Genomic DNA, 43,661 nt, shown 5'->3' with positions numbered 1-43,661 from the left:
AGAAGTGGTCCTTATTTTAATTCCAAAATAAACAAAGCCGGTGAAATTTTACTTCTTGTAAAATTTCACCGGCTTTTTCATCTCAGAGGTGGGTTTTGTCCCAGCCTCTTTTTATTGTTACTTATTTTACATTAATTATTGTTATTCTTACTGAAATATAAACAACACTGCTTCTATTTTTCAGGTAATTTAGTATTCTTTATCTCTCCAACATCATAAAATTATTTGCACCTATTATGACGATGAGAGCATATAAATAGCTACATCACCTTACCATACATTCTCAAAAGTATTCGCTCATAAATTTCATGAACCTTTGAGACTAGATATCGAAGTGATGTGTGCTAGATGATGTCGACCGTGCCAAGCGTAGATGCCTATATTCTTACCGATGGTGACTTCCCCTGAATCCGGATGGATAAATGTCTTTTCCATATCAGCAGCATGTAGACTACGAAGTAGTTTAGTCCAGCGTACATGTAATGCATCGAGCAGTGATAATGACATATCTATCGGCATTTTGGAATCAGGGAGCTCCGCCCATTTCCCTTCCTCATATGGCCTGATTTCTGGAGTATCTTCCGTAAGAGCCAATTTAAAACGTATATAAGCATTCATATGGCTATCAGCAAGGTGGTGGACTACTTGCCTAACGGTCCATCCACCTGTTCGATAAGGTGTATCAAGTTGTTGATTATCTAGACCTTTTACAGAATCTCGTAATAATTGAGGTAGCTTTTCAATGTCATTTATCCAATCATTAGTCACATTAGCATTAATTTCACCATTAAATTCAAAATGTCCAATAGGGTATCTCTTATCCACCAAATGTTCCTCCTCTATATTTCTCAGTATATTTTATAGCTCTTTTCGTAAACTTTGTTGCTATTTTCTACTTACACTTAAGTCGTTGATGTGTAGCAAATGATTGTTATAGTCTTTAGAGAAGAATAGTTGCCACCAGCGCTAGATGTATACGTGCATATATGTAAGAACGAAAAGTAACACCTAATAGGAAAACAGCCTTTATATAATATGTTTACGATTAATCAATATTCGTGGCAGATTATCAAATCATACTTTTATACGTTCCACTTAAGAATGGAAATGAAATAACAAATAGACTATTTTACTAGCTCGGTACTCATGATAATATTTACTATCCCCTATCAAGTGATAACAACAAATCCCCCTTCACTATTTCTACTTTAAGATCTTTTCACATGCATATGATCGAATAGTTAACCCGCTATTTCATTCATGTTATCTTTGAAATAAGTAGATTTGGATGGCATTGATACGATAATCAAAAGAGTGACAGCAAATAATATGGCAGCTATTGAAAATAAAACACTAACCAATTGTAGCGAAAACCATTCTGCAAGAGCCCCTAATATAAGTGTAAAACCAATTTGAATTATTCCTTGTACCATTTCCGCTATGCTTCCAAATCTCCCCATTATATGAACTGGAATGCTATTTTGAAAAAAGGTTGCGTATCCTGCATTTGCAAATGCCATAAAAAATCCTAAAAAGACGAATGCAGCTGTTGCAGTTATAAAATTATCGGATGAATAAAACAACAGGTACCCTATAGACGTTAGAAGTATTCCTCCCCCTAAATAAAATTTTAGTTGTACCTTTTTAGTTACAATTGCAGCTATTAACGATCCTGCTAATACACCAATACCTGTAATACTTACAATTAATCCGTAGTCTCGATCTGATAACATTAAGTTTTGTTTAATAAATGTAACTTCTTGAGAATCCAAAGCAAACCCTATTAACATTGCAATTTGAAACAACAAATAAACAATAAAAACAAACTTCGCTGTTATAACAAACTCTCTAACTTCCTTCCAATCACTCACTAGTGTTTTCAATCGAATCGGTTCCCGAATTTTTGATAAGTCCTCATCTACATTAGGAAGAAGATAAATGAATAACGAACAAATGATAAAGGTAATCGAGTTTATGAAAATACATAAATCTGTACCTACGTACATGATAAGTACTCCTGCAATTGCTGGGCCTAACAAAAATGCACCTGAGCTTGTCATACTCATCAACGAGTTAAATCTTTTTCTATTTTCAGGCGGAACCAATTTAGTTATGTATACAGCTGAGCTTGGACCAAAAAATGCACCAACCATATTAATTAACAATAGGATAAAATAAATAACCCAAAGTGATTCAATAAAAGGAATTAAGAATACTAAAGCACCTCTCACTATATCAATGAAAATCATCAGCCTTCTTTTGTTTATTCTATCAATAACACTCCCCGCCCAAGTATTAGTTATCAACATCGCGATAGGTCGAATAACATATAAACCAGCAACTGCTGCTGCTGATCCTGTTAAATCTAATATAGAAATATTAAGTGCAATTAAGTATATCCAATTCCCTAAATAAGATATTCCTATCCCTGATAATAAAAGGATAGGGTTTTTCCATGAAACCATCCTTTCACCTCTTATGAAATTATTTACATTAAACGAATAAACTACCATATATTATCCTACACTTACAATAAATCAACAACCTTTATGCTAACGGAAAGTCATAATAAGGATTCTTATGTCAAACATTTGTTTTCTCATTGTTGCTTTTCATACGAAAATATTAATACATATACATCTAAGAGATTAATTATATGTAAAACCTACATTCCATTAATTTGTTTGGTGGCAACATACAAATAAATACTAGCATTTAATATGCTATTATCTTTATTACATCATATCGTGATGAAAATAAAAATTGAGACCCTTATTTATTCCACAACATTTCAGCAAGATTATATAGTGAGTTATGCTGTTTTATACGATATTGACGTCCTTCTTTCACTAATAACCCCTTATCGCAAAATTGTGCAAGTACATGCATTAAGTGTCGATAGGAAACACCTAAAAATTCACAAACAGTTACGTGCTTCTCCATATAGATGCCATCATCAGAGGTATTTAAGATAAATTCCGCAAGGCGGTTTTCAAGCGGGAATGATAAACTTTGTGAATATTTTGCAGCCATTATTGTTGATTTCAAACTTAATAATTTGCTTAGTTCACGTAAAAATACCACATCTTCTAGTAATTGTTTACGATATCGATGAAGAGGTAGTGCAAGACAAATAGTCTTGGTAGATGCTTGTATTCCTTTTGTATAATAAACCTCATTTAATAATTCCATTTCTCCAATATATTCCTTAGGACTAACAAAATTTAATAAAGAGACTTTTCCGTTTTGATGGGTTACATAAATTTTTGCTTTACCTTCGATGAGATAAAATAAAAAATTTGGCACGCTGCCTTCTTGAATAATCCATTCATCCCTTTTATATTCATGAACCTCGATAAATTCGTCAAGCGGAAAAGAAAACAAAGCCTCAATAGAGCTTTCTTTTAAATAATGTTGTCTTTTCTCATCTTTATAAATTCTCATTATCCACCTCAAAATATGAGATATCTCATATTATTACATTCATATTCATTATATCATTCAAACAAAGGAGAGATATAAATGAATACGCAACGGTGGATGAGCAGACAATTCTTTAGTTTTTTTGTGACATGGGGTGTTTTCCTCCCTTACTGGACAGGGTGGATGATTCATATAAAAGGAATGACGATTTCTCAAACTGGCTTAATAATGAGCTTAAGTTTGATTGCAAGAGGTATTTCATCGTTAATTGTTTTCCCATTATTATCAGGAAAATTTAGTAGTAAAACAATATTAAATGGTGCTTCAATCGGCACACTAATTGTTCTTTTCTTCTGTATTCCAGCTAGTTCTTTTACTAGCTTATTAGTGGTATCAATACTCTTACATGTTTTTTATCCAACTTTGATGCCTGCATTAGACAGTGCAGCTGGCGTCCTTATGAAAAATAATGAATTGAAAAATTACGGAAAAAGTAGATTATGGGGATCTGTTGGGTTTGTATTGGCTGGTATAATCGTAGCTATCTTTATCGATCTTATGGGGGATAACGTGATTTTATGGGCAATGTTATTAGGTGTAGTTGTTTTCATGATCCTCGGCTTTATGCAAACACCCAACGTTTTATCAAAAAAATCACACCGTGATCAAACAATAAAAGGAGGTATGCTAAAGTTATTTCGGAACAGCCACTTTGTTGTAGTACTCGCCATAGTGATATTACTGCAAGCATCACATGCTTCGTATTACAATTACGGGTATATTTTTTTACAAGAAATACATGCACCAAACTATTTAATCGGTTTTATTATTAACATTGCGGTAATCGCTGAAATTATTTTCTTTGCAATTGCAGATAGAAGATTTTACAAAATATCAGTAGCTACTTTACTTACACTAGCAGCACTTGGTTCATCGATACGCTGGATCATAGTGTTTACTTTTCCGAATGTCATTATTTTTAGTATTTCACAAATATTACACGCATTCTCGTTCGCGATGGCGCATTATGCCTTTATGAAATTTTTAAATAAAAATATTCCTTATGAACAGATTCCAATCGCGCAAGGTATTTACTCGGGATTCGCACTTAGCTGGGGAACTGCAGTGTTTACAATTTTAGGAGGTTACTTATACGAAATAGAATCAACATACGCATTTGTTGGAATGCTACTTTGTACCATACCAGCCATCTTGCTCTCGTTTGCTTATCGGAAATTGGAGCATAAAACGAACTAGCTTTTCCTATATGGCCTGTTAACATAAGGTAGTATATCTTAAGATAGTCGGAAATACCAAGTAGCATACAAATTAATGGTGAAAATTGTTAATACTTGTTCTTCTTATTACGTATTTCCGGCACTCGCATTACTTCTAATGAATAGCAACAGTCACATATCCCCCCCATGCTCTCTTTTTTACGATCTAATCCTGATTTTAGCATATTATTGTTTTTTCGTTGCTCCAAAATTCTAAGCAATAAAAAATGGCGCATCTCTCCAATATATTACTGATTAAGTATGATAAGATGTATCATCTTGCCTACCTATACTTACAGCTCTTATTATCAACTTTGTATTAAAAAAGTAAACAGAGTAATAAATTGACAATAAAATTAACTTAGTGTACTATTAACATAGAACACTATAACAATAATACATTTAAAACGTATTATATAAAATGGAGGTGTAGGAATAGGTAATTGTTAATAATTGTTAATAGGTAAGATAACAAACAATATTGGTACCTCATACTTGATTACCCTTTAATTTTTCTATACACAGTTACATTAATTCCATCACTATACAATCCTTCCAATCCTTTATTCAACTATATGTCCAAGAAATAAATTGAAACCTCTACGATACAAATCCGTATTTAAGATGATAACTTATTAGAAAAAATTTAATCTATTCACGTGGATAAAAAATCACAAGGGGAGATTCTATGAAAAAAAGCTCTTTTATTGTGTTCATTAGTCTTTTACTTGTTATAAGTGCGTGTTCTGCTGAAAATCCTACCAAAAAAGAAAGTCAAACTACAGAAAACACAGACCTTATTGAGAAGTCAACAGAAGAAAACATTACATCAGCTCAAGTACAAGAAGTAAGTCAAGATTCAAATGACTTAGATGTATATACCAAATTGGATAATGTGATGACTCACTTTGAAAAATACTATAATTTTTCAGGGGCTGTATATGTAGGTATGAGAGGTGAAGAAATATACTCTAATACGTTTGGTAAGGCTGACTTTGATCAAAATATCGCAAATACATTAGATACGAAATTCATCATAGGTTCTTTGACTAAACAATTTACAGCCGCAGCGATATTATTACTAAAGGAAAGAGGATTACTTGAACTAGAACATCAAATTACAGATTATTTACCTGATCTTTCTAAATGGGAAGGGGTTACGATTCATCACCTTTTATCAATGTCATCTGGAATAGTAAGTACAGATCATCCGTATTTTGCTGAGAGTTTAGAAAAAAAATTCGGGTCTAATATTCCTTATTCGATAACCGAAGAAGAAGCAATTGCAATATATCAAGACATTCCTCTTAACTTTAATCCTGGTGAAAAATTTGAATATAGCAATTCAAATTATTTAATTTTAGGATTGATCATAGAACGTACCACAGAAGAATCATATGATAAATTTTTAGAAAAGAACATTTTTGAACCTTTAGCGATGTTAAATACAGGTTACAGTGTTAACTGGGAAGTGCTAGAAAATAAAGCTCAAGGGTATGAAAAAATCAATACCGAAAATGATTTTTATCCTATTCAATACGACTATTATATAACCCATTCCTCCAGTGGTTTATATACAACTATGAATGATTTAGTAACATGGGATAGAGCATTATATTCTGCAAAATTACTAAAAAAAGAGACTATAGCTAAGATGTATGCTCCTTATACTAACATCCCTTCTAACTTCGAATATGGATCTGAATATGACTATGGCTATGGTTGGTTTACCCAAGAAAAAAAAGTTGAACACGCTGGAGACTTACCAGGATTTATAGCAAATTTTTATCGTGAGCTTAATACTGAACTTGTCATTATTATTTTAAGTAATAATGAATCCTTAGATAGGGATAAAATGCGTAGTCTTACAAACACCTTAACTAACATTGTTAATGGTGATTGATGATAAAAATAATTAAGTATAGGCATAGAAAACATAGAGATTTTATAATCAAGTTATGAGAAATTTTCATTCAATTCGTAAAAAGAGATTTCATAGTAACAGGAGAAGTTTGAATACCATACACTCTGACGATACTTTTAAACCAAAAGGAACAGTGACGAACAAAACAAATATTTGCTTATAGAAATAAATTAGAAGTTATTGCTATTCCATCAGGTGTATTTTAATCACGTAAGTTGTGTGTACATTTAATACTCATATTATATAAGGAGGGAAAACAGCATGAAAAAGCTGTTAGTAGGATTATTTGTTGTGTTATTTATTGGAATAATCGGTTCAGTTGTTTCAATAAATGCCACAGGTGGCTTATCCTTTAATACTGTAGATCTACTTGAAAAAAAAGAAGTAAAGAATGAAGAGATCAAGAAAATAGACATTGACTTCCCATCAACTGATATTGAGGTTCAGCCTTCTGACGATGATTCCTTTATCATTGAGGTGAATGGTAGAGTTAGTGAAAAACTGAAGGATAAATTTAAACTTAATGTAGAAGAACAAGGTGATTTGTTAAAGGTAGAATTTCAAGACCCTAACACGTTTTTTAATATTGGCGTATCTATCGTGGATACTACTGTTTCAGTTTATTTACCTACAAAGGTATATGAATCAGTAACAATAAATACAGCGTCAGGAAATATTGAAGCTGAACAATTAAACACAAATCAATTGAACGTGTCAGCAGCATCAGGAAATATTAAAATGAAAGACATGCAAGCCGAAAAAGTTTACACATCAACAGCATCGGGGAATATAACAGTAGATCAACAGCAAGCAATTACTTCATCCTTTGAAGTAGCATCTGGTAACATGTATTTAACAAATGTAGTAGGTAATGTAACTGCACATAGTTCATCTGGAAACATTACTTTACACAATGAGGAATCTTCTGGTAATATTTCTGCAAATGCTTTAAGTGGTAATGTGAAAATTGAATACGAAAAAGCCCCATCATCACTTTATATAAATTTTAAAGCTACTTCAGGTAATGGTAAAGTTGAATTAGATGGCGTTAACTATGAGGAAAAATCTAATGACCGAATTATCGGAACCATTGGGTCTGGCGATCATGAAATAATTGTAGATATAACATCTGGTAATTTTAAACTTCAGTAATGGAGGTGAAGAGAAGTTCATACACTCAAAACCTTCATTCAACAATAATTAAAATTCTTAAGAATAGGCTGCCATTCTAGTGGCCTATTTTTTGTGCTTCACTGTCTCGTTGCTTTTTTGGTTCAAAAAACAATGTTTTTCATCGCTTCATTATGTGAAGATGCCACTACTTTTTTATACAGACAGGTAGATGAGGTTTTACTCGACCTATAGAGGTTTCAGAAAAGATACCATGAACACTAGATGAAACCTGATTCTATCTTAGTAGGAAAAGCAACAGCTTGAGTGAAAGTAGCCTTAACAACGAAGAAAAGGTATTATGACAAACTAAAATTCACACTCCAAACATAGCAGGTAGAATGTTATTAAACTATTGATTTCATATAATTAATTATTTGATCATCTTGCAGTGTATCTGTGGCAACTTTGTTCTTACCAACCTTACCACATTTTGTACATTCATGAACAATTTGATAGCCTTTCTTGTAAGAATAATCAAGTCCCATCGGTACCATTAGTCCATAGCAATCACTTGCCCGATCACCTGGTTGGATATCTAGATGTTTTGAATACAAACAGTAAGGACAATGATTTCTAAAACTACCATTAGTTAATGGTGTAACTTGTTCTCTACAATTTTCACACTGAAACGCCGTATTTTCTGATTTTCTACTCAAGTGCTCTACCTCCAAGATTAATTTATTTAATCTTTGGAGGCAGGGTTCCGTTTTGTTTTTACTACTGATGTAGCTTCAGGCTTTCTAAGCGACTTAACCAATTCACCGCCAAACTCTATTCAGCGATTACTTCTAGTTCCAACTTCAATTTAGCATATTTCATCTAAATATCCGGACCACGATTGATTTTGTTTATTTGTATCAACCACTGTAAGACGGACATCTCCACCTTCCATTAGTAGGTGTTCTACTTAGATCACTGACTTAGGCATTCGTCCCCTGAATAGCACTTTTGTATACTTTTAAATAACTCAACAATGTATCACTCCATTTAGTCGCTATGTTTGGAGTATTCCTTGGAATTATAACATAATTTAAATTTTATGTTCATATCTAATAGTACCACCATGATCTATAAACATAGCTATCATCTCTCAAACACTTCCTCCCTACCCCTCAATATCCGCCAAATGACCCTATCCATTTTATATTAAATAATAAATTCATGACAAAAAACACTCACCCCTCTTGAATAGTTGAGAAGTGAATGTTTAGTTTTATATAATGTTTACGCTGATACGGTCTTTTCCTTCGATTCTGAGACAGTAAATTTATAAACAATAGCTACCACTACTGAGAAGAATAGATGTGTCATTAGATTCATAAGTTGATCGGGAGTAAATGCATTTACTATATTTGTTCCCATTCCCATCATTAATGGCATAACGACTAATGGACCTAAAATCCATATACCAATTGTAAAGATCACAGTAAGTAGCCAAATATTTTTTACAATTATAGCAAAACCCCCAAATGATACACCAAAAATTACACTAATAAGCAAATGAATAACCCAACCTACAGCTAGACTTTCACTACTTGCCATTGAGGCAATCATTGGCATTTTCCCCATCAGTTGCATTACAATTCCGAATGCAATCCCTCCGGCGATACCGCCAATACTTCCTGCAATTAAAGCTTTTTGTAAAGGCAACTTCATATCAATCCCTCCTTTAATTTTTTTACATGATCATTATTAAAACTACAGCTGCAATAATAAGTAATACTTTATATAGCATACCTGTATTTAAAGAAATAAAATGTAATCTAGCCTACATTTTTTCTGATTATTCTTAAAATTAATAAAAAAAATATTTATTTGCTGTGATAAAAGTTAAATAGCTAGAAACTATTCACAACCCAAACATAAATAATTATTCAATGTAATTGTAAAAACACATATACATTAGCTTTTATAGAATTATATGTTTTTTAGTAAAACAAGTAGATACCTTCATGTAATAGGAATGATGTTGATGTTATCACGTAACCGCTGGCAATCTTCTTTTATTCCCCATCACCAATAGTGTCGAATAAGTTTATTTCTAGCGATTTTAAGCGAAGTCCAAAATTACCTGATTTATAATTAATCTACTCAAAACGTAAAGAAAAACGCTCTCAGTATGATTACTGAAAAGCGCCATAGTAAATAACTTTATTCCCCTATTAAACAAACATCAAACTCCTTGACATGAACTGCATTCACTCCGACTTCATAATTCTCTCTTGGTGAATCAGTCATTCAAGTAAAAGCATCTACTACTATTATCTCAACAGAAATAGTTACAACCAGCGCTAATAAGTGCCCTAATGATATATCTTTTTACTCATTTATCAAGTCATCTTTTTCCACTTCTTCTATAAACATATTATACTGGGTTGAATTTGAAATACTTCTTTGTGTGACTTGTTCATGATAATTCCAATCTTCATCAATAAAAGAAATATCATCAAGTTTGTCTCTGTAAATATTCACTTTATCTGCCTCAGCTAATTTTTCGAGTGCTTCTTCCCCTGATTCTGCGTTAACTTCAACCTTTAAAACAGCCATGTACGGCAATTCAATGTAATATTTCTTCATAGTGTTAAATCCTCCTATCATTTAGTTAACTTTGTAAATACTTAAAATAAACACTAAATTAGAATCACTACTTGTTTATGGTTCTAAGATCAACAGCATTTATTAGATATAAACGCCCCCCTTCAAATTTATAAGATTATCTCATTTCCATGATGTGGATACATTATATATAAAATCTAGAATCTTTAGCTAGTAGCAACCTATTATGGATGTTTATGATAAAATCAGCGAAGCATCTGTATAGTGAAAATAATGAAAAAAAACACTTTATTAAGCATTAAAATGAAGCTTTACATGCTTGTAGATAGTATATATAATAGGGACATTCAAAATATGAGGAACTTTTACTTCTTTCTTAAATGAAGATTTAAAAAGAACATATACTGGATACGTATCTCCGTAAACGTTTAAGTAACCCCAAAATTGTTTATTTTAGGGTTGTATTATTTTTACTCTCTTCTTTATCACATAGTTGGTACAATCGCTTACTTATGTATGACATGATCTATTTTATGTGAGTAATTTGGGGTGATTCGGCTCGTTTTCGCAATTGCTTTTTATAATAAGAGCTAAACACAAATATAGCTACCTTTCGGGATATCTCTTCTTGTTTAAAGACTATTTAAAATCATATAAAACACATCAGTTACGTCAAATGTAAGCAACAAAGTTTGAAAAGATCCCTAACAAAAGACGTCATGATGGATTTAGATTGTGTGGCATGAATTATTTTACAGCTGAGGGGGTACACCTGTTCAGAGGAAAACGTTTGAAAATCTATCTTAGAAATATATCAAGGTTCTGGGTGTTTATTCTATTGCTTATTTAGTCTGATCTATAAGGAAAAATACACACTCATTTGTTTGAATTTCATGATAGGTTTTTTAATCCGATTTTATTTTCCTTCTGTGTTACTACTATACTAATTAGTTAAGGAGGAGTTGTATGAAATTCTATATTTGGATATTCATTTCATCTTTATTATCATTTTCACTTTTACAAAGATTTTGGCCAAATTATAAAGACAACGAGTTTCCTCTGTTCACAGACTTTACTATACCAATATTTCTATCAGGTTATTATGTATTCTTTTTAGTAGTCCCTTCTTTATTATTTCTTAAATTTATTCAAGCATCTGCTCTTAAATTTATCTTGATTAGTACTTTATTCGCTCTTCTATTTTGCTATTCATTAAGCGTCTTATCATTCTCATCTCTTATTTTCGAAATGATAATATCGTTAGTCATTTCTTTGTTTGCTTGGATTTACTTTATTGTTTTAGCAGTAATTCTATTACCATCAAAATTTAGCCGCCCTATAACCCATATTAATTAGCGCAACAAGCATAACTAAATTGATCAACTAACAATCTCTTATTAACAATAATCCCAAGAAACGCCTCCCAACATGAATGCTTGCAGAATAGTTCTTATAATTTGTCGTTATTACTATTGTTCTATTTATAATCACCCCAGCTCAATCAAAACCTTATTTTTATGTTCTAATCTTATTATTTCGTCTTCCAACTCAAAAACTTTTTCTTTTAACATAAAATTCTTTGTACCAGGCATTCAACTTTTTATGTAAATAGCCATTTTGTATATTAAGTTCACCTATCTGGCCAGAGAGTTGTTCTATTCCAATTGTAACTTCGCTCAGTAGGTGATACTAAGTCATTACTGAAACAATATACAATGGATTTTGATTCTGAACATTACATTCTGGATATGGAGGGTGTATTACTTTATTAAGATTTAAAAAATGATTGGATGTTCCATAATGATAAATATGAAGTGGTAGAGTTATCACATAGCTTAGAAGGAATTCTTAAAAAAGGTGCAGGGTGGAACACTAACTATCTTAGCGTTCAAAGTGGATCTAACCATAAAATAAGAACCTCTGATTCTTTTTCCTTCCGAGAATTCACACTCGATTTTTCAAGAATTTACTATGGAGAGAATGACGATTTTCGAAATTATTTTGATGGATATATCAAGAACTACACACAATTAAGAGTTCAATAACTACTTATTAAGAATGCCCTCAATAATTTTATTTTTATAATTGGATCTCATAAATTTAAGCCCTTAGTGTCTACGAATAAACCGTTTTATACTTCTTGATCTATTATATTAACTAATCTAGCATCTTTGTGTTATTTTTTAATACTTTACTATTACACAAGCTTATAGAATGTTGACTTTTCACTGAAAAAAGGCGCATTTCTGTTTTACTACAGAAATGTCCTTTTTTGAGTCTAATATTTAGTCTGTTTGTTCTACAATTACATAGTTTACAAGCTTATTTTTTATAATTAATACGTATCATATGTAGCTATTATATAAACTAGATTTGGTTATGATATACAATAATGCTACAAACGACATGAATATATTGTCATAGTTATACAAATCGTAAAAACGATTAGGCTAGTCTTATTCTCCTGTTTTATAGTTTAAATATTGCGAAAATTTATTTATCTTATATAATAATATTATTCAATAATAAAGAAAGGATTTGATAAATATGGATATCGCTATTGCAATACTACAATTTTTAGGTGATCTAATTCCTCTAGTACTTGGGCTTCTCGATTTCTTTTCATAGAAAAAAACTACATATAAGTTAAGTATTATTTCTCTTCTTTGGAAAAGCGTTTTTTCTTTGAATCGGTTGTACAATAATCGAAGGTGCAGCAACACCCACGTCCATACAATAGCCGACTCTTTTGAGAGTCGGCTTAATAACCACCAATCGCTCGACTAAAGCGTTAAGTGTGGTCTATTTGTTGTCTTTTTTCTTGAAGGCCAGTATCGAAACGACAAGTCCAACTAAAGCAAAGCAAACATCAATGAGTCAAATACCGTCATACGCCCTTCCACTTTCAGAGAATGGAGCTGTCCCCTTAATATCATTTATAAAATGCTTCTATTTACTATTAATTTGATCTCAACGATAATATAACTGAAGGTTCACTTTGTCTATGTGAATAAGACCATCGTATGGTTCACTACCTATAAATGTTCCCCATAATCTCCCCCATACTTGCTTATCGAATTCTTAATACAAAACTTTTTCAACTGATTTCTAATATGTTTACTTACCAAAAGACACAATAACCCACAAACGAATATATAAATTTTAGTGTCTCTATTAATGAACATAACAATAAAGCTGGGAAAGCGACAATGCTACTTTTGGGTATTGAAAGAAATGAAACTGGTTACATATATGAGAATTTTCATCGATTCACTGTTTTTGAGATGTTAGATTATTATGCTGAAAAAGTTGGCCTAGTTAACAAGAGGTCCCTGATTTATCTTGGGTATACTCCTCCTTGGATTTCGCAGTTAAAAAAGACAAAGTATGGTCCAAAACAAAAGTTAAACCAGGGAATGAGGTAACTCAATGGCTAGTAGCCAAACTATTTATTATGAAAATTTTTTTGATACTTTAAGGAGAGTGTGATTTATGGTTAAACCATTATTTACTGGTGTCCTATTCATATTAATAATTATTATTTCAACGTATATTTATGGTAACGTACAATACATTCACATTTATTTACTTTCGTGCAGTTCAATACTTATTCTTCTTGGAATAATGATTTCGGGATTTGGTGTAAGTGGTGACAGAATGAGAGCAAATCTAAATAGCGAAGATAAAGAAGATAAAAAGTGGAGGTTAAAATGGACAAAGAATTTAATGATTACTTCATTACCTCCCCTCGCACTTGGAATGATTATATACTACCTGCAAAAATCAAATTTGTAAGATGAACAAACAAATAAGTTATATTTCATATTCTTTATAAATACTTTGTGATGATAATATGGGAGAGACGCTGATAGTTGGCTTGTTGACACAAATATTGTAACGATGAATTTATGCACTGGTAAATGAGAAAAGACGCTTATCTCTCTTTCAGTTTAGTACCAAATTGTGGAAGAGTGGGATGTGAGAACCTATTACTCCCATCCAACTCCTCACTTCTTATTTTTACTTTGTTATTTGAACGGTATAATCTACTACAGGTTGGCCTGACCAAGTATACACAATGACATAGTATCTTCCTGCAGATACGTTAAATGAACCATCACTTAGGTTTGCTACAAGGTTTCCACTCTCATCTTCTACTTGAACATTGAAGTCTCCACCAACAGAGGTTGCATCTATTAAAACATTTCCAGATGTATCTATATCAAAGTAGAACCAATCTTGATTATCACCTGCATCATAATCTAAAGAGCCTTCTATACTACTATCAAGCAAGTTAGCTTCTGATCTACGATCATTAGGTTCTGTCTCTGTATCCGGGGTTGTTGTACCTCCATCACCACCGCCATTTCCTGCTCCATTTACAGTAATCGTGTATTCAGCTGTTAGCTCTCCACTCCACGTATAAGCAATAACATAGTATCTTCCAGCTGGAACATTAAAGGTACCATCAGTTAATGGTCTTGCTATGACATTTCCAACCTCATCCTCAACAACTACATTTATTTCTCCACCAACACTTGTTACGTCAACAGCTACATCTCCTGCTGTATCAACATCGATATAGAACCAATCTGTGTGATCACCTGATGCGTAATCTAACGTTCCACTAATTTGATCAACTAGTTGATTCGCTTCGGATTGTCGGTCGTTGGGTTCTGATTCAAAGTCCGTTGGTGGTATAATAACACCACCATCTCCAACGGTAATCGTGACACTATCACGGTCCGTTAAACCGTCATCATCCTCTACGGTTAACGTTACATTGTAATCACCAGCAGAAGTAAATACATGAGTAGGGTTTGCTTCATTACTCGTTGTTCCGTCACTGAAATTCCATGTATAGGATATAATTGTTCCATCAGAATCAGAGGATCGATCTCCATAAAATTGAACAGTTTCATTCACATTTACTGGAGAACTTGGACTCTCGAGGAACGCTGTTGGTGGAGTTCCTATAACTGCTCCACCTGGCAATAAACCATGGAACACCACATCGAATTCATAATTACCACTTGAATTTACGCGATGATTCACAAAGTAAGCTGTTACAGTTCTATAACCACTCCACCTTGTGTCTAAGCTTCCCAGCACATCGTTTACGATGGTATTCATTGCTTCCTTGTCACTACTCCAGCCGTATGATCTTCCACCTTCATACGTACCCTCCACCGAATAGGTATTCAAAAGATCGGATCTTTTTTGCCTATTCAATATATTGTATAAAGGAATTTCATTTAAAATATCATTCTCAATCGTACTCAAATCACGATCTGTATGGTTCGCCGTATAGTCATCTCCAACAAGAACCACTCGGCCTCCATCCCTGACTAGCTCGTCTAAATGAGCCTGGTATTCTGTTTCTAAAGTTGTATCACGAGACAATTCATCCATGTATCGATCGAAGCCTGAAGCATCCTCTGCTTGTAAAAGCTCAAGAACTCGATCAAATATATCCATGTGCTTTTTCGCAATAAAATCATAGAAAGCATATGAATAGTCATAAATATCCCAAGAACCATATGTTCCATGTAATACCTCATCTAGCGTATAGCGATCCCTAGGGTCTGAATGTATATTTCTAATTTTGGTTGATCTAGTGTCAATTCCAGTTCTTGTTGCTCCAGCAAAGAATTCACCGCCTCCTTCTTCCACCCAAACCAATCGATCCCAATCGTATAGAGAAGTACTTCCCCACATTCCAGGGATTAAATATCTACTTTGTAGATAATGAAAGTACTCGTGACGGAATAACTCCTCAAGTTCATAAATACTATCGGTTGGTACTTCTCGATCCCAGGTAAAAAACGTTCCCCATGATTCAATATAAATCCCGCCATTATTCGTATCAACATTGTTAAGATATCGATTTATATCGTATTCGTCACGGTCATTATAAATAATCGCTGTAAGAACATCGTCTGCATTCCCCAGTTCAACTGGTTCATCTACTCCGTAATAGCGATGGAATTGAGCCTTTTCTTCCTTAGCAGCCCAATAAATTCTTTCTATTTCTTCTTGTGTTACTCTATCCCCTGCTTTAATGACAAATTCCCCATCATCAAAGACATACTCATTTCCATAGTAATGATCTTCATAATCTCTAACGACTCGATCATAATTAATGCTTCCACCTAAATCTGAAACTTTCTTCGCTAAGGCTATATAGATCATACCGTAATACGGATAGTCATTGAGTGCACGTTCAAATGTGTCCAATACAAAATTAGTATTACTATGAAATCTTCCCTCTTCACTTATGAACCAAACGGCATTATCTACTAGCCACTCATGTTCCGTCCCTTCAAATTGACTAAATGTTATGATCTCTGCTATTTCACTAAAGAAATAATCAATTTGTCCATACCAAGGTACTTCATTCTCAGAATTGTATGGACCGTTACGATAAGTCCAGTATTGAACGTATTCTAGTCCACTAATTAAACCATAAAATGCTGAATTTTTTGATGTTTCTTCTATATATATGTTTACTCTTGAATGATAATCCTGGAATATAGGGAGCGCTTCCTCAAATAAAGCGAGATCTACCGTTGCATGGCTAATAAAAAATCCAGTTTTCGATACAACAGCATCTTGAGTAGCTGTTCCTAATTCAAAATTACTATTTCTCATAACAGAAACAATTGCAGGTGTGACTTCTTCCCTAAATGAAAAGTCACTCATATAAGCCATCTCAGGGTCCTCATAATCAAACTCATATAGAAAACCTTTATTCACCACTTCTATTAAAATAGCGAGTCCTCTATCATCATTCGCAGTGTATCGAGATCCTAAGTATTCAATCTCATCTAATAAATAGCGAATACGCTGTTGATCTCCATAGAAATCCACTACATCCATACTATAGCTCCAAAAATCTGCAATATCATCAATTGATTCCATTGAGACTAAAGTATCTACTAATTCAGCATCACTCATTCTATTCAAATCATAAAACGAATAAGAAGCTGCTGCAGAAATGGTAAAACTACCATTGTCATTCTGGCTTTCAGATATAGGGGCATCTGGACGTATTCGATCTAAAAAATCTGCATTTTTAACGTGTACTGTTTTTTCACTTTCCAATGCTTTTTCATATAATTGTTTAGTCTCGAAACCACTCTCAAGCATCTGGTCATAATTTGCTTTACTTTTCTCTTGTGCATATGCATTATATCCTACAGGAAGTAACAAGCTGGCTATGAGAAATGAGCTACCTACCTTTTTTAATACTTTCTTATTTAATTTTTTCAATAATTTAGTCCTCCTAATGTTCTGTTTTTTAATTACGAGCTTATGAAATAAGGAATTAAATTAGATAAACACTAAATTTTTACTATGTTTTCAAAAAATAAAATGCTGTATATTCAGTGCATGGTATAGACAAGGTTCTAATATGAGGAATAAGAATAATAGAATTGCGGTGAAAATTGATACAATAGATTCAAAGAGAGGTATTAAAACAAGCCAATCGGCTTAACAGAAAAACATTTTTGTTAGTTAATTCCATAACAAGGCTAACATATTGTTTATTTCCCCCTTTTTATAATTCATAATAATTTCTTTCAATGTATATTAATGCAAACTATGTGCCAAGTTATTATTTTTTCGAATACTCAAAATACTGTTATTGTAAAAAGTAATATTCGTGAATGTTACTTCAGAAAGACAGTGTAATCAATGTAAAATTAAGTTTACATAATTCAGAAATTTACATTAAAATGTATAAAAAATTTACAGGACATGGAACGAGAGAATGATTTTCTCTACATCTTTTTTGAATACAAACATGGACCTAAAATGAAGAAAGGCACTAATCCTTTTACAGATTAGTACCATTTACTGAAGATCACTTTAGTTTCTAATAACTATATAATGAAATAATCTATGTTAAAGCAGTGCAAGAATGCTATTTAGATACCAATTTATTAAAGTAATTACTTGTATAAAAGAGTTGGATATCGATTGGGTTTAGATATAATCATTTTTGGATTTAAACACCAACATTTACATAATATAGCTTTTCAGACTTAACCACTAAATAAAAAATTATAAATAAGTACTTACCCTTACTTTAAGAGATGAAATACCTCCAAGGAATATAGAATTTCATTTTCTTTTTCCATATTTGCAAAACTTCATATTTTAGTTTTGATCTCGTTTTTTTAGGAACTGGGAGTGTTGAACTCTCGGCTTTCCATTTCAATATTATCAGAGATTTTGTTTGTTCTTTTATTAAATTCAAAGATAATCAAAGCTACAAACGACATTACACTAAATGTAAGTCCCGATATTAAAAACACATATCCTATGCCAAGTAAATTAATTAGCTTAGCTCCGATTAGGGGGGCAATTAAAATCGGAATATTTATGATTGATTGTGCAAATCCATATACCTTCCCAGTCATAGTTGATGGAGTTTCAGTTTGAATAATGGTTGCAAAGGCGATCGGAATACCAGCACCGATCACTCCAATCATCATCCAAATTATAAACCAAACTACAACATTCAGAGAAATAACATTTATTCCCCCAAGTCCAATTATTGAAAAAAGGATTCCGTTCATGATGGGAATTGTCAAAATCATTCGTATAGGATGGATTCTGTTCCCAAAAGATCCAACTATGAATGCACCAAGAACACTACCCAGGCCTATCCCACTTATTATAAGAGAGAAAGACGTAGAAGGAATACCAATTTCTTTTGACCATAGAGCTATATAGCTATCATAAAGATATATAAAAAACATCATGGAGAATACACACAAAACTGCAATAATAAGATATTTACTTCTCACAATTTGTTTTAGTCCACTTAACAGTTCCGAAAGGAATTTTGTTTCTTTCGATTCAATATTAGGTGTCATTTTTTTCTTTACATTAGGTAACCTTGAGAGTAAAATAGCAGAAATTAAAAAACATATACTATTAATAATAAAAGCATATACCGGATTCCAAAACGCTACAATAACCCCACCAATAGTTGGAGATAATACTTTTGATATTTGAACAGATAACTGACTCAGTGAATTAGCCTGTAATAGTTGATTTTCAGGTACATATTCCTTTATGGCAGCCTGTCTTGCTGGATCAAAGAATGTAGCAACACTATGAATTAATACAATAAATATAAGTACGCTCCAAATATTCTGTGCAAAAATCAGCATGAAAGTAAGTATACTCCTAACAAGGTCACAAATAATCATTAGTTTCTTTTTCGAAAATCGATCAGCCCATACCCCTGAAAATGGACTAAGGAAAATCCACGGTATAGCAATTACGATGGGGAGGAGCGCTAACTGTTCGGGAGGTAGCTCCCAGTGATAGGTGAACATTATCATAACAGCCATAAAACTTAGCCAATTTCCAAAATCAGAAACAACCTGCCCACTAAATAGCCATTTAAATTCCATAATTTTCAAAGCTTGTAACAAACTCTTCTCCACCTAATCTCCACCACCTAACATTTCATTTCCGCCAATGAAACTAGCATCTATTTACTTTTCTTCTGACGCTCATATGCTTTTTCGGTTAATTGATAGGGATCTTTGGTTTGTGAAAGTTCATTATTACGAAGACGGTAGATTGCTTGGTCTATCCATTCTATTTCAGTTTTGAGCTGTAACTTTACATAATCCATTGACAGCGCAGCAATACCTGTAATTAACGATACCTCATTGTTTTCCCATTGCTTAAAGTGATCAAGCATATGAAGTGATTCTTTTTTTCTCATTTCAAGGTGATTGATTAATTGTCCACTGTCGTCTTTCCAAAAGCTCATTTTCATCATCAACTCATCACGAACAACTGGATAAGAAGGAGTTGCAGACAACCAAACTTGAAGCTCATCCCAGCCTTTTTTCGTTAGATCATAGACTTTGGTTGTTCTCCCATCCTCTTGTGTTTCATAACAATAAATTAATTTCTCATTTTCTAATTCTTTTAACTTAGGATAGATAGAACCATAACTTATCTTGCCCCAGCCTAATTCTCGTCCCTTATATTCAACTTCTTTTTTTATGCCATATCCAGACGACGGATACCAACTTAATACGCCTAATAAAATATGTTTTACTGACAATGTTACCCTCCTCCAACATCTATATATCGTTACGATACATTGTAGCGATATATATAAAATTCGTCAATAATAATTACAAATATTTAAACAACTCATATTTCATAATGTTGACTTTCTGGGCGTTTTCATAAGAAAACCTCCTCAAGAAAGGAAGTTTTTTCCCAGAACAATGATTTTACTGATAAAAAGTAAGTACATTAAATGCCCATTTTTATGGTTCCACACTTTTGTTATAACAACCTCCATAAAAAAAAGACGCTTTTCTGTATTACAGAATTACGCCAGTTGGTATTATGAGGTCAGCCAGTACATTTCTGGTTGATTTATTATTAATAGCTAATAATCTTAGAGTAGTAGGGATTTGCTACCCCTCTGCAACTCTGCAATTTTGGTATCGTCTGGGTGGTATTAAATATAGTTTTCTGTTTCAATAGCAGTTGGGAATTCTGTAAGCATCTATTTTATTTCTTTAGAGTAATGACTTATTAACATTTCTTTTACTTCTTGTATGCTGGTTTCTTGATTAACAGTATATCCTAATTCTTCAAATGGTTTTTCGCATACCGTCAATCCTCCCAAAACAAAGAGCGGCTTCTACTGATTCAGATCAAGTAAGGCTTGCACGCTCTGTACTTATCCTGAAATAGCACACCCAAATTGCACTAACTTCAACATGGTGTTCTTCTAAAGTAAACTCTTTTGGTTGTTGAAAAAAAATTACATCTCCCATTGTTCCAGCCATTTTAAAATCACTTGGTTTGTTTCATTCGGCTTTTCTTGCTGGATCCAATGACCGCAATCCAGATTGACCACTTCCACATTAGGCACGAACTCAGTTAGTTTTTTAGACTTCGGGATCACATCCCTGTCGCCATAGATCATAAGTGCAGGCTGTTGGATGATTGGGTTCACGTCCGCCAATATGCGCCAGTTGCGGTCAAGGTTCCTGTACCAATTTATACTTGCCGTGAAGCCTGTTGATTTGAAGGCAGAGATGAAAACAGCCAATTCGCTGTCGCTCATTATGGGTTCACCGAGTGGGTTTTCTGCTCTAGCAAGATTAATCATCGCCATACCTGGCTGAGGTGCTCTAGGAGGCTCGTTCTTCCGGTAAATGTTGCGAAGAAACTGGAATGTATTTTCTTCTAATATAGCGTCTGCGACACCTGGCTGTCGGTTGAAGTGAACAAAATAGTAGTCGTCACCAAGTACTTCTTCCATGAATTCGATCCAGGGTCTTTCTCCCCGCTCTTGGTAAGGCAAGCTCAAATTTACCACTTTATTTACACGGTTCGGATGCAATAAGGTCAGCCCCCAAACGACCATTGCACCCCAATCATGACCGACAAAGGTGGCATCTTCGTATTCGTAGTGATCGAGAAGTGCGATGAGATCACCCGACAAATGTTCAATGTCATAGTCTGTCACTTCGCTCGGACGGGATGAGTTGCCATATCCCCGCTGGTTTGGGATGATGACATGGTAGCCCGCTGCGACAAGGGCAGGCACCTGATGGCGCCAAGAAAAGGCATGCTCTGGCCAGCCATGACAGAGTACAATAGGTTTTCCTATATTTTGTCGTCCAGCTTCAAAGACTTCGAGTTCCACACCGTTGACTGAAATAAGGGTAGGCTTGGGAAAATCAGTTTTATTAATCATCATATTTCCTCCTATACAACTGTACTAAAAGACTGTTACAGTTAGCATAGTAGCATAGTGGTGTGACACTAGCGTGTCAGGTTTGAAAAAATAATTTACTGATATTTTTCAAGCATTGATTTTATTCTAGATGCAACAGCTTGGCGTACCCTTTCAGGACCTAACACTTCGACGTGTTCGCCAAAACTGAATATCAATCCGTAATACCATTCCTTCTCTGGAAAGTGTGCAGTCACAATCAGTTCACCTGTGTTCAGAATTTCTATATTTTCTTTGTCAAAAATATCTTCAACTCGGGACCTCACCTGGGGTACGAATTTTAATGTAATGCTAGTTAAGGAGACCTGCTTCTTTGATGCCTCTTCAATTTCTTGATATGACTTTTCCCTACGCTTGAATAGTACATCTTCAACCTGCAAGTCAATAATGCGTGAAATCCTGAATACCCTGAAATTTGTTTTTAAGTGACAATAGCCAAACAGATACCATGTATAACCTTTAAAGATTAATGACATCGGTTCTATCTGCCTTGTACTTGTTTCGTTTGTATAGTTTCTATATATAATTGTAATCAATTGTGTTTGAGTGATAGCATTCCGGATATTTTTGACCAGTTCTTTTTGTTTTGAGGTGTATGCCCAAGGCTGCATACCAATTATAAATTGCTCCATATGCAGGTCAAGATGATGAATTTTATCCTGTGGAATAATATTTCGCAGTTTTTCTATGGATGATTCAAGCTCAACATCCTCAAATGTAGAGTTAACACCTTTAAGTGCTGAAAGTATGGAACACAAATTGTTTAGTGTCAGCAACTGATGGTTTAATTTATAATTCTCTTTTATACCAAAACCACCATTATTCCCAGAGTATGATATGATCGGAATACCAGCCATATTAATAGATTCAATGTCTCTGTAAATCGTTCGAACTGAAACTTCAAACTTTTCCGCAAGTTCTTTTGCCGATATTCGACTTCTATTAAGTAATATAACAATGATTGTCAGCATACGGTCTATTTTCATATTCATCCCCTTAATATATGTTTGGCATATTCTAAAGTATAAGTTTTTCAAAGTATTTTTTTACATATCATGCTTATAATCGCTGAACGTTTTGATGCCACGAATTTATTATCTTGCTACTATCTATTTTTTAGATACGCTTCTATATACTTGTAATCTGCCTCATTTAATCCTTCTGGTAAGTCATTTATATGAAAATAGTGTAAATCTATAGACTCTGATTTATCAATTTCAATGTTCCCTTTTGCTTCAGAAGTTAAATAAAAAGCAGTTATCGAATATATATCATCTCCGTTAGGTAACTTTAAGTAAAAGTCAGGTCCAGAAAAAACATCAAGAAACTCTAATTTCCTAATTTCCAAACCAGTTTCTTCCATCACTTCTCTCCTTGCAGTATCTTCTAAACTCTCACCTATTTCCATTAAACCACCTGGCAACCCCCAACTGCCATCTCGTCTATGTTGTAATAACAATTCATTTTCCTCATTTACAACTAAGACAACTGAACCTAGTAGTAACAATGGTTTTGAACCTACTACATTTCTTAATTCCATAACGTAGCCCATTTTAGCTCTCCTTATATATTTAGATTTGATACCCTCATATAATTCTTTTCTTTATTTGTTAGACGGAAATAAAATAAGCTAAGTTTCGAATTAATATATAATTCGTCTTATTTTTAAAAAATATGTTTAAATTATTCAGCCAGCAACTTTCCGAAACATAAACACGCCATGATATTTTGACATTGCATTGCCCTTCTTTTGAATTAAAGTAGAGCTAGCCATCCTTTTGATTTTCTATTATTGTTCCTTCGAAGGAAATTCCACATTATAAAATTAACAATTTGAATGCTGAAAAAAGTTAACAAATAAAAACGCTTTTCAAAATTATATCTGAAAAGCGCCATATTGTTGAATAACATTTTCTTGTTCTCCAATAGTAAGATGAGCTTATTTCTTAACTAATGGACTAAATAATCATTGTGTTTAATAAAAACCTATGACGATGTTATAAAAATTCTTCTGTAATCAAGCTACCTGGATTTGCTAAAGGTTGAGGTGCTAAAAAAGGTACAGTTTGAATGGGTTCTCTAATAGAAAATTCAACAACTAATGTTTCAGATTCAATCAATACTACCATCGTACACATAAAACATACCATGGACATTACAAATAAATATGAATTCATTGGAGTTTCCACCTTAAAATGTTATTATTGTTCATTTTATTTACAAAATAATATTCTGTATGGACTAGTATCCATAAAGCTTGCCCGTTTTCTGTTGTTTAGAGGACAATAATGTCCTTATTCAAATAGTGGAAGCGTAACTAAACGTGGTGATGCTGAGTTAGTGTTCACTGAGGATGATTTGACAGAATGGAATAAAGGAAATTTCCCTTCACGTGTATATTCTGTCGACTATCACTATAAGGAACATGGTGATGATGTTGGAGTAAGTGCAGAACATCTTCCAGGTTATTTACATAAAGCACATAAATACAAGACAGACGTAGATGTTCTTCCTAAAAAGGTAGGTACATATGGGGGACATTAAAGTAACGAAAGGGACGGGTAAGATTCCTTGTCATAAGTATAAGAATCTAGATGATTACAGATATGTTATTCTAGCTGATTCAACTAAAGAAATTTTAAGTTTTGGAGGAAAGTATAGCTCGTTTTTTTTGAATAAAGAATGTATTAATGATATAACTTAATCTAAGTAGGGAATGACAAATTCACTTTACTGTCATTCCCTATCTATATTATTCTATAGTTTTTACGAAGAAAACTACAAGGAGGTTACTCATATTAAAGTTTTACACTTAAAAGACCTAGAGGATAAATGTGTTTATGAATTTGCTGAAGGAAGATTTAATAAGGAACATTGGAAGGAAAGTTCTATCTATGTGACATTTGAAGACTTTAGCAAGTTATCTCCGTTCATAGAAGAGATTATGCCCGAATTTAATTATTATGGACCTAATACAGTTTCTATATCTCAATGGAATAAACTGAAAGAGAAAATATTAATTAAGTTTAGACAAGAAAAACTAGATAATATTAATTTATTAGATCCTTTTAATGAAATTGATATATGGGTAGAAGATTGCTTTAAAAAACATGGTCATTTCTCCATTTTGGGTCCTTAATCAAGCTAGTAGTAGAAGCTTTTTAATAGTCAAATTTCCACTGTCCTTAATAAAATCTTAAAATGAAAAATAAGAGGCCGATATTTTAAAAACAGTAAAAATTAAGCCAACTTATCCTCAATTATATTTTTCCCTTTTACATTAACTTCTGAATTTGGCTTCCTCATTTGTTGCAGCTGATACCTGCGTTTAATCCACCATTAACAGTTACAGGTTGTCCTTTAGTTACTGCTAATATTGTTGCTCCAATAATTAATGTTCTTTTCATCATAACCTCCACAAAATGTATACTTACAATATTATGATTTATACCTATAAATCCATATTTTCCCTAATAATTTCACACTATATAATTAACATTTTGAACAATGAAAAAAGTTAACATATAAAGACGCTTTTTAGAATAATTTCAGAAAGCGCCATATAACTGACCAATGTTTATTATTTATTTAAATTTAATAGTCTTGTGATAAAACCAAAACCCTCTTCATTTTTTACTAAAGAATCTCATGGGTCTGCTGAAAGGGAGCATTTGACATCAAAATCCACGGTTAGTTGAGTAAATAATTTTGGAATATAATTCTTGGTTTACTTAATGAGAAATTTGTTGATTTTTGTAATATTTTTCAAAAAAATAAAGGATTATTCCTCAAGATATAGAATAATTTACAAGTAATTTATATTTTGGAGGGATGATCATGAAAAAAAAGTTAATAGCAGGAGTGTTAGGTGTGAGTATATTTACCGGTGGGCTAGGAGTATATGCTGGTACTGTTATTGAACAATATAAAACACCTAGAGGAAATACAGCAACAGTAGAAGAAGAAATTATACATAAAAATCGTATCGGTGTTACTGTCAATGGAGAAAAAGTTGATAGTAACACTTGGTATCACGAAGAAGAAAAAACATTTGTAAAATTACGAGATGTAGCAGAAATGTTAGGAGCAAAAGTGGAATATAATGAAGATACCATGTCTGCTGATATCACATTAGTTAGTGGCGAACAAAATAACGACCACAATGAAAGTACAGGAGAATTAGGTAAAAGTAGGGCTAATGCTGCAGGAATAGGTGAAAAGGTAGTTGTAAATCATGAAGATATACTTGATGGATTACAAAAATTTGAACTTACACTAACTGATGTCATTTCTGGGGAAAGCGCTTGGAATATGATAAAGGAAGCGAATTCCTTTAATGAACCACCTGAGAAAGGGAAAATGTATGTTTTGGCTAAATTTAAAGTAAGTGTATTAGAATTAGCCAACGAACCTATGGACATTAATCATTCTCAATTTGAATCCGTAAGTTCGTCTGGCGTTTTATATGATGACTTCGTTTCAATTGTTACTCCTGACCCAGATTTATCGACAAAATTGTATTCTGATTCAGAATATGAGGGATGGACTTATTTCTTAGTTGACGAAACTGACTCACCAAAGGCTGTATTTTTAGAAGGTCGCGATGCAGAAACTTGGTTTGATTTAGAATTATAATAATAAATTCAAACAACCCTTTTCATTTCGATATTGGATAGGGTTGTTTGAATTAAGAACATATTTAACCCTGAATAAACTTATAAAAATTAATAGTATTCTAAGAAGATCCCTTTTACATTAGGACTTATAGTTGATTATTTTTTTGTTTTAACATACTTTACATTGCCACTGAAATTCTATAGTCATTATTGTATGAAGAGGACAAACTAAAAGTTCTCTTTTTTTCGTGAGAATTCGTGATTTTTCTTTTTATAATGAGTATGGTGAATAATATATTTGGAAAAATCGGTGGAGCAAAATTGTTGCTGATTAAAATTGTTTGGTAATTGGGTTAAAATTGGAGATTTTTTATCTATCCAAATATAATCTAACATCTACACATCACCTTCTGTCTTAAATAGGAGTATTCTATAACTACTTTACCCCTATAACTTTAACCAACAGGAGTTAATATATTTCCAACGTCATTCTTTTCCTCCCATGCTCTTAATTCACTTGTATTCATGCTGATCTCCTTTTCTAGTTACTAGATTCAATAGATTATATATGTTGTTTATAAGTGCGTTATTTGTGAAAGTTTAGAAGTAAACGTCAAGATATCCAAATAAACTATAATAGTTGGATTATTTGTGATTTTTTTTGTATATTTCACTTTTTATCGATACTCTACATACGCTTCAACATCTCTTTATTTTATAACTAAAATAACCATGGTTACACAATAGATAAAAAATATTTGTTATTCTACAATATGGTCATAAAATGAATAATGGCACATATCTATATTTCAGATATGCGCCATATTTCAGAATAACAAAATTAGAATGGCCATTAGTCTAATAAACTAATAGACTCATTAATCATTGAGTTTATTAATGTTATTATTGTAGCCTAATTATGATATTATAGATGATGTATATTAGGATAGAGGGGGCTTAGTAGTACATCTACTGTAGTTTATGGAAAATAAAAAATACTTCTTATATCTGCTATATGTTTTAATCTTTTCTTCTTCAATAGTTTGGAGTGCTCACATAGTCTCTAATTCTACTCAAAAAGATGATCCAGAAAAAGAAGAGTATAGTGATTTATTGACTCAGTCTGAATTACTTGAATATCTACATATTTCCGAAGATGAACTAAAAGATATTATTATCGCAGACACAGTTTTAAAAAGACAGTTAACTAGTTATGATACATATCGATTTCTACCATATATTGAAATTGCGGATAAGAAAATGTTCCTTATGAATGAAATAAAAGAATGGTTGAAATATCAAAACAATCGTAACTAGTCAATTACCAACAGTAGTATCTAAATATCCTACTGTTGGTACCTTATGGTACTCATCCTTCTACATATAAAAGCGCCGAAGCCGAAAACTTGAATTCGGGATACTTATAAAATTACTTTCCGTTAGATAAATTAACCCACGTAATCAAAGCAGTTTAGGTCCTCAAGATTTATGGTTTAAGATTACCAATTAATTTTCAACCAGCCGACCTCTCTAGAAAATCATTTCGAGATAGTTTTTTCCAGTAATAAATTGTCTATATGAAGTTATTGTTCCATCATGTGAAACTAAATAGATTCTTTTTTTACCAGTACTCTTACACCAATTCAAAAACATATCTGCTATTTTTTCAAACTCTTGTTCTGGTAGTTTATTTATTCCTTTTGTCCACCACTCTCTTGATAAGTCTTCTTCATCAATATCAAATTCATTGAATTTGTATTTAATTTTTTCTTTAGTTAGAAGTTCATCACAAGGAAGTGTAGTCCACTTTTGATTTTGAGGAAACATTCTTGGAGATAAAAAAGGACTTACTATTTTCCTACAATTTATTCCTTCACTCCAAATTTGGACTGTTTGTAATGTTCTACTCATAGGGCTAATTAAAATTAAATCAGTCGTTGATAAAGGAAACTGGTTTCTAAGTGATATAGCTTGATTCCTTCCTTTATTAGTTAATTCTGGGTCAGTTGTATTTAAACTGTTAGATAAATCTATGGTATGTTCACCTTGTCCGTGCCTAATAAATACTAACTCCATCCCATTTCTCCTCTCAAAACCCATAACTAATATATAACATTCCCACCCAAATGAGAAAGACGTTTATCTTCAATTTAAGATTAGCGCACGATTGTCGAATAACGTGTCTATTGTTAGTATCCTTGTGCTGTACATCCATTGACTTTGATTTGTTAGTTTACTGCATAAATTTAATTAATATTAAAAATAGGTAAATTACTCTATGTATCAAAAAGGTTAATCCTCATAATTCGGTCTTACCATGAATTTATTAAATATATTATTTTCTAATTCTTCAAACGGTGTATTATATTCATCACCTGGAACCTTTACTAAGTTTAGATATTGATAAGCATGATTAAATACATCTACTTGACTGATTTTATTCTCTTCTGCTATATAATTTACCCACACTTCTGGCTGTATCAAATTCCGATCGTCATTTGGAACTGAACTGCCTTGATATTTTAAGTAAAAATATAGATGTATTAATGGATAGGCAGGAGATAAATTAAATATTTTTGCTTCCTCTTCAATTCCTGAAAGTTCATCCTCATCATATATACAAGGATTCTTCATATACTCTTCTTCTCTGGTTTTATTAAGATTCGTATCCCTATTGAAGATAGGGAACAATGTATTTATCAGTAGGTGCTTCATTGTTTTTCTTTTTTCATGTTCATCAATTAAATATGTATCAATTCGGTAAATATAATCTTTAAATTTGGTATTTATCATTTGATTTTTTAAACTGGTATTTAAAGAACTCTGTTTACCCTCGTCGTTAATTCCTACGTACAGAGCAGTGTTATTTTTATCATATAATACATACAATCCTTTTTTGTCTGGTGGTATCTGAAGCGGACCGTAGGACTTATCATATTGTTTATCGTCTTTTGACAAATTTTTTATATTCCAGACAGCATACGTTATAAAAGGGTTCGGCAATTTGAAATCTAAATTAATTGAAATTTCTCCTTGAGTTTCAGAAGAAGTAAGGTTTTCTATATATGATTTACCTTTCACCATCACTACACACCTTATTTAGAAATTTATAGTTGAAGCCATTAAATACATAATAGTTTTTATAAATAATTATATACTATATAACAACCTACTACGTTAGCATAAGTACAGAGACTTATTGCAAAGTATAATGGCCACTAGGTGAAATAAGAACTCCTCCACAATATGGCTCTAAAATGCATAATGGCACATTTCTATGTTTCAGATATGCGTTGAATAGCACATGAGCTTTAATCAGTAGGCTTTACGTCAATAAGAAAACCCTACAAAAATTCAATAAATACACTCTATAGTTTCTAATCAACAAACAAGGTAGTAAGTGTTACTCTACTTTTACAATTCCTTCACCTTGGCTCTTCTTGGCTTGGATCCTAGTATGCTTCCTTTTATATGTGCTTGGATTTTATCGCCTAGTTTGAACTCCCTATAGGTAGAGAAAATCTAGATAATGCTTCAGTAGAAAAGTTCAAGTTATGGTTAAAAACTAACAATGTACAATTCGGTGTGTATATTGATAGCATGTTTGATAATAGAACAAATCAAATAATAAAATAAATATTAAGAAAACACCGAACTAAAAAAGCAATAAAAAAAGACGCTTTTCTGTATTATTACCGAAAAGCTCCATTTTTTGAATAACGTTGTAGGTAGGTTATTTATAAACACAATTCAACTTGAGATTATTATCCTTATGAATATTTTAATTAGGATCTATTAATGTACAAATTTCATAACGAATTTCAGCGTTAGAATTTGATAAGTTTTCAACTGTCACTTGCTTTATCTTTTCAAAAGGAATGGATATAGAATGGAATTCATCTAAGATGAAAAATGTGCTTTCCCCAATTTGAGGTATAAAAGTTAATTTTATTTTAAAGTTTTGTGGCTTTATTGTAACCATTCCGGTTTCACCTATATTATTCAATGTTAGAAAAATTGTCCTTGTAGTTCCCGTAGGTATAAAAAAATTTATACTAGGATCAGAATGAAAACATAATACATTGCAGCAGTTCGTCTTTGTACCTAACAAGGTGCATATAGCATATTCAAGGCTATTCCCGCCTTCCTCCAAATTGGCTACAGTAATTTGTTTTATGTTATCGAAAGGAATCGATATGTTCTCACTTGAATTTAAAGGAATAGGAATAGCATCACCAACTTGAGGTATGAAAGTTAACGTTATTGGCTCGAATATCGTAAAAAGAGAAATAACTCCCTTTTTACCTCGATTAGGGATTGTATCGAAAATTGTTAATGGAGGACCTTGGGGTATTCGCATATCTATACCATTTGAAAAAGTTTCACCTATTGTACATAATAAATCACAACATTTTTCTTGAGTTACTTTTGATGGTATTACTGTTTTTTTACAACTACAAGATGTGATCATGAATAAAACACCCTTTATATGAATTTATGTTTTAGTGTACGTATTCTTCTTTTTGAATGTGTGTATGTTTCGCTATAAGAGATCGACTACTAAAAACAAAAAAAGACACGTCTCATAGAGAAACGCGCATTCGTATTATGAGGCACTTTCTTTTCTGAGAGTGCATAACAAGTGTAGGGAGTACTTCATTAGGTATAGAAGTTGTTATGGGATAGTCTAGCTGTAACACCACCGGGGAGTGTTGTTGTAGCTCCAGTGGAATTGATCCTTACAGATAATAACTCCCATTGGGAAACTGGGACATTACCTTGTGCAATAGCACAACAGTTAAAAGGCTCCATTGCACCTGGACTCGGCCCCATTACCGTTGCTGAAATTGGTGTTTCCATCGGGAGAACAGTAGCACAAGTATTATTATCTTTAAAAATTGTACATGTTACAGTATCCCCTGCCCGTAAGGTATTATTACGAGTGCTAAATACCAGTTTTGTAATGACTGTATCCTCTGATACAACTATATTATTATTAATGAAACCTCCGGCAGTACCTTGTCCCATGAAGGAATAATCTCCAACAAGTTAATTTGTAGCTAAATAAATCTTCTCTACTTGCGGCCCTGGTTGCCCCTGCATTCCCATCTGACCTTGTGGCCAGGTTTCCCTGGTGGTCCATGAAGTGGTGGTGGAACAACTCTACACTTACAACCTTTATCTTTCATTAAAAATTCACCTTCTAGAGTTTTTACTTTATGTGTATGGTTATTCGCAATAGAAGGTTAGACTAATATATATAACGTGACTTTAATATGCGAATGTCTATGTTAATAAGGTCAACGGAAGCTAAGCTACTTATTTATTGTCAAAAATAATAAGTGACGATTATCTGTATTTCAGATCAGCTCCATTTTTTGAAGACCCCTTAGCTAGTATTACTGATTTCTATGTTTAAAAAAGTCGGAAACTTTCTTGCTATTAAGTTAAATTTAAACCACGTTATTAAAATTTCTATTCTACCTGACATGTGTATGCACCCAACCTTAAAAATTTTTAACACTACTAATTACACATTATCATTAATGTCAGTATAGGATAAATTCCTTTCTAACTTAATTTTATATTCATTTCCACTTATCTCTACTATAGTTTAAACTTATATCAAGTCATTTTTATTTCTGACTAAATCAACAAAAACGCCTTTTCAGGCGTTTTTGTCTTCATTCCTCTATCGGATCGATGTCCTTGATGGTGACATCTTGTTTTTCAAAAAGGATCGCTTCGTTAGAGAGAGAAGGTAGTTCGTTTAAAAGACTGTCTTTCTCTTCTCCTTCTATCCTTTTTAGTTCCTCGGACTCTTCTTCCGCTTCATAAACAAGCAAGTCTTCTTTTCCAACATCAAAATTATAACTAGACTCATCGATATTATAAGGAATTCCTATTAAATACAATTGATCTTCGATTTTTATTTTTCTCAGTAATAGCGTATACCCGTTATCTGTTGAGAAAAGTCGTTCTTGTTCTGATTCATTCAGGTTCGAGAAAGATCCTTCACCATAAATGATAAAGATAAAATCATCGGAATTCGACCTGATTTCATAATGCCATAACCGGCTTGAGAAAGGATTTCCGCTTCCCGCTTCAATGTACACCTTATCACCAGGGTATTGTTCAGACAATTGCTTTGTCATTTGAGTTTTCGACATCTCCCTTACCCCTCCATAGGAAGCCAGCAGAACAACTCCGACTATAATGAGTTTTGGGGCCCATTTTTGCCTTCCCGTTTTATGAAGAACCAGAATAAGTGCAAATAAAACGCTAAAGGAAAGAACAAGGAACCCATCGCTCCCGTTTAATACGTTTAAACCAATATCTCGATCATATGTTATTGGGAAGAATAAAGGCAATCCATTATCTAGAAAATCCATGAATAAATGCCCAATTACGATAGAAAAAAACATAGACATCCAACGGATCTTCAAAGTCAGTTCAGGAAAAATAGGACGGATCAGAACCGCTATCCCTAAACTAAAAGCTGGTGCGACAAATATCGAATGACCCATGAAATACAAACGTACTCCTAAAAACTCCAAAACAGGTAAATCGGTGATACTAGAAAGAACCCCTCCTGCAAATTCAAAGATCAAAGTCAAATCAGGGGCAATCCCCGCAATGACTCCTAAAAACATAAAAAGAAACAATTTATTTTCCGGAAGATAACTACGACCGATCAAATAGGCAACAAAGGCCCCGACGGCGCCGTGATATCCCACTTCACTAATTAATGTTAAAAGCATGATTAAGACTCCTTTTTCGTAGATTATGAAGAACGAGTTTCACCAACCAATTCGTTTTCGCTGGAAAATCCTTTGATGATAACAGGTTCGTCTATTTTCTCGGTTGAATAAAAGAAGATATAATCTTCATAGAAATAGAACTGGATCTTTCCATTGGAATCATTTATGGATATTTTTTCATTAGAATCATTGACCGAAATTTGTTCAATTTGTTCGTTTGTGATTACACCCAATATCCCTAATGACTCGTTCGGAAACAAGGTAATGTCTTCATCTTGATCGGATACTTCGAATACCTCTTTCATTTCCCCGTTTACGACTTCCATTTCGGTGCTTCCATCATTTCTCGTTACCAAGTTGATTCCGATGTCTTCACCCAAAGCAATGGATTCTACCCAGTTGATGGAAGAATCACTTAGATTTTCTTTCATATACCGAACCAAATCTATGGACGTATAGATCAAAATAATCGTGAATATGAGTAACGACCCCACGATGGAGAATCGCATCAAGGGGGTCATTTTTGTTTGGTTAGTCTCTGTCACACACATTTCCTCCTAACTGATTGATTCGTTTTCTATGTTTTGTAGAAACGTTTCATGTTCTCTTACTTTTCTAGCATAACATTCAAATCTTACGTTTTTCTTTGTAACATAATGAAGAATTTCTTAAGATTTCTTCATGTTTATACGATGAGCTCTTTTTAAACATAACCATGCAGGTTGTTTTTTAAAAATGGAATGATAGTAGAAAATTTTAAAAGAAATGTTTTTAGTAGGATAAAAATCATGACCAATTAGAAGCTTTATTTTTGTCCTATAAAGTCAATCTGGTTGGAGAAGGATATATTGATAGTATTGTGATGAAAAAGAACCTAACGGAATTCGCTTAAGAAATCTCTTCATTCATATACTTTCAAATTTATATCTTTAGTTCTTGGCATAGTTGCTATTTACCCTGAGTACAAGCAACCTCAACAGAAGCGATTATTACCGACTGTCTTATCTATGCTGAAGAACTAAGATCATAATCTTTTATTTGGAGTATTAGCAAGGAAGAACAAAAGAAAATACTCCTAACATTACTTTTTAGCACCACTATAAAAATCAATTTTTCCGATTAATAAGGAGTGAGGTCAAGGGGGAACCTTTGGTAGATACGAACATCGAAGCTACCTCTAAAATGAACGAAATAAGGTTTAAAGCTCTTTTAGATCAAATTAGGTTAAAAGTTATTTATGAGTTAATGCAAAGGAAGGAACTTTGTGAGTGATACTTTTCTAAAAAACTTGGTGACCTACCCCAATCAAAGCTATCATAATCATCTGAAGGTATTATCGAAGCAAGCTTTATTACCGAAGATCAAAATGAAAAATGGAATAATTACAGATTAAAACTGAAAAGATATGGTTTTCAAACCCATTGTTATCCAACTAACATAAATAATTAATATATAAGTGCACTTTTTCAAGAATTCTTATTCCATTAAAAGGCCCTAAAAAGAAAAATCATCACAAATTCTCACGAAAAAAAAGAGAACTTATCATTTGTCCTCTTCTTAAAAATACTGACTATAAAATTGATGCCTTAATTTCCCACTTAATTGAGCGTATATTTTTGTTGTTTCACTTTTCTCATGACCTAATAAGCTTTGTATCAAATCAATTGGAGCACCATTATTTATCATATGTGTTGCATAGCTATGTCGTAATTGGTGAGGGTGAATATTCTTTTTAATTCCTGCACGATTAGATATTCTTTTGATGATATATCTCATGAGATCAATACTCATACGATGATTCGGTTTTCTCTCGGTCACAAACAATGCTGGATCATCGTCTTCTCTTTCATCTAAATATCTTTTTAACCAAATGTCACATCTTACGTTAAAGTACACTTCTCTTTCTTTATCTCCCTTACCCATAACAAACACTGACTTACTTGAAAAATTTATATCATCCCTATTTAATTTAACTACTTCACCAATCCGACAGCCTGTAGAATACATAAATTCGAATAACGCATTTTCCATCGATGTATGACATGATTCACGTAAGAGTTCTATCTCTTGCTCAGATAGGAATTTAGGGATTCTTTTACCTACCTTCGGTTCTTTTAGTTTTGAAGCTGGATTTTTATATACGATACCTTCTTCAAAAGCCCAATTAAACAGTGATTTGATATATCTAATTCTATGACATAAACTTGAAGCCTTTAAATTTTCCCCAGTCTCAATCAAATACTTTTTTAGGTTTTCAGTATTAAATTTATTCATTTCTATGTCTCCGAAATATCGATGGAGTAAATTATGTTGAAAAGAATAGTTTTTAATAGTTAATGTAGAATAGCCTTCAATCTTTTTATCAGATTGATAACGTTCCCAAGCCTCCAACAATAACATAATCAATCACTCTCCCATTTGCTAGTTTTTAATCTATCAATAGTATGGACACTTATTAGTAGTCTTATTCAACAATAGTAGAATTTTATAAATTACTTCTATGCCAAAGTCCTAATCATTTTGGTAATTGAGTTCTTTTCATATTCAAGGGATGCGCCATATTGTTGAATAAATTTGAGCCAATTATTTTTAAAACGGAAACAATAAAGGTTTTAGAAAGAAATTGCTTAACAAAATTTAAGCTACGATATTCCGTAAAGTAGATTCCTGATTATATAAACAAAAAAGTTCCCATTCTCATTTCTGAAGAACTGGAACTAATACCTTACCAATCTCTTAATCTTTAATAAAGTTGAAATGGAATTTGGTCAACTTCAGCTATATTTCCAAGGAATGCTACTACCTTCTTGCTCTAGATGGTGGAAGATATTATATAATCTATTACTCAATATTATTTATCTTTATTCTACATGTTCTAATTCATCTAACATGTTGTCTGTCTTAAAACTAATTTGGTAGATATTACTCATACTTTCTACCCAATAATTATAGATAGCATTTGGTTCACTTTCGAAAACAACACCAATATTTTGATTTATCCGTTAGGCTATATTCAACTTTAGGGGGAATTTGAGGGTACTCTTTCCGTTTCACCATACTATTTAATTCCAATTTTTTTAGATAAAAATAATGACCATAAATATTGGATATATTGTAATGGACTAAAAGATGGTCTGCAGGTGAATTACAGAAGGCTATGTATATTAGCTAAACAACCATTAGTTAAATAATACACAAGAAACTGTCGTTAAAGTAGAATGTACGCCTAAGATTATAATTAAAGCAGAAAAATGAATATGCTTCTAAAAGTACATTTATGAGCTTTGATAGCCCTTTTTTTAGCTAGCTTGTAACTATAACGTCCATTGTGGTTACTAAAATATCTTGATTTGAACTAGATTGCTCAAAACATAAAGAAAGACGCTTTTCAGTATTACTTCTGAAAAGCACCAAATAGCTGAAGACCGTTCTGCAAATCTATACTTTCTGGATAACGAAGAAACAATCCTATCTTGCGTAATCTTCCTTCACTAAATTTAAAAATAGAAGCATTTCATAAAATAATTAACACAATTAAGCCATAGCCATTCACCAAAACTAGAGGGTCTCATCCAATTTCTGAATCTTTGAGTGGGAAATTAAATATACATTGCCAAAAATGTCAATTTTGTCTCCCTTTGTACGTACAGCGCAATCTTTGTTTGACGCATAAATATTTATTTCTTCCGATAAGGGAGACAGTTCACTTTGAACTAGCGCAAAGTTATTTTCAAGATCAAAATGAGCCCGGACGGAAAAATCGTCAAGGCCGATTCCGTCAAAACAGAGCTTATAAATTTAGCGGACATATTGATTGCACCAGCACTTGCTCCCATCACAACGGATCTGCTTTTTTTTATCAAATCCGACAGTTCATATTCCATCAAAAAACCATTTTGGTTAATAATATTTCCACCCAACAAGAAAATGACTGAAGCATTTTGAATTAACGTTTGGGCATCTTCCTTCTGTACGCGATAATTAATTAAATGATATTCATCAAATATAATGCCGGCCTGGTCAAGCCACGATCGCTCAGTAGCACCATCATCTTCATAAGAAGGTGGATTCGAACTAATCATAACAAGCGATTTTCTATCAGTTATATCCTCTTGTAAAGCCCTGCCCAGATTCTCTGGAAAAAAATTATTAAACCAACCTAGATAATAGTGAGTTTTCACAAGTATCCCCCGTAGCAAGTGTAAATAACATTAATTTCTTGAATTACTCATTCTGTTCTCTTGACACAATATTCTCAATATGACCCTTTTGTTTAATATGTAACTCTTACTAAGTCTACATAAACAATAGTATCTATACAATATATTTACGTTTTACTATCCTTCATATTTTTCGAATAACTTTACTCAATACTAACACATATCAATTTATCTCGATTTCAGGTCATCAAGATAATGGCCCAAATCATAAATAAACATCCCTTAGAGAATTGCACCATTTTGTTTAAAAAAATTTTCAAATCTAATAGTTATGCTATACTTATCTATTTTGATGAACAAAGGTTAGGGAAAGCTCCTTGATTTAATTGAGTTTGTTTACCAACACAATATCCATTACAATAAATGCAATTGCTGAAAAGGCACAGACATAAATACGGAATTTCTTATCTCTAATCCTCCATAACACCAACGACGCTATTGTAAAGAATATTATCCAAGCCTCTATTTCTTGAATTCTGCTTTGGTTTCGGTATATCACCAATACATCTTTATTATCTCCCTCAATAATTTCCATATATATTTGCTTTCCATACCAACTATAATTAGTAATTTCATAGCTTGATGTTTGTTCAATATACTCAATATTTTTATACCCTAAAGGAGGCAAATAAATAGAAAAACTACCCAATAACACCCCAAAAATAAATAATAAAATATATGATAATCCTTTTTTTTCTTCCAATAAACTTATCCTCCTAACGAACTTATCTATCTAAATTCATAAGTTAAAATTATGTAACAACAATATCACTTGTATTTGCTGCTTTCGTTGGTTTATTTCATTTTATTCCTTATCTTTTGTTAAAAGATAGATTACCGATTGATGAGGCCTTGAGAATCTTTCGTTGATAAACATCCTTTATAAAAGCCGATGTTAGATCATCGCGCAAGATTGTGGAAGATCAATCTTCAGTAAAGATTTACAGTATTTCTTCAAATTCCCTTAATGGTAAACACATCTTGGTGTCATCTTTAGTTTTTAAATAGAAGAAAGGACAAGCATACACAATAATAATAAAACCTTGTAAAGGGAAGGATAATGTGTGCAAAATTATTCATTTTGTCAAATACAAAAAAAACTAATATTTGAAAAGGAGTTACGATTAATGGATCCATTTTCTCAAACAAAAGATAATCATTTAGCTTTAACACAATATTATCGATGGTATCAGGTGTATGAGATGCCTTTTAATAAGGCTCGTATTGATAATCAATTAGATATTTTAGCAAGTGATATCGAAATCTCATCCCAATCAGGGACTTCTACAGGGAAAGATAATATAAAAGAACGATTGATGATGTATGAAGGATGGCAAAATGCTCATCATGTTAAACATACCCAAGTAAATCGTATAGATAACAATTACTTGTCATTAGAAGCAGAAATACTTTATCAAAACATACGTCCCGATAAAAGTCGTTATAGTTATACAATTCATTATTCCACTGTTTTAAGACTTAGAGACAATGACCTCCCTCTGTTCACCAAAGTCAAAATTGAGCCTATAGAAACTATTGAGGATCCACAATTTTTATCTGCTTATGGGGAAAATCGAGCAAAATCATTTATGCATTATTGGTTATATTTAATAGAAACAGTAAATGTTAATAAAGATAAATTTGATGAACTTTTAGCTAATCAATTTGAATTTGATTTAAGTTCGACTTCAAAGATTGTGAATAACAACCAATTTAAGGAATGGTTAGAATCAATTGAACAACAAGTAAAACATAGTGCCCATTATCCAAAAAATTTCTCTGTTCAGAAAAATTCCAATCAAACACTACATGTTTCAGTAGATTTTGACTGGGAAGGTATATCAGTTAATGACACCCCTTTGGTTGCAGAAACCCATCATGAGTGGATACTTGATAATAACCCAGATGAACGTTTTCCACGTATAAAAAGCATGAAGGTTACTCAAAAAACCCCTTTTCAAACCAAAGAATAAACTGTTCTAGTGCAAAAAATATGGAATAAAGAAATTGTTAGAGCGCCATTACTTATCAAATTGTTCTAGATGCATTCAGTATAACAGCAACGCGATGATTTTAGGTCGTCGTGCCATATTGTTGAATAACATTTATTTAGTAAATACAACTCAACTTGTGTTTAGAAGTGCTCAATTTAACAAAAATTTAGTTTCTTATAAAAAGATCGTTAATGTTACAGCCTACTATTATGTAAAATAGATTTGAATATGGTTTACATGTTTGAGCAAACGGCACTCTTTTTTTGTAAGAGTGCCTCACAATTTATTATGTGTATCTTATTATAGTCAGAACCGCTTTTGTATATGATGGGCTATTAAAAACAGTTACTGCCTCAACTGAAATTTCATCACCTGCTGTAAGACTTTGAAGTATAGTAGTTGATGCTACACGGTTATCTGTCGTACTATCAGCACCATCGCTTCGGTCAAATGTTTCCGATTTATCAAGGTTACCTAAAAGATTTGAATTCACCTCAAATATCACTCCATCCTCAGGGTCTAATCCTACATTTATAGCAAATGTTATTTGATAAACTCCTGTTGCCGGAATCTCAATGGATGTTCCTCCCCCCGTCACCTCAAAACCACCTTGACATGGTCCTTCGCTATCAAATAGTACAGTATCACCAGAGGATGGAAACTCTGTCATAGAATTAGGATTACGAAAAATTTCACAAAAACCCAGAGCGCTACCTGGTGGGCCTGGAGTTCCCATTGGCCCTTGAACTCCTTGTGGTCCCTGTTTCCCCGGCGGTCCTTGTGGCCCTTGTGGTGGTGATGGAACGACTCTACATTTACAACCTTTATCTTTCATAAAAAATTTCACCTTCTATAATTTTTACTTTATGTGTATGGTTATTTCCTATAGAAGGTTGGACTAATATATATAACGTGACTAAAATATGCGAATGTCTAAGTTAATAAGGTCAACGGGAGCTAAGCTATTTATTAATTACCCAAAATAATAAGTGACGATTATCTGTTTTTCAGATTAACGCCATATTGTTGAAGATAAGTTTTGAAGATTTAAGCTGCGGATCAGCCCCTGTATGTGGTACATCTAGTATTTTTAAATTTGTACACATAGAAAATCGAGGAAATAAGAAGCCGATTTCCTTGTTTTAAAGAATCGACTTTATTATTGGTCATATTCAACTAAAGCCCATATCGTTTAATCATTATCATGGATTAATTGGTATAGATTGATCCCATACTTCACTTGACTTTTCTGATTCTTCAAACGGTACTATATAGTATTTCTCTAATTGTAAGTCAATTGCTGTATATCGATTATTAGACTCTTCAGGATTGACATGACTAGAGTATGGTAGTATTTCATCTCCTGATTCACTTATAATTTTAAATTGTATATTATTTTCCTGCTCTTGCGAGTCGTAATAGAGTACAGTGGATATTGGCGTTGCGATCATTTTATCTAAACGAATGGATTGTCCATTTCCAATCTGTATTTCTTGATTGAATGTGATCGTTTTACTTTCTACTGCTAACTGTTCAGTTGGAACTTCAATATCAAAAATCCAAGGATATTTCATTGGCAACTCATAATCTAAGTGATCATACTCAATATGGAATCGAATCGTTTCACCGATAGGGACCTCTGTAAGTTCAACATCATTATAAATCGTAAACATACTATTATTTAATTCTATAGATTGCCCACCTGTCGACGAAGTTAGGTTCTGTCCATTTATTAGCACTTTTGGCATTGGATGCATTTGATAGTCAAAGTCAATCCCTTTTGCAGGCTCGAAAGTGGAACTGATTAATAATCGCCCACCATCAACTAACACTTCATTCAATGTCATTTTACCGTACCCATTTTCAGCAGTAGTACCCACGGCAGTTTTATATAGGTCATAATCTACCTTTTCCTTACTTCCTCTATAGTCTTCAATCAAACCACCAATAAATGGCATATCTGCAACAGATACCATACTAGAACTCAATAAAATACCCGCTGCTAAAGTAATTGCGGCTGTAACACCTAGATATTTTTTCTGGTGACTTGGATTTTGTTTCCTTATTTTTTTTAATATACGCTTTTCCCATTTCTTCTTTTCGAAATTCGTAAGGTTTTGTTCTTCATACTGCTCTAAATCCATGTTTATTTTATTTAAATCTCTATAAATTGACATATTCTCACTCCTCAAACTTTACTTTTTGAAAAACGTTTAAGCTTTTTACGGCCTCTGGAAAGCTTGTTATAAATCCAAGACTCTTTAGCATCAAATTCTTTTGCTATTTCACTTGAAGGAGTGCCTTCTAAATAATATTTTTCAAATATTTTCCTTTCACTACCCGACAACTGTTCAAGTAAATCCTCAACAAAGCTTATTTCTGGTGGCTGTTTTGTCATTACCATGGATTCATCAATATCTGAAACTGCAAATTGCTGATTTCGTATAGTGAGTTGTCTCCTTTGATAGTCAATTGCTTTATACTTTGCAATTGCTGCAATCCAATGTTTAAATGAATTTTTCGTTGGATCGAAGGAATCTATATTGTTCCATATCGATAATAAAACATCATCAAGGCATTCTTCATAATCTTGCTGATGATAATTTAAATGACGTTTAATAATAGCTGTAAGTAAACCGCCATGCTGATTAATAATAAAAGTAATTGCTTTTTCATTTTTCCTCTTTATTTGTTGTACAACATTGTTCTCTGTGATGTTCAATTGTCCAACCCTCCCGATGATTATTGGTACCTACTATGTAATACGAAATGAATACGATAAATCTATCAGGAAATATATACCTTCATAAAAAAATCTACTTTTAGCTCATTAAAGATAACACCACAAAATAAGTTTAATGGTATTTGATATATAATTAACAAAAAACTTTTCACTTTGTTCAATAATTTGATTGTATTATGTGTTATTTTCCCATTCAAATTTTAAAAACCCAGCTTACCTTCACAAGAGAAGATTAGCTGGGTTTCTAAATATTATTTACATTCTACCTTTTATAGAACTATTCGAACCTCCTAGTAAAAAGTGAATGCTTATTGCTCTGTAATCGCGCCATATCGTATTCAGCTAGTTCCCTTGTTGATCTATTTTAATTGATATTACTCATAAGGTAGTAGGGATAGCCTTAAATACATTCTTGCGCCATATTGCTGAAGATTAAAGTTTTTATTTGGCTAACAGCCACACACGTAACGGTTAATGAACGCCAAAAACAGCGTGTTAAGAAAGAGCGTTTTCAAGGGCTGGGAACTTATTATTTGGACAACTCTACCTCTATTGGTTCCGTTGGCTGAATTAGGCATGAATTTAGCATTTGATAAGCGTGTAGAGCAAATGCTTATTTCGGCGTGTCAAAAGTCAAAAAATACAACTGTGGAACTATTAAGAACCGCATAACAAAAGACCTCAGAAAGAGGTCTTATTTTAAGAATATTGATACGATAATAAAACCCATTATAATTACAAGAATAAGTATTCCTGTACCCCTCCAGCCCAAACTGCCCACTAAATCAGAAAGGTTACTTCCGTGAATACTGCTTGAAGGGTTTTTTAATTCTTTTTGTCTCATTCTCTCTCTTCTTTCTTCGGGCGTTTCTTTATCTTGACTCATTTAGATCCCTCTATTTTTTATATATTTTAACATATTATTGGAATTAATCTAATTTACTATCAAAAAACAACAATCTTTTAGAAAACAGCTAAAAAGATAAATGACGCATATCTTTACAACAGATTTGCACCATATTGTTGAATTACAAAAAATTAGAAATCCCAGCTCCGCCTTCACCAATGAATTGATAAAATTAAATTCTTTTTACAATCGGAACAGGTCCAATTCCGCTGGTACATCTTTTCTATCTTAACCATTTTTTATCTTCCAAATATTTTACCCATTGTTCAT

36 protein-coding genes and 3 pseudogenes are annotated in these 43,661 nt (G+C 32.7%); 12 read left to right on the top strand and 27 right to left on the bottom strand.

What is annotated here, in order from left to right:
• Positions 1 to 306: 306 nt before the first annotated feature.
• The 3 genes from SLH48_RS20815 to yeiL all read right to left on the bottom strand — a co-directional run bounded on the left by SLH48_RS20815 (position 307) and on the right by yeiL (position 3,444).
• The gene (locus SLH48_RS20815) at positions 307 to 828 is read right to left on the bottom strand and encodes a YfiT family bacillithiol transferase (protein ID WP_320259691.1); all 522 of its coding nucleotides are present in this window, start codon (positions 826 to 828) and stop codon (positions 307 to 309) included.
• Between the two features lie 413 nt (positions 829 to 1,241).
• Positions 1,242 to 2,465 (bottom strand): MFS transporter, encoded by a 1,224-nt coding sequence (locus SLH48_RS20810; protein ID WP_320259690.1) that lies wholly within the window; start codon positions 2,463 to 2,465, stop codon positions 1,242 to 1,244.
• Positions 2,466 to 2,772: 307 nt separating this feature from the next.
• Entirely contained in the window at positions 2,773 to 3,444 is a 672-nt protein-coding gene (gene yeiL, locus SLH48_RS20805) for a transcriptional regulator YeiL (protein ID WP_320259689.1), read from the bottom strand.
• A 78-nt stretch (positions 3,445 to 3,522) separates the two neighbouring features.
• Between yeiL and SLH48_RS20800 the strand changes: the two genes are divergently transcribed.
• The 3 genes from SLH48_RS20800 to SLH48_RS20790 all read left to right on the top strand — a co-directional run bounded on the left by SLH48_RS20800 (position 3,523) and on the right by SLH48_RS20790 (position 7,776).
• On the top strand, positions 3,523 to 4,680 hold the full coding sequence (locus SLH48_RS20800; protein WP_320259688.1) for an MFS transporter: 1,158 nt from the start codon (positions 3,523 to 3,525) through the stop codon (positions 4,678 to 4,680).
• 708 nt (positions 4,681 to 5,388) lie between these two features.
• The gene (locus SLH48_RS20795; RefSeq protein WP_320259687.1) at positions 5,389 to 6,603 is read left to right on the top strand and encodes a serine hydrolase domain-containing protein; all 1,215 of its coding nucleotides are present in this window, start codon (positions 5,389 to 5,391) and stop codon (positions 6,601 to 6,603) included.
• A gap of 282 nt (positions 6,604 to 6,885) precedes the next feature.
• The gene (locus SLH48_RS20790) at positions 6,886 to 7,776 is read left to right on the top strand and encodes a DUF4097 family beta strand repeat-containing protein (protein ID WP_320259686.1); all 891 of its coding nucleotides are present in this window, start codon (positions 6,886 to 6,888) and stop codon (positions 7,774 to 7,776) included.
• Positions 7,777 to 8,141: 365 nt separating this feature from the next.
• Here the strand turns inward: SLH48_RS20790 and SLH48_RS20785 are convergent, their stop codons facing one another.
• The 3 genes from SLH48_RS20785 to SLH48_RS20775 all read right to left on the bottom strand — a co-directional run bounded on the left by SLH48_RS20785 (position 8,142) and on the right by SLH48_RS20775 (position 10,374).
• A complete protein-coding gene (locus tag SLH48_RS20785; RefSeq protein ID WP_320259685.1) occupies positions 8,142 to 8,453 on the bottom strand; it encodes an RNHCP domain-containing protein in 312 nt (103 codons plus the stop codon).
• Positions 8,454 to 9,021: 568 nt separating this feature from the next.
• Positions 9,022 to 9,453 (bottom strand): hypothetical protein, encoded by a 432-nt coding sequence (locus SLH48_RS20780; RefSeq protein ID WP_320259684.1) that lies wholly within the window; start codon positions 9,451 to 9,453, stop codon positions 9,022 to 9,024.
• A gap of 663 nt (positions 9,454 to 10,116) precedes the next feature.
• Positions 10,117 to 10,374: a hypothetical protein gene (locus tag SLH48_RS20775; RefSeq protein ID WP_320259683.1), complete on the bottom strand. Its 258-nt coding sequence runs from the start codon at positions 10,372 to 10,374 to the stop codon at positions 10,117 to 10,119.
• A gap of 945 nt (positions 10,375 to 11,319) precedes the next feature.
• On the opposite strand from SLH48_RS20775, the gene SLH48_RS20770 reads away from it, so the two are divergent.
• Together SLH48_RS20770 and SLH48_RS20765 are read left to right on the top strand one after the other, a co-directional pair.
• The gene (locus tag SLH48_RS20770) at positions 11,320 to 11,709 is read left to right on the top strand and encodes a hypothetical protein (protein ID WP_320259682.1); all 390 of its coding nucleotides are present in this window, start codon (positions 11,320 to 11,322) and stop codon (positions 11,707 to 11,709) included.
• Between the two features lie 2,136 nt (positions 11,710 to 13,845).
• Positions 13,846 to 14,148, top strand: a complete 303-nt coding sequence (locus SLH48_RS20765; RefSeq protein ID WP_320259681.1) for a DUF5316 family protein — start codon at positions 13,846 to 13,848, stop codon at positions 14,146 to 14,148.
• A gap of 225 nt (positions 14,149 to 14,373) precedes the next feature.
• Here SLH48_RS20765 and SLH48_RS20760 read toward each other — a convergent pair whose 3' ends face one another.
• The 7 genes from SLH48_RS20760 to SLH48_RS20730 form a co-directional block, all read right to left on the bottom strand.
• On the bottom strand, positions 14,374 to 17,625 hold the full coding sequence (locus tag SLH48_RS20760) for a collagenase (protein ID WP_320259680.1): 3,252 nt from the start codon (positions 17,623 to 17,625) through the stop codon (positions 14,374 to 14,376).
• A gap of 911 nt (positions 17,626 to 18,536) precedes the next feature.
• The gene (locus SLH48_RS20755; RefSeq protein ID WP_320259679.1) at positions 18,537 to 19,817 is read right to left on the bottom strand and encodes an MFS transporter; all 1,281 of its coding nucleotides are present in this window, start codon (positions 19,815 to 19,817) and stop codon (positions 18,537 to 18,539) included.
• A 47-nt stretch (positions 19,818 to 19,864) separates the two neighbouring features.
• Positions 19,865 to 20,452 (bottom strand): PadR family transcriptional regulator, encoded by a 588-nt coding sequence (locus SLH48_RS20750; RefSeq protein WP_214484709.1) that lies wholly within the window; start codon positions 20,450 to 20,452, stop codon positions 19,865 to 19,867.
• A 717-nt stretch (positions 20,453 to 21,169) separates the two neighbouring features.
• On the bottom strand, positions 21,170 to 22,111 hold the full coding sequence (locus SLH48_RS20745; protein WP_320259678.1) for an alpha/beta hydrolase: 942 nt from the start codon (positions 22,109 to 22,111) through the stop codon (positions 21,170 to 21,172).
• 95 nt (positions 22,112 to 22,206) lie between these two features.
• Positions 22,207 to 23,136, bottom strand: a complete 930-nt coding sequence (locus SLH48_RS20740) for a YafY family protein (RefSeq protein ID WP_320259677.1) — start codon at positions 23,134 to 23,136, stop codon at positions 22,207 to 22,209.
• A 119-nt stretch (positions 23,137 to 23,255) separates the two neighbouring features.
• Positions 23,256 to 23,702 carry an NUDIX hydrolase gene (locus tag SLH48_RS20735; protein ID WP_320259676.1) on the bottom strand — a complete coding sequence of 149 codons (447 nt, stop codon included), beginning with the start codon at positions 23,700 to 23,702 and terminating at the stop codon, positions 23,256 to 23,258.
• Positions 23,703 to 24,147: 445 nt separating this feature from the next.
• A complete protein-coding gene (locus SLH48_RS20730) occupies positions 24,148 to 24,327 on the bottom strand; it encodes a hypothetical protein (protein ID WP_320259675.1) in 180 nt (59 codons plus the stop codon).
• Positions 24,328 to 24,490: 163 nt separating this feature from the next.
• Here SLH48_RS20730 and SLH48_RS20725 point away from each other — a divergent pair, with 163 nt between their 5' ends.
• The 4 genes from SLH48_RS20725 to SLH48_RS20705 all read left to right on the top strand — a co-directional run bounded on the left by SLH48_RS20725 (position 24,491) and on the right by SLH48_RS20705 (position 28,083).
• Positions 24,491 to 24,694: a hypothetical protein gene (locus tag SLH48_RS20725; protein ID WP_320259674.1), complete on the top strand. Its 204-nt coding sequence runs from the start codon at positions 24,491 to 24,493 to the stop codon at positions 24,692 to 24,694.
• 172 nt (positions 24,695 to 24,866) lie between these two features.
• Positions 24,867 to 25,289: a hypothetical protein gene (locus SLH48_RS20720; protein ID WP_320259673.1), complete on the top strand. Its 423-nt coding sequence runs from the start codon at positions 24,867 to 24,869 to the stop codon at positions 25,287 to 25,289.
• Positions 25,290 to 25,987: 698 nt separating this feature from the next.
• Positions 25,988 to 26,785: a stalk domain-containing protein gene (locus tag SLH48_RS20715; RefSeq protein WP_320259672.1), complete on the top strand. Its 798-nt coding sequence runs from the start codon at positions 25,988 to 25,990 to the stop codon at positions 26,783 to 26,785.
• A gap of 1,094 nt (positions 26,786 to 27,879) precedes the next feature.
• On the top strand, positions 27,880 to 28,083 hold the full coding sequence (locus tag SLH48_RS20705) for a hypothetical protein (RefSeq protein WP_320259671.1): 204 nt from the start codon (positions 27,880 to 27,882) through the stop codon (positions 28,081 to 28,083).
• A gap of 213 nt (positions 28,084 to 28,296) precedes the next feature.
• On the opposite strand, the gene SLH48_RS20700 is transcribed toward SLH48_RS20705, so the two are convergent.
• Together SLH48_RS20700 and SLH48_RS20695 are read right to left on the bottom strand one after the other, a co-directional pair.
• On the bottom strand, positions 28,297 to 28,842 hold the full coding sequence (locus SLH48_RS20700) for a histidine phosphatase family protein (protein WP_320259670.1): 546 nt from the start codon (positions 28,840 to 28,842) through the stop codon (positions 28,297 to 28,299).
• 216 nt (positions 28,843 to 29,058) lie between these two features.
• The gene (locus tag SLH48_RS20695) at positions 29,059 to 29,850 is read right to left on the bottom strand and encodes a hypothetical protein (protein WP_320259669.1); all 792 of its coding nucleotides are present in this window, start codon (positions 29,848 to 29,850) and stop codon (positions 29,059 to 29,061) included.
• Positions 29,851 to 30,273: 423 nt separating this feature from the next.
• On the opposite strand from SLH48_RS20695, the gene SLH48_RS22560 reads away from it, so the two are divergent.
• Positions 30,274 to 30,402, top strand: a complete 129-nt coding sequence (locus SLH48_RS22560) for a DUF3889 domain-containing protein (RefSeq protein WP_413785448.1) — start codon at positions 30,274 to 30,276, stop codon at positions 30,400 to 30,402.
• Between the two features lie 145 nt (positions 30,403 to 30,547).
• Here SLH48_RS22560 and SLH48_RS20690 read toward each other — a convergent pair whose 3' ends face one another.
• The 8 genes and pseudogenes from SLH48_RS20690 to SLH48_RS20655 all read right to left on the bottom strand — a co-directional run bounded on the left by SLH48_RS20690 (position 30,548) and on the right by SLH48_RS20655 (position 38,450).
• On the bottom strand, positions 30,548 to 31,237 hold the full coding sequence (locus tag SLH48_RS20690; RefSeq protein WP_320259668.1) for a hypothetical protein: 690 nt from the start codon (positions 31,235 to 31,237) through the stop codon (positions 30,548 to 30,550).
• A 188-nt stretch (positions 31,238 to 31,425) separates the two neighbouring features.
• On the bottom strand, positions 31,426 to 31,794 hold the full coding sequence (locus SLH48_RS20685) for a hypothetical protein (RefSeq protein WP_320259667.1): 369 nt from the start codon (positions 31,792 to 31,794) through the stop codon (positions 31,426 to 31,428).
• Positions 31,795 to 32,450: 656 nt separating this feature from the next.
• Positions 32,451 to 33,527, bottom strand: a complete 1,077-nt coding sequence (locus SLH48_RS20680; protein ID WP_320259666.1) for a metal-dependent hydrolase — start codon at positions 33,525 to 33,527, stop codon at positions 32,451 to 32,453.
• 23 nt (positions 33,528 to 33,550) lie between these two features.
• Positions 33,551 to 34,072: a hypothetical protein gene (locus SLH48_RS20675; RefSeq protein WP_320259665.1), complete on the bottom strand. Its 522-nt coding sequence runs from the start codon at positions 34,070 to 34,072 to the stop codon at positions 33,551 to 33,553.
• Between the two features lie 1,012 nt (positions 34,073 to 35,084).
• On the bottom strand, positions 35,085 to 35,927 hold the full coding sequence (xerA, locus tag SLH48_RS20670) for a site-specific tyrosine recombinase/integron integrase (RefSeq protein WP_214484692.1): 843 nt from the start codon (positions 35,925 to 35,927) through the stop codon (positions 35,085 to 35,087).
• A gap of 564 nt (positions 35,928 to 36,491) precedes the next feature.
• Positions 36,492 to 36,608: pseudogene (locus tag SLH48_RS20665) on the bottom strand (winged helix-turn-helix transcriptional regulator); the annotation flags it as partial.
• Between the two features lie 477 nt (positions 36,609 to 37,085).
• A pseudogene (locus SLH48_RS20660) lies at positions 37,086 to 37,708 on the bottom strand (Type 1 glutamine amidotransferase-like domain-containing protein).
• Positions 37,709 to 38,069: 361 nt separating this feature from the next.
• Entirely contained in the window at positions 38,070 to 38,450 is a 381-nt protein-coding gene (locus tag SLH48_RS20655) for a hypothetical protein (RefSeq protein WP_320259664.1), read from the bottom strand.
• Positions 38,451 to 38,874: 424 nt separating this feature from the next.
• Between SLH48_RS20655 and SLH48_RS20650 the strand changes: the two genes are divergently transcribed.
• Complete coding sequence (locus tag SLH48_RS20650; RefSeq protein ID WP_320259663.1) at positions 38,875 to 39,720, top strand: hypothetical protein; 846 nt, start codon at positions 38,875 to 38,877, stop codon at positions 39,718 to 39,720.
• Positions 39,721 to 40,027: 307 nt separating this feature from the next.
• Here SLH48_RS20650 and SLH48_RS20645 read toward each other — a convergent pair whose 3' ends face one another.
• From SLH48_RS20645 to SLH48_RS20635, 3 genes are all read right to left on the bottom strand, one after another.
• Complete coding sequence (locus SLH48_RS20645; protein ID WP_320259662.1) at positions 40,028 to 40,576, bottom strand: hypothetical protein; 549 nt, start codon at positions 40,574 to 40,576, stop codon at positions 40,028 to 40,030.
• A gap of 367 nt (positions 40,577 to 40,943) precedes the next feature.
• A complete protein-coding gene (locus tag SLH48_RS20640) occupies positions 40,944 to 41,918 on the bottom strand; it encodes a DUF4179 domain-containing protein (protein WP_320259661.1) in 975 nt (324 codons plus the stop codon).
• A gap of 11 nt (positions 41,919 to 41,929) precedes the next feature.
• Positions 41,930 to 42,463 carry a sigma-70 family RNA polymerase sigma factor gene (locus SLH48_RS20635; protein WP_320259660.1) on the bottom strand — a complete coding sequence of 178 codons (534 nt, stop codon included), beginning with the start codon at positions 42,461 to 42,463 and terminating at the stop codon, positions 41,930 to 41,932.
• Between the two features lie 482 nt (positions 42,464 to 42,945).
• On the opposite strand from SLH48_RS20635, the pseudogene SLH48_RS20630 reads away from it, so the two are divergent.
• A pseudogene (locus tag SLH48_RS20630) lies at positions 42,946 to 43,156 on the top strand (IS1595 family transposase); the annotation flags it as partial.
• Positions 43,157 to 43,178: 22 nt separating this feature from the next.
• Here the strand turns inward: SLH48_RS20630 and SLH48_RS20625 are convergent.
• Positions 43,179 to 43,370 carry a DUF6366 family protein gene (locus SLH48_RS20625; protein ID WP_320259659.1) on the bottom strand — a complete coding sequence of 64 codons (192 nt, stop codon included), beginning with the start codon at positions 43,368 to 43,370 and terminating at the stop codon, positions 43,179 to 43,181.
• Between the last annotated feature and the right edge of the window lie 291 nt (positions 43,371 to 43,661).

Source organism: Cytobacillus sp. IB215316 (assembly GCF_033963865.1).
In the GTDB taxonomy this organism is placed as follows: domain Bacteria; phylum Bacillota; class Bacilli; order Bacillales; family SM2101; genus Nanhaiella; species Nanhaiella sioensis.
This window is presented reverse-complemented; position numbering and strand designations above follow the sequence as displayed.

What these genes read in the sequence shown, in the direction of transcription:
- SLH48_RS20810 (WP_320259690.1), bottom strand. Translation starts at nt 2,465, where the DNA reads ATGGTTTCATGGAAAAACCCTATCCTTTTATTATCAGGGATAGGAATA.
- yeiL (WP_320259689.1), bottom strand. Translation starts at nt 3,444, where the DNA reads ATGAGAATTTATAAAGATGAGAAAAGACAACATTATTTAAAAGAAAGC.
- SLH48_RS20800 (WP_320259688.1), top strand. Translation starts at nt 3,523, where the DNA reads ATGAATACGCAACGGTGGATGAGCAGACAATTCTTTAGTTTTTTTGTG.
- SLH48_RS20795 (WP_320259687.1), top strand. Translation starts at nt 5,389, where the DNA reads ATGAAAAAAAGCTCTTTTATTGTGTTCATTAGTCTTTTACTTGTTATA.
- SLH48_RS20790 (WP_320259686.1), top strand. Translation starts at nt 6,886, where the DNA reads ATGAAAAAGCTGTTAGTAGGATTATTTGTTGTGTTATTTATTGGAATA.
- SLH48_RS20780 (WP_320259684.1), bottom strand. Translation starts at nt 9,453, where the DNA reads ATGAAGTTGCCTTTACAAAAAGCTTTAATTGCAGGAAGTATTGGCGGT.
- SLH48_RS20775 (WP_320259683.1), bottom strand. Translation starts at nt 10,374, where the DNA reads ATGAAGAAATATTACATTGAATTGCCGTACATGGCTGTTTTAAAGGTT.
- SLH48_RS20770 (WP_320259682.1), top strand. Translation starts at nt 11,320, where the DNA reads ATGAAATTCTATATTTGGATATTCATTTCATCTTTATTATCATTTTCA.
- SLH48_RS20765 (WP_320259681.1), top strand. Translation starts at nt 13,846, where the DNA reads ATGGTTAAACCATTATTTACTGGTGTCCTATTCATATTAATAATTATT.
- SLH48_RS20745 (WP_320259678.1), bottom strand. Translation starts at nt 22,111, where the DNA reads ATGATTAATAAAACTGATTTTCCCAAGCCTACCCTTATTTCAGTCAAC.
- SLH48_RS20740 (WP_320259677.1), bottom strand. Translation starts at nt 23,136, where the DNA reads ATGAAAATAGACCGTATGCTGACAATCATTGTTATATTACTTAATAGA.
- SLH48_RS20735 (WP_320259676.1), bottom strand. Translation starts at nt 23,702, where the DNA reads ATGGGCTACGTTATGGAATTAAGAAATGTAGTAGGTTCAAAACCATTG.
- SLH48_RS20730 (WP_320259675.1), bottom strand. Translation starts at nt 24,327, where the DNA reads ATGAATTCATATTTATTTGTAATGTCCATGGTATGTTTTATGTGTACG.
- SLH48_RS20720 (WP_320259673.1), top strand. Translation starts at nt 24,867, where the DNA reads ATGACAAATTCACTTTACTGTCATTCCCTATCTATATTATTCTATAGT.
- SLH48_RS20715 (WP_320259672.1), top strand. Translation starts at nt 25,988, where the DNA reads ATGAAAAAAAAGTTAATAGCAGGAGTGTTAGGTGTGAGTATATTTACC.
- SLH48_RS20700 (WP_320259670.1), bottom strand. Translation starts at nt 28,842, where the DNA reads ATGGAGTTAGTATTTATTAGGCACGGACAAGGTGAACATACCATAGAT.
- SLH48_RS20695 (WP_320259669.1), bottom strand. Translation starts at nt 29,850, where the DNA reads ATGGTGAAAGGTAAATCATATATAGAAAACCTTACTTCTTCTGAAACT.
- SLH48_RS20690 (WP_320259668.1), bottom strand. Translation starts at nt 31,237, where the DNA reads ATGATCACATCTTGTAGTTGTAAAAAAACAGTAATACCATCAAAAGTA.
- SLH48_RS20685 (WP_320259667.1), bottom strand. Translation starts at nt 31,794, where the DNA reads ATGGGACAAGGTACTGCCGGAGGTTTCATTAATAATAATATAGTTGTA.
- SLH48_RS20680 (WP_320259666.1), bottom strand. Translation starts at nt 33,527, where the DNA reads ATGCTTTTAACATTAATTAGTGAAGTGGGATATCACGGCGCCGTCGGG.
- xerA (WP_214484692.1), bottom strand. Translation starts at nt 35,927, where the DNA reads ATGTTATTGTTGGAGGCTTGGGAACGTTATCAATCTGATAAAAAGATT.
- SLH48_RS20650 (WP_320259663.1), top strand. Translation starts at nt 38,875, where the DNA reads ATGGATCCATTTTCTCAAACAAAAGATAATCATTTAGCTTTAACACAA.
- SLH48_RS20645 (WP_320259662.1), bottom strand. Translation starts at nt 40,576, where the DNA reads ATGAAAGATAAAGGTTGTAAATGTAGAGTCGTTCCATCACCACCACAA.
- SLH48_RS20640 (WP_320259661.1), bottom strand. Translation starts at nt 41,918, where the DNA reads ATGTCAATTTATAGAGATTTAAATAAAATAAACATGGATTTAGAGCAG.
- SLH48_RS20625 (WP_320259659.1), bottom strand. Translation starts at nt 43,370, where the DNA reads ATGAGTCAAGATAAAGAAACGCCCGAAGAAAGAAGAGAGAGAATGAGA.